Raw genomic sequence first — 57671 nt, 5'->3', positions numbered from 1 at the left:
ATTTCTAAAACATCACCTTCCGATAATTCACCTTTAAGAATTTCTTCTGCAATTGGATCTTCTAAATATTTTTGGATAGCCCTTTTTAATGGACGAGCACCAAAATTACTATCAAAACCTTTGTCAGCAATATATTCCTTAGCGTTTTCAGTTAAGGCAATTTCGTAACCAAGACTATGAACACGACCAAATAAAGCTTTCAGTTCGATATCGATAATTCTGAATATTTCTTCTTTACCTAAGCTATTAAATACCACTACATCATCAACACGGTTTAAGAATTCTGGAGCAAAAGCACGTTTCAAAGCACTTTCAATTACACCACGACTATGCGAATCTGCTTGAGTAGTTTTTGCTGCAGTAGAGAAACCAACACCTTGACCGAAATCTTTCAATTGGCGTGCACCAATGTTTGAAGTCATTATGATAATCGTATTTCTAAAATCTACTTTACGTCCTAAACTATCTGTTAATTGTCCCTCATCTAAAACCTGCAATAAGATATTGAATACGTCTGGATGGGCTTTTTCAATCTCATCCAACAAAATTACTGCATAAGGTTTTCTTCTAACTTTCTCCGTTAATTGTCCACCTTCTTCGTAACCTACATATCCTGGAGGCGCTCCTACTAAACGTGAAACTGCGAATTTCTCCATGTATTCACTCATGTCGATTTGAATAAGTGAATCATCGCTGTCAAACATGAAACGAGCCAGTTCTTTTGCCAATTCTGTTTTACCAACACCGGTTGGGCCTAAGAAAATAAATGAACCAATTGGCTTTTTAGGGTCTTTCAATCCAGCTCTTGTACGTTGAATTGCTTTGGTTAATTTCTTAATGGCATCATCCTGACCAATAATTTTCTCGGCAACCTTATCGAACATATTCAACAGTTTTGCACTGTCTGTTTGGCCAACACGTTGAACCGGAATACCAGTCATCATCGAAACCACTTCAGCAACATTATCTTCTGATACTTCGTAACGTTTAGTTTTGGTTTCTGCTTCCCACTCTGCTTTAGCTTTATCTAATTCTTCAATTAAATTTTTCTCCGTATCACGAAGTTTTGCAGCTTCCTCATATTTCTGACTGCGAACAACCTTATTTTTCTCTAACTTGATATCTTCGATTTTTGCTTCGATATCTATAATGTTTTGAGGAACGTGAATATTCGTTAAGTGAACTCTCGAACCAGCTTCATCCAAAGCATCAATTGCTTTATCTGGCAAGAAACGATCGGAAATGTAACGAGAAGTTAAAGTAACACAAGCTAAAATCGCTTCATCAGTATAAGTTACACCGTGGTGCTCTTCATACTTATCTTTAATTCTGGTTAAAATCTCTACAGTTTCATCTGGCGTAGCAGGTTCAACCATCACTTTTTGAAAACGACGATCTAAAGCACCATCTTTCTCAATGTACTGGCGGTATTCATCTAAAGTTGTTGCACCAATACATTGAATTTCTCCCCTTGCTAATGCAGGTTTGAACATGTTCGACGCGTCTAATGAACCCGAAGCGCCACCTGCGCCAACGATGGTATGAATCTCATCAATAAATAAAATTACATCAGTAGATTTTTCAAGCTCGTTCATCACAGCTTTCATACGCTCTTCAAACTGACCACGGTATTTTGTACCTGCCACTAACGATGCTAAATCCAAAGTAACTACACGTTTACCAAAAAGCACACGCGAAACCTTACGTTGAACAATACGCAAGGCCAAACCTTCTGCAATTGCCGATTTACCCACACCTGGTTCTCCAATTAAAATTGGATTATTCTTTTTTCTACGAGATAAAATTTGCGACACACGCTCAATTTCTTTCTCACGGCCAACGATTGGATCTAAACGACCTTCTTCTGCAGCCTTAGTTAAATCACGACCGAAGTTATCTAAAACCGGAGTTTTAGATTTAATATCCGAAACCTTTTTAGGTGTGCTAAAGCTTTCTTCCTCACGATAATCATCATCGCCACCTGTTGATGCGCTGTTTGAAATATCGTCTCTGAAACCATTTTTATTCACTTCTACCTCCTGTTTAAAAACATCATAAGTAACGCCATATTGCAACAATATTTGTGAGGCAATGTTATCATCGTCTCTCAAAACCGATAGCAATAAATGCTCTGTTCCAATTAAATCGCTTTTAAATATTTTAGCTTCTAAGTAAGTAATCTTTAAAACTTTTTCTGCCTGTTTAGTTAATGGAATATTACCCAAGTTAACTGTAACGCTCGAAGTACCGCGAACAGCATCTTCTATTGAGCGGCGCAATTTACCAGTATCAACTCCTAACGATCGTAAAATTTTTATAGCCATGCCATCGCCTTCGCGAATGAGGCCCAATAATAAATGCTCGGTTCCAATGTAATCATGCCCTAAACGGAGAGCTTCCTCCCTACTAAAAGAGATTACATCTTTAACCTGTGGTGAAAATTTTGCTTCCATAATACCTTTCTTAACAGCTACGTCCCTAAACTATAAAATATATTGTAAAAAGAGTACTTGCCGTTTTGTTTATTTTATCAACAATTGCGCCATATAGGTGGATAAAGAGGCTTTTAATAAAGCAATGATCCAAAAATTTAGGTTAACAACATTGTTGTGTTAAGTGATAAATGCCTTATATCTATCTACGTAATAACTATTTTAAAGGTTTTAAAAGGACTTTTAAATAGGGTGAGCTTTATGCCTTATATTTTGTCGCTTGATTGTAAGGATTTTTTCGCTGTGCGAAACTGACAATTTGTTGCTTTTTGTTTAGGCAATTTACATTTTTTGACAGAAAAACAAAAAGAACGTGACATCATTTAACATATTTAATAGATATTAATCAATAAATCAGTTTTAACGCTTGATAAACTATCCACATAACTATACGATTGGAACTGATGGATAGTTGTTTTTGTTTTAGAAAAGTAAGCTCATTGCTTAATTAGGATTATATAAAGTGAGGAACCTTTTAGATGTCAATATCATGTTTCCATCCCATGAAACATAATCCATCAGCGAAATAGCTTCACCTTTAACCGCTTTAACCCTAATGCAAAATTGAATAACAAATGGTAAGGCAAAAACAAGTACCCATGCAATTTGAAGAATTAAGCTTAAGATCAGAGTAAACGTTATAATCGCAATTTCCACCAAAATGGAAATAGAATAGTTGTAAATCACCGTTACCTCATCTTTTTCAACTAGAAATGTAAATTCCCCAAAATCAACTTTAGCAAGTCGACCACCATTTAATTCCAGTACACCAGTATAACCATCAAAAGTAATTCGTACTGCATCCTTGTCCAAAATGTTATATGATCCTTTCTCTAATTGCGCAATTATTCTCTTTTCAACATTTTTGACGGAAATTAAAGTCTTTCTGGCGAGGCGATATTTCAACTTCATAAAATAAATCAACTAAACATAAAACAATTGCCTACAAAATTCATCAAAACTTCATAATAGCCTCTTACTTTTGTTTCGAGAGCGTTAATTTAGATGGGGCAGGGTCGTAATGATCTTGCCCCTCTTCTTTTATAATAATAACCTAATTACTTTCCTCTGTGTAGAAACTTTGAAGAAACTCCAAAGGTGCGTCAGATGAAAAGGGTTTACATTCCATTAAATCGTTGCTTAAATTGAAATGGCCAGATAAAGATTTATAAAGCTCGTTGTCTAATTGCTCAAACCCCATGCTCCAATTAGAAAAAAATCGATTATCATATCTTCCAGCCTGTAAAAGCAAAACCGATTTATGCCTATTATCATGCTCAATACGTTTGTAAAGTGATCGAATTAATTTTTCATCACCCTCTAACAACTGCATAAACTTTCCGTTACTTTTAGTTAGCTTTTGTCCTTTTACATATAAAAGTACTCCAGTAATATTATTTTGAGAGTTGTAATCGAAGCTTTGTTTTAATAACATTTTTAGGTTATTCTCACTAAATGGCTCATTTTCTTCACTACTGTAAATTAAATAGAAAATGCCATTAGCTGATTTTTCTTTTATGACCATGGGATTAATGATAATAGGATTGATTTCCTAGCTAAGCTATACGTTCCACATCCAATATCAAAGTTTATTAAAATTATTCCAAAAAAATCTAAGGGCAAGTATTTCTCGTATTTAAGCTAAATCCTAAAAATTAATCTTTAGCATGGCCTCTCTATACCAAAGGACATTTCTTGTATTTATCTTGCTCATCGCTTTTGCAGGCAGGGTGGTGATTTATGCCATGCCCATCGAAAAACTGTCTAATCAGGTAATCAAGGAAAATGGTGCGGAGAAGTCTGAAAAACCTGAATCTTCGGAAAAAGAAAATCCATTAGAAGAAAAGGTTAAACTTGCTGATTTATTTATTCCAAGCCTATCAAATTTCGAATTCTTAAAATCATCCAACTCCAAAAGAAGCTCTTTCACTGGAATTTTTGACCTTACCCATTGCCATCTTCAAATACCTGAGCAACCGCCCAAATAGGTTCCGCTTGGGATCCTTAAAAAATATTTCTTAATTAAATCTTATTAAAAATCATGATAAAAACTAAACACTTTATCATAATGGCTCTTATTGCCGTTATGACCCCAATTCTATTTTCTGCTTGTAAAAAAGACAGAGGTAACGAACCTATGGAAACTTTAATTCCTGGCCCAGATGTTAACTTTTATGCCCTAACTGGTGATAGCAAGCTACTGCTTATTAATGCTAAAAATCCATCTAGTATTACTTCGCAGGTATCCATTTCGGGTTTACAAACTGGCGAAAGCATTTTGGGAATTGATTTCCGCCCTGCAACTGGTCAACTTTATGGCGTGGGTAGCAGTAGTCGTTTATATGTAATCGACCCAAAAACTGGTGCAGCAAGATCTATTTCGGCAGCACCATTTACTCCAGCAATAAGCGGAACTGCTGTAGGATTTGATTTTAATCCAACTGTAGATCGGATCCGTTTAGTAACCAACACAGGGCAAAACTTACGCTTAAACCCAGAAACTGGCGCAGTAATGATCACTGATGGTGTAATCAATGGCGTTACAAATGCAAAAATTGGCTCAGTTGCATACACTCAAAATAAAGCTGGCGCTGCAACAACTATTCTTTTTGATATTGATGCAGCCACCGACAAACTTTACAAACAAGATCCACCAAATGATGGAAAATTGGTTGAAGTGGGTAGCTTAGGCTTTGATGTTGATGAAGCTGGTGGTTTCGATATAAATCCTGATGGAACCGCGGCCATTGCAGCATTAACAAGCGCTGGAACTTCTGCACTTTATACGATAGATTTAACTTCTGGAAAAGCTTCTAAAATAGGCACCTTGGGTTCGTCAATAACAGGCCTTGCAATTCCGACAGAACCCGTAGCTTTTGCGGTATCTAATAATAATGAATTAATTATTTTTAATCCAGCTGTTACAAATCCAACATTAGTTGCAAAAGCAATTACTGGTATTCAAACTGGAGAAAGTATTTTGGGTATCGATATGCGTCCAATTAACGGACAGCTTTTTGCCATTGGAAGTACCAGTAGAATTTATAGTATTAACGCATCTTCTGGCGCTGCAACCATGGTGGGTAGTGGTCCATTAACAACCTTACTAACGGTTACACAAGTTGGTATAGATTTTAACCCTACTGTAGATAGAATCAGAATTGTTGGCAATACTGGTCAGAATTTTAGGATAAACCCTGCTGATGGAGCATTAACTGTTGATTCGCCAATTTCTTTGGCATCTGCAGCAATTTCTGGATCAGCATATACCAATAACTTCCAAGGTTCTTCGGCAACAGTTTTATACGATATTGATGCAACAAACGATCGTTTATACAAACAAGATCCACCAAATGCAGGTACACTTGTTGATGTTGGTGCATTGGGCGTAAATATAGAAGCGACCAATGGTTTCGATATTGGTGGAACAAGTGGAGTTGCTTATGGCATTTTCACTGTGGGCGGAGTACAAAAATTATATAGTATTAACTTAACCACGGGTGCTGCAACTGCAGGCGCTACAATAACTACAGCAGTTCGCGGCTTCACGCTCGGACTGGGTTTTTAAGCTTAAAAGCACCATAATCATTAAGGCCATAACTTAAATTGTTATGGCCTTTTTTGTGGTACTAGGTTACTGGCAATTTGAAAGCGTTGTTATAATATGTCTCCATTTACAATAGCACTTTGTCGAAATAGATAATTGTAAGCTTCAATTTTTATTTGATATATTTCGCCTTAATTCTAATATCAGCGTCCTTAAATGGCCCTTGGCCAAATGCATAAAGAACAATTTGCGTTTGCTTAGAAGATGCCAACATTTTTTTTGCCTCTCTAAAATCTTGGTTGATGCTAGCGAGCTTATCAAAAAACATTGGCTGCATTTGCTCAACATCAATAGCTAACAGATCCTTATTTTCTTGTATCTCAAAGGCTATTACTAAATTCTTATTTCCATCCACATCTTCAGGCGTTTCTATATAAAAGGAATGGATGGTTTCTACCAGTTGAGGTAAACCATAAATAGCCTCTTGAATATCAACAGGACTGATAGTGGAACCATAAAAGGAAACTGTCATATCTGCTCTTCCGTAATGAAAAAGTAGAGGCAAATCGGTTTGAGGACTTATGAGTTCTTCTGCTTCAATGCCAAAATCTTTTAAAATAGACTGTAATTGATGCATTTGTAAAACGTGCCCTTTATCATGCAAGTTATACCTAATTTTTGGCGCTATGTAGCCTGTTTTGCAAACCGTAAAAATAAGTTCGCCATTTTCATTTACCTCAATTAAAAAGTCTGATGGATTATATTGAAAAACCATTGGCAAAGCACCTTTGTACTTTAAAATTTTATCTCTTAACGATTCATTTGAGCGTAGCAACCGCCTTAAATTAATGGTGAAATCATTTTCAGTAGCCATATTAAGTTCAATATCCGATGCTCCTAAGGAACTGTAAACCTTTTTAATTCCTTTGGATAATAAATAATCCCGCATTTCTTCTGCCATAGGTTCACCTCCAAATATGAAAGAGATATCAAAGTCCTTCCAATTAATTTTCACATCATCAACCAAGGATTTTAAAAATGGAGGATAGCCCATAATGATGTATTTATGTTCATTTCCAAAATACTTCAAGGTGTTCTCTATCTTAATTTTATCTGGCCCAATAGATTTTATTTTGGCAAATTTTACACAACTTATGGTAATGTTAGTTCCTGTTGCCCAGGCACCAAGCGCAAAGGCATTTAGGAGAAAAACAGGATCACTGCCGAACAAATTTTGCAAGCCGAATTTTATCATTCGAGCATTTGTATCTCGCTCTTTTTTTCCTCTTGCCCAATTGTTAGCTGTACCACTACTCCCTGATGATTCATCTATAATTACACCTGAATTAGAAATGCTCCCATTAACACATCTCTGATCTAGTTTATATTTCTTAACGTAATTTTCTTTATCAGTTACGGGTATTTCATCAAGATTTGGGGTCATGCCTTTAAAAGTAGGACCATTAAAATTATTAACTTTCAAAAAATCGCGATAAGCAGGAACTGTTCTCTTGGCTTTTACAAATTCGGTATAGGACTTGGCAACAGCATTAAAGTTCCTAACACGATTAAAACCCTTAATATATAATAGTTTATGGAGGAGATTCGACAAAGTAAATAACGCAATGCAACGCTCGACAAGCCAAGTGTAAAGCAATAGAAAAAGATGTTTCATCGTTTTTATCTAATAATTATTTCGTTGGTATTTAAACGAAAACTTCTAGCTGGCTCCTTACTATATCCTGCTCTAAATATCATCCAAATCTTTTTTTGCTCCTTTGTTTGATTCAATTTTTTAGTAATCTGTTCGTATGCTGAGGCATTCGTAATTAATGAACCAAATGGCTGGATGTAAGCTTTTTCCTTAGTAATTAATAACCAGTTTCTGGCTAACATTTGTCCTGCTCGTAGCCAATCATTGGTATTATCGAAATGGCCACTTAACCAGCAAACTGTGGCTGTTCCCTTAAATGATGCCCTGTAATAATCGGTTAGCATAGTTTTCTTAATCCCCTCGCTCCATCTTTCAGGATGACGAAAAACTGATTTCATAAGCAGTCCTGGAAAGCCCATGCACCTTGCCCAAAGGCCATCTCTCCTTGTAGCTGCCTCTTGCTTAGTATATCGAAATAAATGATCAAGCTCTTTTCTATTCGATGTGGATGAAAGGTCTTCAAATAATGTTTGCTGATTAAGCTTGACTGTAAAATCAATCATTTCCTTATCATTTGAATAAAAGAAATCGTGATCAAATTTTTGAGATTGACTTTTAAGTTTAGACAGAACAGCTTCTTTAAGCGGCAAACCATCGTATTGTGATCTAGAGGTTCTCCTTTCTAAAATTAATGCACTGTTTAACTCCTCTTTCTCAGATGATTCTACAAGTTTTAATCTTGCAAAACGGGTATAAGATGTAGCTTGCGTAGTGATTGGCTTATATACTTCGACCAGTTCTACTTTAACACGATGAACTGCAGCTGCGATGGAAAGGTGTTCGATAAAAATACCCATCGCTACCGTTACGAAAACACAACGAGGATCGCCTATTGGCAACAACCTAGCCGGATCATAGTATAAATAGGCTTCTGTTTCTGAAATGATTTTTATTCTATGCGGCTGCAAATTATGAATGTTAGGGCACCATCTGGCATAATCGATCAGTGATTCCCAAGTTGGCCATTTAGGATCTTTTATTTTAAATAATTTATTAAATGGATTAAAAACAAGTAACGTTGTTAGTTTAAAGCCCATTTTTAAAAAATCTCTTCTGTTCTTCGTAAGCATCTGCATTAAGCGTTATCAGGATGATCTGAAATCTCCAACAATTCGGAATCAGTGGATTAATCTTTTTCCTTTTATGTAATGCCAAGATATTTAATTCAAAAGCCTGAAATAATCATTTAAATTCCTATCAATTGAAAAATATAATCCTAGAGATTAAAAAATGTTAATAATTCAATATTTATATCTTTTTAAATTACTTTACATCATAAATGATCACATCAGATTGAATAAAATCCTATCACTCACTTAAAAAAATAATATTTAAAATGAATGATCGCTATACTAATTTGTTTTTAAATGGAACTTCTTTAAATCCATAATTGATTAAAAATTATATTCTTTAATTTCCATTTTTTAAAAAACCATTCACTTTTCATCGCATTTTAAGCATCTTTGCAGAAACAAAATTTTTATAATGGCAGACGAGAAAATCATTTTTTCAATGGCAGGTGTAAATAAAATTTACCCTCCACAAAAACAGGTTTTAAAAAATATTTACCTTTCATTCTTTTACGGAGCAAAAATCGGGGTGATCGGTTTAAATGGTTCTGGTAAATCTTCCCTACTTAAAATCATTGCTGGTTTAGACAAAGCCTACCAAGGTGAGGTTGTTTTTTCACCAGGTTTTTCTGTTGGATATTTAGCGCAAGAGCCCATTCTCGATCCTGAAAAAACAGTTCGTGAAGTGGTTGAGGAAGGTGTTGCCGAAGTAACCGCTATTTTAAAGGAATACGAAGAAGTTAACGAAGCTTTTGGCTTAGAGGAAAACTACTCAGATGCAGATGCCATGGATAAATTGATGGCTAAGCAAGGTATTCTTCAAGATAAAATTGACGCTTTAGGTGCTTGGGAATTGGATTCAAAACTCGAAAGAGCGATGGATGCTCTACGTTGCCCTGATCCTGAAACTAAAATCGGTGTACTTTCTGGTGGTGAACGCCGCCGCGTGGCTATGTGCCGTTTACTGCTGCAACATCCCGATGTACTATTATTGGATGAGCCTACCAATCACTTGGATGCGGAAAGTATCGACTGGCTAGAACAATTCTTGAAAAATTACGAAGGTACTGTGATTGCAGTAACCCACGATAGGTATTTCTTGGATAATGTTGCTGGATGGATTTTAGAATTAGATCGTGGTGAGGGCATTCCTTGGAAAGGAAATTATAGCAGTTGGTTAGAGCAAAAAGCGAAACGTTTATCTCAAGAGGAAAAAACAGAAAGCAAACGTCAGAAAACTTTAGAGCGTGAGTTGGAATGGGTGCGTATGGCACCGAAAGCCCGCCATGCCAAATCAAAGGCCCGTTTGGCAAATTACGATAAATTGGCATCAGAAGATGGTAGAGAAAGAGAAGATAAGTTAGAACTTTTCATTCCTGCAGGTCCTCGTTTAGGTAATGTGGTTATAGAAGCTACAAATGTGACCAAGTCTTATGGTGACAAGGTCTTGTTTGATAACTTAAATTTTTCACTTCCACCAGCGGGCATTGTTGGAATTATCGGCCCGAATGGTGCTGGTAAAACAACTCTGTTCCGTTTAATTACTGGACAAGAAGAAGCTGATGCTGGAACTTTCCGTGTTGGGGAAACTGTAGAATTGGGTTATGTAGATCAAATGCACAATGATTTAGACTCTGATAAAACCGTTTACGAAAACATTACCGATGGATTAGACAATATTCAATTAGGTACAAAAGCGGTAAACGGTCGTGCTTATGTTTCTAAATTCAACTTTAATGGAGGCGATCAACAGAAAAAAGTTGGTATATTATCTGGCGGAGAACGTAATCGAGTTCACTTGGCTATAACCTTGAAAAAAGGAGCTAATGTGCTATTACTTGATGAGCCAACCAACGATATTGACGTAAATACTTTACGTGCACTGGAAGAGGCCTTAGAAAACTTTGGAGGTTGTGCTGTGGTAATTAGTCACGATAGATGGTTCTTAGATAGAATTTGTACACACATTTTGGCTTTCGAGGGAAATTCAGAAGTGTATTTCTTTGAAGGTAATTATTCTGATTATGAGGAAAATCGCAAGAAACGTTTGGGTGATGTTATGCCAAAACGAATTAGATACAAAAAACTAGATTAAAATAATAAAGTCCCGATGAAAATCGGGACTTTATTATTTACGTGCATTTCTCAGCAATAATTAACTTTTATAAGCTGGCTCGATATCTATGGCCGGTGTTTGACTCTCCTTTGCTTTTCTCTTTCCCCTAAAGAAAAAGTATAAATTCAAGAACAACATTATGCCTAGATAAATAGAGAATCCACCTATTTTAGAACCTAATGCCTCAATTAGATTTTGATAACTATCCGTATAAATTGAGATCTTCATAATCAAAAGCGCAAAACCTATATTCAACAAATAAAATCCCGTTTCGAAAAGTTTATTCGTGGCATTTGCAATTTCTTCTCTTCCCTTAAAAATATCGAGCATGTAAATCTTGCTATTTTTAAACAACGTTTTTGAGACATATAGCGTTAAAAAAAGTGCAACAGGTAAATACACAGCATAACCGATTAAAATTTTTGTAGTTTCCATGATTAAAGGTTTTAGATTTTATTTTATTAATTTATGAATGGTACTCGTTAATAGGTAAATATTCAAGAAGTGAAGTACTGATAAAATACAAACGATCGTCGCAACTTTTAACGCCATCACTTCAATAAGTTGTAATGGAGAATTGATCCTGTCCCACCCTACCAATGTCATTGCACAATAGCCAATGTTCACCAAATAATAAGAGACTAAGAGGGACTTGTTAATCTGTTGGCACAAGTCTAAATGACCAGGAATAAGTTCGGCAACGAATATATTGCCGTTCCGATAACAAATCTTTCCAACAACCACGATAATGAATACAATGATGGCGATGAAAATTCCATATCCGAGTAAATTATAATTCATGGTGAAATAATTAAATTATTAAACTTTCAGAAATCAATGAAAGAATTAACCAAATTTTTTTAAGCCTATTTTTTAAAATATACAGTACTTGTCAAAAGCTTTAGGTCTTTCTTTCTCTTGTTTCACGATGTAAAAATAAATAATTATTATTAAACTTTCAAATATTACTGAAAGTTTATTTTACATAAGATATGCTTTCTCTGTAGAGGGGTTTGAGAATGATTAATGGGCGTTTCTTAAAGATTTTTTAATAGCCATTTCGGTAACCACTTCCATTATTTTGTAGCCTGCGAGGTTGGGATGAACACCATCTACCGTTAAATCTTTCCGTTGGCCTTTGGCATCATCAACCAAGGGTGTCCAATAATCGAGAATGGTGAAGTTTCTTTGCTTGGCATAAGCTTCGATCTCGTTGTTTAAAGCGATGATCTTTTCAGCAGGATCAACGATTTCTACCCAAGGATATTTATTAATCGGGAGATATTTACAAAGGATAACCTTAATGTGGTGTAGTCTGGCCAATTCAGCCATTGATTTTATATTATCCATGATTTTCTCGATAGTAACATGGCCTGTGTTTCCAGATATATCGTTACTTCCCGCAAGGATAATGACCACTTTCGGCTTAAGGTTAATCACATCTTGTCTGAAACGAATAAGCAGCTGTGGCGAAATCTGTCCACTTATTCCCCTATCGATATAGGGTCTATCTTTAAAGAAATCTGGATCTTTTTGTTTCCAAAATTCAAATATCGAACTACCTAAGAAAACAATCCTTTTTTCTCCTCTTTTAGGCAAACCTAACAACTCGTTTTCTTTTTTATACTTAGTTAAAGCTGCCCAATCATCAGCAAAGTTTTCTTTCTTAGCTGGATCAGGTTGCTGAGCAAAAAGGCTGCCCGCTGAAATAAAAATGAATAATAGAATTAGCTTAAATTTCATTTAGGAATGGCTTAAATTTTTCAAGAATTATTTTTTCTCATCCCTCGGACCTCTTTTATAAATAACTAAACCATTCAAGAAATTGCGAAGAATCTGATCTCCACAAGGTTTAAAATTTTCATGGTCTTCATTTCTAAAAATATCGCCCAATTCTGCTTTTGTAACCTTAAATCCAACTAAATCGCAAATGGTGATAAAATCTTCTGTTCTTAGTGACAAGGCAACTCTCAGCTTTTTTAAGATATCGTTATTACTCATATTTTATTATTGATTTGATTTATTGATGCGTAAAAGTAAGGTTTTCAGCCTACCTTTAACTCCGTATTTTCCAAACGACAAACGCCAAACTAACTCGCTATTTCTAACTTTAATTTTTTTCCTTTAATTTTTTCACCGCTTAAAATTTTGAGTAGCTTATCTACCTTATTGCGTTTAACAGCGATGTAACTTGTGGTATCTTTAACTTCAATTAAGCCTAAATCATCTTTAAGTAAGCCACCTTTTTGCAAAAATAGACCAACAATATCAATCTTATTAATTTTATCTTTTTTACCATGCGCCAGGTATAAAGTTACCCAATCACTTGCTTCGGGCAGCTTATATTTATCCGATAAAATTTCTTCCTCAATATTTTCTGGCAAGTATTTATAATTTTCTTCAGGAGTTAAAATGGCATACGCGGTTCCTTTTGCATTCATTCTGGCTGTTCTGCCATTGCGGTGAATGTAGGCATCTTCTGTGTATGGAAGTTGATAATGAACGATGTATTCAACCTCTGGAATATCCAATCCGCGAGCAGCTAAATCGGTAGTAACCAAAATTTTATGGCTTCCATTTCTAAATTTCAAGAGCGCTTTCTCCCGATCGAACTGTTCCATACCGCCATGAAAAACATCGTGACCTAAACCATGTTCGAATAAAAGATCACTAATTCGATCTACAGTTTCGCGATGATTACAAAAAACCAAGGTATTCTTACTGCCAATTTTACTTAGCAACTTAAATAAAACCTCCAATTTATCGGCTGCAGGAGCCATCACTTTTTTAAGCTTTAGATCGGGCTTAATTTCAATGTTTCTAGAAAAATCTACCTCAGCGGGTTTATTCAGTTTTACAAAGGCTGGAATTTCTTCCATTTTGGTCGCCGATGTAAGAATTCTTTGCTTTAATGAAAGTAAAGAGCCAATGACATAACTCATATCCGCCTCAAAACCGAATTCCAAAGCTTTATCAAACTCATCTAAAACAAGTGTTTCAATAAAAGATTCATCAAAATTATGACGCTCTAAATGATAAGCTATTCTTCCTGGGGTTCCGATTAAAACCGATGGTGGATGCGCAAGGTTGTTTTTCTCGATTCTTACCGCATGGCCACCATAGCAACAATTTGCCTTAAATGGTGTGCCCATTTGTTTAAAAACTTGTTCAATCTGTAAGGCTAATTCTCTTGATGGAACTAAAATTAAAGTCTGAACACCTTTAACATCGGGTTTTAAATTGGAAATTACGGGTAGTAAAAAGGCCAATGTTTTTCCTGATCCAGTTGGAGCAATCAACAAAACATCGCGATCTGCTTTTGCAGCTTTAACTGAAGATTCCTGCATCTCATTTAATGCAGTAATCTTCAATCGTTTTAAGGCATTTTCTATCATTCTGCCACAAAGGTAATCATTTCTATTATGGCTAAAAACTACGAGTTTTTACTGTTTGAAAAAACGTCGCTTTAAATTTCTAAAAATTTTAAAATTTAATCGGCTATCTAGGGCAATTAGCATACTTCCTCTTTTGGATAGTGATGAAGATACAATTTCATGAACGGCATCTACTGAAGATGAAATTCTATCAGCCATATCATCTGCAAATTTATTAGCCCTACTGTTTTGTAATAACTGAAATTCTTGAATTAATTCTGTGCTCATCATCATATTTATTTTAGTTAATTATACAATAGTAACGACAGGTAAAATTATTTGTTTCAAAAAATTTAGAGGCAAGATCAACTAAAAGAACTAACTTGTTGATAACTAAATATTTGTTAGCAAATAAACAATCTAAACTTAACACACATTTAATTTATTGCTCCTATTTTTATAAAAACCTGATTACCATTTGTTAACCTCAAAAAACACAATGTATGACATGGAAAAAATTTAGTGGTGAAGTTATCCAATCTTCCATCCTAGAAGAAGTTGAAAAAGCTATTATTAGGGAAACTGAAAACGGCTTTAAATTAAAAGTCTGTATCGGAACCGATTCTCAAGTTAAAGGTACGCTTACAGATTTTGCAACCGTAATTGTATTAGTAAGAGAGCATCATGGGGGCTTTATGTACATCCACCAAGAGAAAAGCTCACAACAAGTAAGTATTAAGGAGCGCATGTTAATGGAAGTACAAAAATCTATTGAAACGGCCTATTCCATTTGCGATTTGCTCGACATTTACGATGTTGCGCTGGAAGTTCATGCAGATATTAACACCAATCCATCATTCAAATCGAACAAGGCTTTGAACGATGCAATGGGTTACATCCTAAGCATGGGTTTTATTTTCAAGGCTAAACCCGAAGCATTTGCAAGCTCTACCTGCGCCGATAAAATGGTGCACTAGATTTGAAAAGAAATTATTTAGGAGTATCTTTAACATATAATCCCTATTTATGAAAAAGATATTCCTTTCCCTTATTATCTCGCTATTCTGTATTACCGCTTTCGCACAAAACGAAGATGAAGGCACCAACACTAAAATTGGCGACAATGCGCCTGCTTTCAGTTTTGAGATTGAAAAAGGAAAAACCGTTAATATTTCCGATTATAAAGGAAAGCTGATACTGATCAATCTATTTGCAACTTGGTGCCCTCCTTGCAATACAGAACTTCCATTGGCTCAAAAAGAGATTTGGGATAAACATAAGGCTGATAAAAATTTCGCGTTCTTTGTATTTGGAAGGGAAGAAGGTTGGGATAAATTAACACCATACAAATCAAAAAAAGAATTTACTTTTCCTATACTTCCAGATTTGGATAGAAATATTTTTAGCAAGTTTGCAAAACAATCCATTCCTAGAAATATTCTGATTGATGAAAATGGCAAAATCATTTATCAATCCATCGGCTATGAGGATAAAGAGTTCAAGGCACTTGTAAAATTGATAGACACTAAATTAAAATCGATTTCTGCAACAAAATAGCAGTATTGCTGTTAACTCAATAAAGCAATATTTTGAAAACCTATAGAATAGAATTTAACCAAGAAATCCCTGTTGATTTAGATACCGCATGGGATTTTTTTTCCTCTCCATTAAACCTAACTGAAATTACACCAAAAGACATGACTTTTGATGTAACCTCACCTGGAATGGATAAGATAAAAATGTATCCAGGATTAATTATCACCTATAAAGTTTCTCCCCTTTTGGGAATAAAGCTAGATTGGATGACCGAAATTACCCATGTTAAAGACAAGGAATACTTCATTGATGAGCAACGCTTTGGTCCATTTGCATTTTGGCATCACCAACACCATTTTAAAAAGATAGATGGCGGGGTTCTTATGCATGATATCCTGCATTATGCTGTCGGCTTCGGACCTATTGGTAAAATGGCAAATTCCATTACCTTAAAGAAAAAAATTAATGAGATTTTTAATTTTAGATATAAAAAGGTACAAGAACTTTTTGGAAAGATGTAACTTCATTCCAACAATAAATCTCAAATATCGTTACCACTTTTTTGTAGATATTGTCTCAGGAGCTTTTGCAGTTTTCTTGTTTACTTTCTCCGTCGCCACATATTTTTTAAGTTCCTCACCAAATTTAATAGCCTTAAGATAGGCACTCGATTGAATGTCTTTCCATTCACCAATGCTAAGCTTACTTACGGTTTTTTCTAACGGTGTACCAATATTTGTTGATGCCACGAAATTGCCATAACGATCGCGTTTATAAGGGATAAATTCGAAATCAGTTAACCAAAATCTGTATTTCCCATCTCTGGCTTCGAATACAAAATTGTAGCTCACTTCCCCACTGGGGTGTCCGGCTACTAAAATTGTTTTATCAATTACGAGTTTACCTTTTGCAGTGATGGAAGTATCTGTTAAAGTTTCTTGTTTCAGATTCTTTTTTTGAACATCATTTATAAAACTAACTGCCCTTTCCAACAGGATCTTTTTACTTAGAACTTGTGAATCAACCACTTTATAATAAATAAATTTCCCGTTGTCGTCTTTTGGAAACTGCTTTTGTTGAGCAGATAATTTTATTGAAAAAACAGCTAGGAATAAGATTAATGTATACTTCATCTGAATGGATTATTGTACTAAGCTAAAAATAAAGTTAATAAAAAGCCGTCCCAATTTCACATTGGGGCGGCCTTATTAAAAATTGGATATTCCCTTAAAAAGCGTAAACTGCTGCTAAAGAGAATTGACCTGCATTTGGTGCTGCCATTAAATTTTCTTTTACAAATGGTTTATCACCATTGTGATCCATTCTTATCTCAGGAATAAAAGTTAAACCACCAGATTTAATGTTAGCTGTAAATGTTACTGCAGTATATTTAGTTGCACCAGCACCACCAATATTTTTAGTTTTAAAATACTCACCTCTTAAACCTAAAGTTACCGCATCAGCAACTGCATATTGAGGATATAAAGCTACACCAGAATAACCGCCACCATCATTATCTACATCGTAATTTGCAGCATTTAAGCCCAATTTAAATTTCTCTGTAATTTGGTAAGAGGTAGTTAAATCTTCAATAGTACCATAACCGCCGCCACCAGCGCCAGATAATACATTTAGGTAAGCTGTCCAACCTTCAACCGGCGCTACCATTAACTGGCCACCAACAGCAGAAACACCTCTTGTAGCAGAATAAACATTCCAATCGTTGAATAAACCAGCCATTAAGCTCACTTTATCACTGAATTTATAAGTAGCCTTAATACCCGCATTTTGGAAAGGGCCGTTAGTGAATAAGTAAGAAGTTGAATAGTTAAAGTTTCCTACTGGTGAAATTACTTCATAACCGATAAAGGTTCCCATATAACCAGCTGTCATTGAAAACTGATCTGTAAATTCATAGTTTACATAAAGGTTTTGAATGTGAAAAGATGAACCTCCACTTGCAGCATCGGGAATAGATTGAGTTTGGCCTCTTGGACCAAAAGAAAGTTCTCCAACAAATGATGCCTTACCAGTTTTCTTTTTCAAAACCAAATCTATCATTCCCAAAGAAATGGAATTATGATCTGAAGCGAAAGATGTAGTAATGTTGGGTTGTTTTGCAAAATCGTACTTAAAATAGGTATCAACCGATCCTGAAATTTCAAGTGGAGAGGTTGTCGTTTCCTGTGCGAGGGCACACGTAGTGCTTGCCATTGCGAAAATGGCGGTTAAAAATTTCTTCATGTTTGAGCTTATTGGGGTTTAGATATTTGATTAAAATCTTTAAGATATTGTTTCCGTAAGTGGACTGTTTTTCTCTACATATATTGCTTTGTCTTCTACCAACAATGTACCTTGAGAGTATTTTTCGTTGTGTTGTGATTCATCAAGACCCATTTCTTCCTCTTCTTCTGATACGCGAATTGGTTGAATTAAATTAATGAACTTGAAGATGATAAATGATACCACAAAACTGAATACCACTACAATTGCAGCACCTTTTAATTGAGTAAAGAAAAACTCTGCGTTGCCATAGAATAAACCATCAGCACCTAAGCTATTTACAGTTTTAGTAGCAAAAACACCTGTTAAGATCATACCTACAATACCTCCAACACCATGGCAAGGAAATACATCTAAAGTATCATCTAAACTAGTTTTTTGTTTCCATGAAACTACAAGGTTAGAAACTACTGCGGCAATAGCACCAATAAATATACTCGATGGAATACTCACGAAACCAGCGCCAGGCGTAATGGCAACTAAACCAACTACGGCACCAATACAGAAACCTAATACAGATGGTTTTTTACCCCTTGCAACGTCAAAGAACATCCAAGATAAACCAGCAGCACCAGCGGCAGTATTGGTGGTAATAAATGCAGAAACAGCTAATGCGTTTGCACCTAATGCAGAACCTGCGTTAAAACCGAACCAACCGAACCATAATAAACCAGTACCAATTAATACGTAAGGAATATTTGCAGGTGGAACTTCTTTATGCTCCAAGTGAGATTTTCTACGTTTCAATACCAATGCACCAGCTAAGGCAGCCATACCAGCAGAGATGTGTACAACTGTACCACCAGCAAAATCTAGTACACCCATTTTCAATAAGAAACCACCAGCAGACCATGTCCAATGTGCTAAAGGAGAGTAAACAAATAATGCAAATAATACGATAAACAAAATGTAAGAAGTAAATTTAATACGTTCTGCTACAGCTCCAACAACTAATCCTGGAGTAATAATGGCGAACATTAATTGGAACACAGCAAACAATGATAAAGGAATAGTTCCCCATGCTGGCCCTGAATTTACACCTTGAAAAAACAAATAAGTTCTTGGATCTCCAATAAACCCACCTATCGAATCCCCAAATGCCAAACTGAAACCTACTACTGTCCAAAGTACAGTAATTACGCCCGCAGCTACAACACTTTTAATCATGGTAGATAATACGTTTTTGCGATGAACCATCCCGCCATAGAAAAATGCCAAACCTGGAGTCATTAAAAACACCAAGGCAGCAGAGATTAATACGAAAGCAATATCAGGTGCACTGTATTTACCTTCATCAAAATTTGGTAGAAGTGGAATAAATAGAGCGCAAATTGCGAGAATCATTAAAACTGCAAAGGGCGCAAACTGTTTAAAGGAGAATTTACTCATAGTTTTTAGTTTAATTTGTTTGTATGGTTAAATAGTTGATTTATCTGAGAATAATTTTTATAAAAATACGACATATTGTAGTTTTTACACCATTGAATAGAAATATTCTAACAAAAACAACCAATTTTTGTAAAACAACTCAAAAAAAACCTTTAAAAATAAAAATAACAAAAAAATATAGGGAATTACAGAGGGGTTTTTAATAAACTCAAAATCACAGTTTTTATATCAATTATATCATTTTACCTATAATTTATAAAAAATTGACTAAAAAAAAATGTCACAAAAGAAAAACCAACGAAGTTTTCGTTGGTTTTATAATTTTTATTCTAAAAAATAGAAATTTTACAACAAATACAGCGAACCCTGAACAACGCCTCTTTTTTCGATTTCTTTATCAATATATGTTTGAATTGCCGATTTATTTAACCCCCAATTTGGCGCAATCAGCAAATCCCAGTCTGAAATACCGAAAAGTCTTTGAATTACAATATCCGGACGTAAGAGTGGGATCAATTCGCAAAGTAGATCAGTATATTCTGCTAAGCTAAATAACTTAAACGGCTCCTTTTTATATTTCGAGCCCATTATAGAACCCTCAACGATATGTAGATGATGAAATTTAACAAACTTAATTTGAGGGAAGCGGTTGATTTCGTGAATGTAACCCAACATCATTTCTTTGGTCTCCCAAGGAAAACCAAAAATGGTGTGCACACATAAATCCAATTTGCTGTTTTTTAAAAGTTCAACGGCTGCCACAAACTCTCCGTGGCTACAGCCTCTATTAATCTGATTGAGGGTTTCATCATAGATAGACTCCATGCCCATTTCCAAATCCACATCAAACCGATCTGCATAACTTTCTAATAAAGCAACTTTCTCGGCATCAATACAATCAGGACGAGTACCCACTGAAAACCCTACTATATCTTCCGTATTTACGGATAAAGCTTCATCATACATCATTTTTAAATAATGAACTGGAGCGTAAGTATTGGTATTTGGTTGAAAATAAACAATGAACTTATCTGCACGATAACTGGTTCTAGCTCGTTTAATTCCCTCTTCTAACTGTTCTTTTATGGTAGGTAATTTACGGGAAGGCTCTGGTGTAAACGAATCTACGTTGCAATAAGTACAACCGCCGAAGCCCTTGCTTCCATCACGGTTTGGGCAAGTAAAACCGCCATCTACAATTACCTTAAATACACGTTGTCCGTTATATTTTTCACGTAAATGTATGCCGTAACTTCTATACCCCTTTATTCCTAAATCTACCAGTGTTCCCATTTGCCACAAAAATACACATTATAGTATTAATATGTTAGCCTTGAAAAGTCAAGATTGCAAGGTGATAATATTTTCTTTAGAAAGCAAAGACAGCATTTCATGTTTAGGTTGGTTCCCGCTAATGCTGCAAGTCCCGAAGAAACCTGTGCAAACTAACAAGCATACCAAATAGAAACAAAATCCAGAAGCTTAAATCGGGAGCTTTCCGCGTATATCGGGTTTAGGCACTCTCTTTCTTGCAATTATTTGAGTTGGCTAAACCCGAACGATACGAAAATACTTTTTGTTGCACAAAAAACCTCGCAGGTTTAACCTGCGAGGTTTGATATTGCACAATCCTTAACAAAAAGATTGTAGTGAGTGCGGGACTATCATAACCGAAGAGCATCGAACCTTGCTTTTCAAATTATTTTAAAACAAATATGCTCTTGACAGAGATTCCAGGCTGCCTATTTAACTTATGCGGCTTTTCTATTGATAAATAAATAAACCGGAACACCTAATAAAACGATTATAAGGCCTGGCCAAGTATATTGTTGTTTATACATTAGCAGTAAAATACAGAATGCAGAACCGATTAATAGATAAATGATTGGAGTAATAGGATACAACCATATTTTATAGGGTCTTTCTAAATCAGGTTTTTTTAACCTTAAATAAATAACACCGAATACGGTAATCATATAAAACAATACGATAACAAAGGAGATCATATCGAGAAGATTCCCATATTGACCGCTCAAACATAAAACGCAGGCCCAAATTCCTTGCATCCAAAGTGATTTTTCTGGAACTCCATTTTTATTGTTTTCAAGGGCCGCCTTAAAGAACATTCCGTCTTTTGCCATGGTTTGGAAAACTCTCGAACCCGCAAGTACCAAGCCATTGATGCAACCAAATGTTGATATCATGACTAATACCGCCATTACAATTGTGCCTATTCCACTACCAAAAATTTGTTCGGAGGCTCCAACAGCTACCCGATCATTGACGGCAAATGCTATCCCATCTCTATTTAAGGTATTCAAGTAGATAAAATTGACCAATAAATAAAGAATCATTACTGCCGAAGTACCCAAAACCATAGAGCGCACTATATTTTTTTTAGGATTTTCTATTTCTCCCGAAACAAAAGTTACGTTTTCCCAAGCCACGCTCGAAAATACCGAACCAACCATTGCGGCTGCAACTCCACCCATAATTGTCATTCCAGAAATAGATTCCCATCCAGATTTAAGGAAGTTTCCACTTGCATCTGTTTTTAGATTATTAAAAGCGTCCCAACCAAACTTCATGTTCTCGCTCCAAAAATTGCTTTTTACTAAAATAAAACCTAAAATAATTAAGCCAATTAAAGCGACAATTTTCGATCCTGTAAAAAGATTTTGCAATATCTTACCACCTTCAACACCCTTTGTATTAACATAGGTAAGAAGTAGAATAACACCAATAGCCAAAATTTGGATCCAGGTAATTTTATAACCTCCACTTTGAAAAATTGGAGCAGCATCATTTAAAGCTGGTATTAAATAGGCTGTAAACTTACCGAAGGCAACTGCAACAGCTGCAATAGTTCCAGTTTGGATTACCGTAAATAGTCCCCAACCGTATAGAAATCCCATCATTTTACCAAAAATCTCTTTTAAGTAAGTGTATTGACCACCCGCTTTAGGAAACATAGAAGAAAGTTCTCCATAAGAAATTGCTGCGGCAACAGTCATTACTCCAGTGATTAACCAAACAACAATTAGCCAATAGCCAGAACCTAAATTCCTCATAATATCGGCGCTCACAATAAAAATACCGCTTCCAATCATGGAACCCATTACCAGCATAACGGCATCAAAAAGGCCTAATTTTCTTTTAGTAGGATTTTCTTCCTGTAGTTTTTCCATTTTTAAATTTTGTTTGGTTTAAGTTTAGTTGGTGGCTAATTTATTTATAAAAAAACAGAAACGTAGATATTGAACTGTATTATTTTAATGCATAAAAATATTAATTTGGGTTGTTAAATATTTAAGCGTAAGAAAATAAAATTATTATATTGCTTAACTAATAACCAAATTTCAAAAATCGATGTGCTATTACGGATGAGCGTAATTTTATGAACTCGATATCAATGAACCAATAACCAAATATTAACTATGGAATTTTTACAAAACAATTTACTTTACTTTATTCCGGCGCTAGGCCTTGTTGGAATAATCGTTATGATGTTTAAAAGTGCCTGGGTAAACAAACAAGATGCCGGTGACAAGAACATGCAAGAGCTTGCGGGCTACATCGCCGATGGTGCAATGGCCTTTTTGAAAGCAGAATGGAGAGTGCTGAGTATTTTTGCAGTTTTCACCGCAGCTTTATTAGCCTACTCCGGAACCATCACCGAAATTAACGGTGTACCGATGCATTCGAGCTGGATTATCTCCATTGCCTTTATTATTGGAGCAGTATTTTCTGCTAGTGCGGGCTACATCGGAATGAAATCTGCCACAAAAGCTAATGTTAGAACTACTCAAGCGGCCAGAACAAGTTTAAAGCAAGCCTTAAAAGTATCCTTTACCGGCGGAACCGTAATGGGCTTGGGTGTTGCTGGTTTAGCTATTTTAGGTTTGGGTGGATTATTCATTGTTTTCTTGCAAGTATTTAATGTTACACATGTTGATAGTACCGAAATGAGAACGGCTATCGAGGTTTTAACAGGCTTTTCACTTGGTGCAGAATCAATTGCGTTATTTGCTCGTGTTGGTGGAGGTATTTACACCAAAGCTGCAGATGTTGGTGCCGATCTTGTAGGTAAAGTGGAGGCTGGTATTCCTGAAGATGATGTTCGTAATCCTGCAACCATTGCAGATAACGTTGGTGACAACGTTGGTGATGTTGCAGGAATGGGAGCCGATTTATTTGGTTCTTATGTTGCCACAATATTAGCAACCATGGTTTTAGGACAAGAAATTACCGTTGTAGATAAATTCGGCGGCATGTCACCAATCCTACTTCCAATGGTAATCTGTGGCTTGGGAATTATATTTTCAATCATCGGAACTTGGTTCGTAACCATCAAGGATGAAAAATCTAACGTTCAAAATGCTTTAAATTTAGGTAACTGGTCTTCAATTGTGATCACCGCGGTTGCTTCGTTTTTTATCGTAAAATGGATGCTTCCCGAAACTTTAAACCTGCGTGGTTATGAGTTTTCGAGTATCAATGTATTCTACGCCATTTTAGTTGGATTAGTAGTTGGAACCATTATGAGTATCGTAACCGAATACTTTACCGCCATGGGTAAAGGTCCCGTAAATTCAATTATCCAACAATCTTCAACTGGTCATGCCACTAATATTATAGCTGGTTTATCTGTAGGTATGAAATCTACAGTGATTCCTATTTTGGTTTTAGCTGGTGGAATTATGGCTTCTTACCATTTTGCAGGACTTTACGGCGTTGCAATCGCAGCAGCCGGCATGATGGCCACAACGGCCATGCAATTGGCAATCGATGCTTTCGGACCGATTGCGGATAATGCTGGTGGAATCGCAGAAATGAGTCAATTGCCACCAGAGGTGCGTGAACGTACCGACAATTTAGATGCCGTAGGAAATACTACCGCAGCTACCGGAAAGGGATTTGCTATTGCATCTGCAGCATTAACATCTTTAGCATTATTTGCTGCATTTGTTGGCATTGCTGGAATTACAGCTATCGACATTTATAAAGCACCAGTTTTAGCCGGCCTATTTGTTGGCGGCATGATTCCCTTCATCTTCTCCGCCCTTTGTATCCAAGCAGTTGGTAAAGCGGCTATGGATATGGTTCAGGAAGTTCGCCGTCAGTTTAGGGAAATCCCTGGCATTATGACTTACGAAGCTAAACCGGAATATGAAAAGTGTGTAGCAATTTCGACCAAGGCATCCATTAGAGAAATGATGATGCCCGGAGCAATTGCTTTAATTACACCTATTATTATTGGCTTTACTTTCGGTCCTGAGGTTTTAGGAGGATTGCTTGCAGGTGTTACGGTTACGGGCGTGCTTATGGGCATATTTCAAAGTAACGCTGGTGGCGCTTGGGATAATGCTAAAAAATCTTTCGAGCAAGGCGTAATGATTAACGGCGAAATGTTCTACAAAAAATCAGAGCCACACAAGGCTTCTGTAACTGGAGATACTGTTGGTGACCCTTTCAAAGATACATCTGGTCCATCAATGAACATTTTGATCAAATTAATGTCTATCGTTTCACTAGTTATTGCACCTTATATTGCAGTTAAGGCCGTAGCTTCCGAACATAAGCAAGAAGTTCGCAAAGAAATAAGAATTGAGCAAAAAACTGATAGTTTAGGCAACACAATTATCGATACTTTGAAGAATACCACAGATACTTTAACGAATTAGTTGTAAAATCATAGATATAATAACGGCGAAAGGGATTTTTTAACGAAAATCCCTTTTACTTTTCCGTAATTTTTATTTAGGTTTGGAACTGAATTAATCTAAACAAAAACTATAATATGGGTTTATTTACTAAAAAGCCAATGCATCTATTGCTTGAAGAAGCAGGTGATTCAGGCAAAGGCCTAAAGCGTACACTTAGTGCAGGTGCATTAGTGGCCTTGGGTGTCGGGGCGATTATTGGTGCTGGACTATTTGTTCGTACTGCTGCTGCTGCTGCTCAAAATGCTGGGCCATCAGTTACAATCGGATTTATAATTGCTGCGATTGGCTGTGCATTAGCCGGATTATGCTATGCAGAATTATCATCATCTATTCCAATTTCTGGAAGTGCTTACACCTACACCTATGCAACCATGGGCGAATTAATGGCTTGGGTAATTGGTTGGGATTTAGTACTTGAATATGCTGTTGGAGCTGCAACTGTAGGTATTGCATGGAGCGAATACTTAAACAAACTACTAGTCGAGGTTATACATGTCTCCCCCATACCTTATGAGTGGTGCCACTCTCCTTTCCAATCGCATCCAGATGGAACAGTTAATGGAATTATGAATCTTCCTGCACTCTTTATTGTAGTTTTATTAAGCTTACTATTAATTAAAGGGACTTCAGAATCTGCTTTTGTAAACGGAATTATCGTGATCACAAAAGTGGCTATCGTAATATTAATCATCGTTTTAGGTTGGAGTTTTATTAACGAATCTAATCATCATCCATACATTCCTGCTGCAACTACTTATGTAGATCATGCAGGTGTTAGTCATAATTACGGTGGTTTTTGGGGTGTAATTGGAGCAGCAGGAACCGTATTTTTCGCCTTTATCGGTTTTGATGCAGTGAGTACGGCTGCACAGGAAACTAAAAACCCTAAAACAGCAATGCCAATTGGTATTTTAGGTTCGTTAGCGGTTTGCACAGTTTTATACATCTTATTTGCACATGTTTTAACAGGAATTGCACCAGTTGAGTTCTTTAGAACTAAAGGTGGTGAAGCATCTGTAGTAGCTGCAATTAGTGAATATATGACAGGTTATGGATGGTTAGCTAAATTGGTTACAGTTGCAATTTTAGCAGGTTTCTCATCAGTAATTTTAGTAATGTTATTGGGTCAAAGCCGTGTATTTTACTCAATGAGTAAAGATGGTTTATTGCCTAAAATGTTCAGCGATTTACACCCTAAATTTAAAACACCATACAAAGCAAACTTAGTTATCTTGGTAATTGTTGGTTTGTTTGCTGCTTTCATTCCAGGAGATGTTGTTGGCGATATGACAAGTATCGGAACATTATTTGCATTTATGTTGGTTTGCGTTGCAGTAATCATTTTAAGAAAAACCGATCCAGATTTGCCTCGCCAATTTAGAACACCATGGGTTCCTTTAATCCCAATTCTTGGAGTTGCGGCTTGTGGTTTAATGATTCTTGGTTTAGGCTGGACAAACTGGTTAAGACTATTTGGTTGGTTAGCCCTTGGTTTTATTATTTACTTTGGATACAGTAAAAAACATTCTCACTTAAAGGATTCTAAATAAATTTAATTTATTTCTTAAGCCCCGACCTAAAATCGGGGCTTTTTTTTTGCACAATAAATTAACTTTAATTTAACTTTGCAAAAAACCTAAAAATGAATCCTCCATCATCTTCGTTGAAAAGCAAATGCTTATCAGCACTTATTGCACTATTGATCTTTTCAGCTAATGCCTTTGCGCAAAGAACAATCAATGATGTGATGGATTCGACAACGGTAAATCATTTACTCATCATTTCGAAAAAATACGGTTCATTATCTTTCAGTGGATATTTGCAACCACAGTTTCAGGTTGCACAATCGAATGGTACCCAGGCAGAATATCAAGGAGGAAATTTTGGAGAGTACACAAACAATCGTTTTCGATTAAGAAGAGGTCGTTTGAGAGCAGATTATATGCTATTGACCGATGATGGACTTCCATCGACCTATTTCGTACTTCAGTTTGATGGAACAGAACAAGGGGTAGCCGTAAGGGATTTTTGGGGCCGCTATTATGAGAATAAATGGAAGATCACGCATATAACATTGGGTCTATCCGGTCGTCCCTTTGGTAATGAACTTCAATTATCCTCATCTGTTAGAGAAGCACCCGAACGCGGAAGAATGTCTCAAATACTCATGAAAACGGAACGAGATCTTGGCGCTACTTTTAGCTTTAATCCACGTTGGAAAGATGCTAAGCTTAAAAATATCCAGCTAGATTTAGGCGCTTACAACGGACAAGGATTAGCCGGAGCTGGTGAATTTGATAACAGTAAGGATTTTATCGCAAGGCTGAGCCATAAAACCTACACCTTTAAAAATGCAAAATTTTCTATTGCCGGTGGAATTAGCACACTGCAAGGTGGCTTGAACCATCGTTTGCCGGTAAGTTATAAAATGGACCAGGTAAACAATCAATGGACTATGGTTAAAGATTCGTCGGCTTCCACCATCAACAAAGTAGCACCAAGAAGATATTATGGAGCAGATATCCAACTAGCAACAACCACTAAAAGCTGGAAATCTGAATTTCGGGCTGAGATAATTTCCGGATTGCAAACTGGAACATCAACAACATCTACCACGCCTGGTTCTTACCCGGTAGATAACAAATCAGAGGCTCTACCCTTTTACACTAGAAATTTCAGCGGTGCTTACGTTACTTTCGTGCAAACCTTAAATAGCACCGATAATCAGCTGATCTTTAAATATGATTACTACGATCCTAATACAAAGGTTGGTGGTGCAGAAATAGCGACCACAAAAGGCTTAACTCCTGCCGATGTGAGGTTTGATACCTTTGGATTAGGGTTCTTACACCACTTCAATCCCCATTTTAAAGCTGTTCTTTATTACGATATGATCAAAAACGAATCGACTCAGATTTCGGGCTATGAAAATGATAGAAAAGATAACGTGTTAACACTTAGAACCCAATTCTATTTTTAATAAATAAAATGATTACGAGGTTTTAATACAATTGCTTTACCTTTGCATGAAATCTCTCCCTATGAAATTCGATTTTTTAAAGTTCGACCTCACCGAAATCCTTTCTACAACAATGGTTCTTTTCGCAATTATCGATATTTTAGGTGCAATTCCTGTTGTTATCGAGCTTCGCAGAAAGGCCGGCCATATTGAATCGGAAAAGGCTTCAATGGTTGCCGCAGGATTAATGGTGTTATTCCTTTTCTTAGGAGAATCTTTATTAAAGGTGATCGGATTAGATGTTGAATCTTTTGCTATTGCGGGTTCATTCGTAATTTTTTTTATTGCGATGGAAATGGTTCTGGGGCTAACTATTTTTAAAGAGGAAGCACCAGAAACGGTTTCAATTGTTCCATTAGCTTTTCCACTCATTGCTGGCGCCGGAACGATGACCACCCTGCTTTCGTTAAAAACTGAATACCATACACAAAATATCCTTGTCGGAATTTTGTTGAATATTCTATTCGTTTACTTCGTTTTAAAGAACACAAACAGACTAGAAAAGCTTTTTGGTAAATCGGGGCTGAATATTCTTCGTAAGGCTTTTGGCGTAATTTTATTGGCCATAGCAATAAAGCTATTTAGGAATAATACTGGGTTATAATTGAGGAAATAATAGTTACTTATAGACTTTAAATTAGTTTCTCACTTTCAAAATAAGAGTTATATTTATATTAGCAATTGATTAACGCTAGCCAGATAAATCTATTTTGAAAAACATATTCTACCTCTTTTCATTTATTTTATTAAACATCTTCTGTAGGGATACAAACAAAGGCCAGCAATTCCATACAGCTGAATACCCTAAAACTGACTCACTAAATCTCTCAAATTTACGGCTGAAAAACCTACCCCTTGATTCATTCGCGAATAAGAAAATTACCTATCTAAACTTATTAGGGAACGCTGAAATTGATTTATTTAAAGAAGAAAAACTTTTAAAATCTATCACAGCGCTAACCGACTTAAGAATAACAGTTCATTCTATAGCTCAAATCCCCTTGTCACTTAGAGATAAGGTTAAAGGAATTGAAATTATTTCTTATGATAATAATAAATTTTGCGAGTTGATGAGTTTAAAAGGATTAAAATATCTTTCTGTAAATGCAAATTTTGGCGGAGAACACAATCAATCAATTGGCCAAATTCCGCGGGAGATTTATGATTTAACACAACTAGAGGAATTAAGACTTCCTTACTTAGGTATAACTTCAATTGGCAATGAGATTGGCCAATTAACAAACCTAAAAACATTAAATCTGGATTACAACAAAATTGCTAACCTACCTCAAGAATTTAGCAAGTTAAATAGCCTAGAGGATTTTAGCATTAGGGAAAATATGTTTATTAATTTCCCAAAGGTTTTATATGATTTAGCATATCTTAAAAAATTCAATTTTTTGTTTAATTCAATTTCACTTCCTGAAGATATCGACAGATTAAGAGCTATAGAAGATATTAGCTTTACAAAATATGCCGACACAAAAATACCTCTGCAATTTTGTGAATTAAGTAAATTGAAAAAATTAACTGTTTGGGTAATTAGGGGCAGCAATGTAAATTTTGAGGATGATTTCCTCCCACAAGTGTTTGATAAACTAACATCCTTAGAAAAGTTAAGTCTTCCATTTTGCAACATTAAAAAAATCCCACAAGTTATATTCAAATTAACCAACTTAAAGGATTTGGATATACATGAAAATTTCATTACCGAGCTACCTAGTCAAATTTCAAACTTAGAAAAGTTGGAAATGCTAAACCTAAACAATAATCCTTTAACCAACTTACCAAATGAGATAGCCCGATTAAAAAATTTAAAGAGCTTGGATATCCTGGAGACAAAGATTAATAAAATACCTCCTGCTATATATGGTTTAAAAGAAATTGAATGGTTTAATATTGATCAAACGCTTATCACTTATGACTCCCTTGTAAATTTCAAATACTTGAAATCCTTAAACCTATCCGGTAAAAATTTGATAAAAATTCCTAAGTCTGTTTTTCAATTTAAAAATCTTGTAAGCTTAAATCTGAGCAATAATAATAATAAGGAAGTGCCTGATCAAGTTGCTAACTTTAAGGAGTTGGAAAAGTTAAATTTGAAAAACAATCCAATTATAAAAATTTCAAATAAAGTTGCACAACTCGACAAATTAAATGTGATCAATCTTGATAATAATGATGGTTTTAAAGCGATATGCAATGCCCTTAGCGTATATAAAAAAGACATATATATGGCGCCAGACGGGAATTTTCCATTCTATATTTACGGAATTAACGTTTATCTCAGTAAAAACATTACTGAAATTCCAGCTGAGATCGGAAAATTAAGCACACTAAGAGAATTAAATTTAATGGGCTCTACAATAAAATTATTGCCAAATCAAATGATGAACTGCAGCAACCTAAAAATCATAAATCTAGTATCAACGAGATTAGAATCTATCAATCCTCAAATTCAAAAATTGAAAAAACTGAAGTCGTTAAACCTCGCTAATAACAAAATTAAATTCATACCAAATGAAATAGGAGAACTAAAAGATTTAGAATTTTTAAATCTTGGCAGTAACTTAATTTCAGAGATTCCACCAAGTGTATCGGAGCTCAACAACTTAATAAACTTAAGCATTTCCAATAATCAGATAACAAGATTGCCTTCTCAACTGTCCAAATTAAAAAAACTAAAGAGCTTAGATGTCAGCAAAAATTTAATAAAGGAAATACCTCTTGAATTACTAAACAGTAATACACTAACAGAATTTGAATTTTACCCTAACCTACTTCCAGATAAGGAAATTTACAACAAAGTTAAGGCTAAGTATCGTAAGATTGTATTTTAGCAAAAACACAAAGCATTTTAACTTCAAAAAATATTTAGGATTTGTACCATGTTTTTAAACAAATATTCTTATCAATGCCTAAAGAGGTAAGCTTCCGGAAAAAGTTAAATTCTCTTCCCTACTTTAATCTTTCTACCTTAAACTGTAACAATAAGTCCGTATATTCATCTAAACATAAAGCTAATATCATGAACAGCTTTGAGGAATATACTTTAATTATTGGAGCCATCGCCGTTTTAATCGAGGGTGTGAAATACTTGAAAAAGAATTTCAAATCTTGGTTCGAGCATACATAATAAGCATAGCTGAAAAATCAACTATTTTTCTACTCCAATTAACCTAGCTACGAACATTGTATCTGCATTATTCTCATAGCCCTTTATCAGCTCCATCGATTCCAATTCTAGAGGAAAATTATCAAGCATATATTCGACTATTTCTTCGTTTTCGGCTGCAAAAGCAGAGCAAGTGATATAAATAAGTGGCTTGCCGGGTTTTAAATATTTAATCACATTCTTAATTATCCCTTTTTGGATAGTGGCGAACTGACTAATCTTGCGTTCCTCAAAGAAAGTTAACATTTCAGGTGTCCTGCCCCAAGTTCCAGAACCAGTACAAGGTGCATCTAAGATAATTCCGTCAAATAGGTAATGGTGTAAAATCTGATCATTATTCTTGAGCAAATCAAGCTCTTTCTTTTGATATTTTCTGATTCCAGCTAATCGAAAACGTTCATCCAAATTTTGAAGAATCGACTCCCTTAAATCGGTTACCAACAATTCTATTACTGGCTCCAAACTATGTAAAAGCAATGTTTTGCCACCCGATGCGGCACAGCAATCCCACCATTTATCCAATTTATTGGGCTTGAAATAATTGCCTGTGTGCTGAGAGGAGAGATCTTGAACCTGATAAGAACCCTCTTTCAAAATCGTTTCTAGCTTCGTACCATTTGGCAATGACAGCGCCGTTTCAGAAACCTTTTTTACCTTGATATTCTCAGCCTCAAGTTGAGTAAAGATGGAATCTACATCTTTTTGCGAAACCCTGATAAAAAGATCGGGTTGCCTAAAAAACGAGATAAAAAATTGCTCCTTGTTTAGCTGATCAGAAAGGCTTTCATTAAATGGATAAACATCATCTAGATTAAAATGAGGATATTTAGCCTTAATAATTGATAATTTCTCTGCTAAACCAGCTCCGATAACTTCTTTAAACTCTGGGAAATTCTTCTCTACAATCAGACTTAAGGTATCGTGACAAAGAAAATCAGCGATACTTAATCTTTCTTCTCGCTCTAATCCAGAAAGCGCCTTTCCTAACCTAAAAAAGCTATAAACATGTCTAGTAGCCCATCTCCTATCTGATGAACCCATTTGTTTATTCTGCTTGAAGTATGCAGGCAAAAAACGATGTAATGGTAGAACGCCATCGTAACTATTCAAAATCTGTTCAAAGGCCCTAACTTGATGGTCTGCTCGCATAGAGAAAAAAGTGGTTGATTATTATTCGATAATATTTAATGCGAAGTTTTTATACTTCAACAGCATAACACTGGTGTTAATATAACCTAATTTTTCATCATGAATAAAAGAAAAATTATTATGAAGCCCTTTGTACTTATCTTTTGTGATGTAATTTTTATAATCCTCCCCATAGGTAGCTAATAGTTTACCGAAATAAAAACCAATATCAAACCCTTTAAAGGCATATTCACCTGGCTCAAAGCCATATTTATAGCGGTACTTTTTAATAAATGTAACCACAGCGGCATTTTTGTAATCTATCTTATAAGAAGAACTGATGATTGTATTTAAAGCCTGAAGCTTATCAGCAGGATAATTTTGCTTAACCCAGTTTGGATGACCAAATAAATTAATATTATAGCCACCAGTTGGCAAATTCTTCAATTTTAAAAGCTTTTCAATGGTTGGTAAAACGAATGCCCGATCTGAAGAGGTTAATACAACAGCATATTGTTTTCCCTTAATCATTTTTGTTTCGAAAGCATAAGAGGATACATACTCCTGTACAATAAATTTCGTATTTGCCTTTAAGTATGCTTTTATTGGAAGTGCAAATTGCTCATCCTCAGTTTTCTTAGGATTAATTAAAACAACGATTGTATTGGTAGGATTATAATTTTTTGTAATGTAAGATGCGATCTTTTGTCCATGGAGTTCGATATTATTAACAACTGAGATGAGGTTAGGGTTATTAAATTCTGATGGCCCAGAGGCTGCCAATGGCGATACAACCATTGCGTTATTTTCCTTTGAATAATTGGTTATAAACTTTTGTCCCTCGGGAAAAACGGGACCAACAATTAAATTGCTTTGTTTAAAACGCTCATTTTTATAAAGCAATGAGATATGAGCGTTATCATCCTGCGTATCAAAAACATTAAGCTTAAAATTCAATCCAGACGATGCAGCCGAATCCAACCCAAGCTTAAAGCCTTGATAAAAATCGATTGGCATTGCATACTTTTCGATATCAGATTTGGTTGCCGTTTTTAAGTTTAGCTCATCCAGCTTAAAAGGAACAAGTAAAGAAATACTTGCTTGGGTAAACTTTTTAACTGGTTTTTTCTCTATAGGCTTGTCCTGTTCTACAGGTTTACTGGGTTCAGGCTTTGGTGTTCTTATTTTAGGTGAGCAAGCACCTAAAACCAATGTAGACAAAACCAATACCCAATAACTCCTTTTAAAATTCATACCTATTGTATTTAACAAAATATGCTAGCAAAGTTTATTCCACCTTGCTAGCATAATCTATATTTTATGTAGTTTGGACTGAAAACTCCAAACTGAAAACTCCCACCTGAATTATTCCCACTCAATAGTAGCAGGTGGTTTAGAACTGATATCATAAACAACTCTATTGATACCCTTTACCTTATTGATGATCTCATTAGAGATTTTCGCTAAAACATCGTATGGTAAATGACACCAATCTGCTGTCATACCATCTACTGATTCTACAGCACGTAAGCAGATTACGTTTTCGTAAGTACGTTCATCGCCCATTACACCAACAGATTGCACTGGCAAAAAGATTGCTCCTGCCTGCCAAACCTTATCATATAAACCAGCAGCTTTTAACTCGTGAATATAAATGGCATCTGCATGTTGAAGAATTTCTACTTTTTCTGGAGTTACATCACCTAGAATACGGATGGCCAAACCTGGACCTGGGAAAGGGTGGCGACCTAAAATCACATCATCAATTCCTAAGGCCTTACCCACTCTACGAACCTCATCCTTAAATAAGGTTTTTAAAGGCTCAACTACTTTCAATTTCATGAAATCTGGCAAACCGCCAACATTATGGTGAGATTTAATTGTTGCTGATGGTCCGTTTACTGAGATCGACTCGATTACATCAGGATAAATTGTACCTTGACCCAACCAATTTACACCAGTCAACTCATGCGCAGCATCATCAAAAACCTCTATAAATACACGGCCAATAGCCTTACGTTTTAATTCAGGGTCTTTTAATCCAGCAAGCTGACTTAAAAAACGATCCTTTGCATCAATTCCTTTAATGTTTAAGCCCATGTGTTTGTATTGCTCAAGCACCTGTTCGTATTCATCCTTTCGCAAAAGGCCATTATCAACAAAAATACAGTGTAAGTTTGTGCCAATTGCCTTGTGTAAAAGAACGGCAGCAACGCTACTATCAACACCACCAGATAAACCTAAAACAACTTTATCGTTACCCAAGGTTTCTTGTAATTCGGCAATTGTAGTTTCAATAAATGCTGCAGAAGTCCAATCTTGGCTACAACCACAAATATCTACAAGGAAGTTTTCCAATAAAACCTTACCATCAATACTGTGCGTTACCTCAGGATGAAACTGAATGGCATACGTATTAGAATCTTTGATGTGATAAGCTGCAACCCTTACACTATCGGTACTGGCAATTAATTCAAAATTTTCTGGAATGCTGGTAATGGTATCACCATGGCTCATCCACACTTGCGAATCGATATTAATTCCCTTAAATAATTTATTTTCTTGATTTACAAAACTCAAGTTGGCACGACCATACTCACGCGTAGAAGAGGGTTGAACATCGCCACCTGATTGTTGAGCGATATATTGAGCGCCATAACAAACGGCCAATAATGGGTATTTCGTGTGGTAATTAGCTAAGTCAATTTGAGGAGCATCATCTTGACGAACAGAGTATGGGCTACCTGAAAAGATAACACCTTTTACATCTTCAGTAATTTCGGGAAGATTATTGAATGGATATATTTCACAGTAAATATTTAGTTCGCGAACTCTACGGGCTATGAGTTGTGTAAACTGCGAACCAAAATCGACGATTATGATTTTTTCTTGCATCCGCAAAGATAGATAAAGAAAGGGAATTGTTAAATTGTTTTATTGCCTAATTGCTAGCAAAATTACGATATAACCTGAGTTCGATTAATATTTAAATTGAAAGTACTTTTAGGACGAATTGGCTCGCCATTTCGTCATGCTGAATTTACTTCAGCATCTTTCATGCTAAGCCGCCCTGCAAACTTCTTTTAGTTATTAAGATTTCAAACTGAACTACTAAACCAATTCAAGCAGTTAACCAATCATACCTCCGATTCCATCAACTTCACTTCCACCCCAAACTTTCTTAAGAAATCCACGCCTTCATCACTAGGCAAACCTTTATAAGCTGCGTAAGATTTCGAATAATAAACCAACTTAATTCCTGAAGATAAAATCAATCTTGCACAAGCAATGCAAGGAGATAAAGTGGTGTAAAGCGTACATCCCTCTATTTTTGATCCATTTTTGGAAGCATATAAAATTGCATTTTCCTCCGCATGTAAGGCCAGCGAACAACTGCCTTTGCTATCTCTGGCACAGCCGTGTTCTGGCCATTCTTCATCACAATTATGAGTTCCAGCCGGCGGACCATTATAACCGATGGAGATAATTCTAGTATCTTTTGTTAAAACTGCACCAACATGTGCACGTACGCAATGCGAACGGGCGGCTAAATCAGTAGCCAGATTCATGAATATGGTATCAAAGCTGGGTTTAATGTCTTTCATCGTTAAAATAAGAAAGCCACAAAGAAATTAATCTTTGTGGCTGTAAAAATACTTTATAAAAATTAATGTCCGCCAGAAAGTTTTTTATCGAAACTTATTCCTTGAGATCTCAATATCCCACTAACTCTCCAAGCATAAAATGCCAAATAAGCAAAACAAATAATGCCAACTACATAACTATATTGAATACCAGTGAACTCAGAAACTGCCCCTTGAGCCCAGCTAATAATACCGCCACCCATAATCATCATGATTAAGAAGCTACTACCTTGACTGGTATGCTTACCTAAACCACTCACCGCTAAAGTGAAAATACAAGGCCACAAAGTGCTACAGAATAAACCAACACTTGTAATGGCATAAACACTTACCATTCCCTTAGTAAACATTCCAATCAATAATGCGATAATTCCTATTGTTGAAAATATTAATAGCATACGAGCAGGATTACCTTTACTAGCCATATCTGCTCCTATTAATACCAAAATGATTAAACCATAAACATAAAATGGTGCTAAATCATGCTTGGCTATGGCATTAACAGCTAAGAAAATGCCAAATGCTAAATATGGCGCAATAAATCTTAATACCTTTTGGGTACTGATATTATCAGTAAAAGCCTCAACAGCACCAGTCCACCTGCCAATCATCATACTTGCCCAATAAAGCGAAATATAGGGTGCGATATCCTTAATAGCAAAACCTAAATCTTTCTCCATATACGCAGGTAAATTACTTGCCGTAGAAACTTCTACACCCACGTAAACGAAAATGGCAATCATACCCAAAACCAATTGAGGATATTTCAATGCAGACCCCTTAATCGATTTAGTATCGTCAGATGTAGCTTCTACTAAAGTTGGTCGATCGGGAAGTGAAGACATTTTTAGGAAAATAGCAACAGCTATAAATGCAACACCTAAAATTAAATAAGGAATCTTAACACTTTCAATGCTAATGTTAGTTGTAGCATTTGCAGCCGAACCAAAAATAGCAAAACTTACAATAAGTGGACCAATGGTAGTTCCAAAATTATTAATACCTCCAGCCAACGTTAAGCGTTGCGAACCTGTTGTAATAGGCCCCAATGCAATTGCCAATGGGTTAGCTACAGTTTGCTGTAGTGAGAAACCTAAAGCAACAATAAATAAGCCTGAAAGCATTAAAGGAAATGAATGAAGATTTGCTGCTGGGTAGAACAAGAGTGTTCCAAGTGCAGAAATAACTAATCCAAGTGCAAGAGAGTTTTTATACCCTAATTTATTAACAATATCCTGTTTCATTAAAACAGAAATACCGTTATATATTAATGCACCAACGGTGTAAGCAATATAGAATGCTAATGAAACCAACTGACTTTCGGCTTGAGATAAATCAAAAGCTTTCTTAAAAACAGGGATCAAAATATCATTACTAGCGGCAACAAAGCCCCAAAAAAAGAATACGGTAACTAAGGGAATAAATTGCCCCCACTTGGTTTGTGTCTGTTCTGAACTCATTTTTAAAATTAGTTTTAGTGGGGCTAAACATAAATAAAAAAAAATTAAAAAAGGGTAACTTTTATGCAACTAATGCAACAAAAATAAATGCCATATGTTTAGCTATAAAATTGCATATTCGCATATTATAAACAATACAATACATGTTTGAAGCCATATTATTAGGTATTGGGGCAGGGATTATTTCGTCGTTTTTAACAGGTCCAGTATTTTTTGCAATGATTAAAACCAGTATAGAAAGAGGCTTTATGGCCGGGTTTTCTTTAGCTATTGGTGTAATAATTAGTGATATTATCCTTATTGCCCTAGTACTTTTTGGTAGCCAGTTTTTCGATTATAAAGCCAGTTTTGATAAATATGTAGGTACCATTGGTGGTATCTTTCTACTTGCGGTTGGTATCTATTATTTAGTTTCGAAAATCACCGTAAATTATGATAGTAAAACCCTGCAAAAGGTGAGTAAAAGGGGCTTTGTAATAAAGGGATTTTTTATGTGCATCCTCACTCCCTCTACCTTAATGTTTTGGATTATTGTAAGTGGCATCATATCAGTAAAACTAAATAATATGTTGAATGAAAAACTAGTTTGCTTTTTCATCGCAATGGCAACACAGTTGAGTATCGATGCTACCAAAAGCTTTTACTCCAGCAAATTACGTTACAAAATAAAGGAAGATGCCCTGAAAGCACTTAACAAGATCGCTGGTGTAATCATCATAATATTTGCATTCTGGTTAATTTATAAGACTTACATTCAGTTTTATGCTTAGTGTTTTTAAAAATTAGTAAAGCTAGGGCATTGCTAATATTAATGTTAGTCCTGCCAATGCTGCAAGTCCTCGGCAAATAAAGATTGCCTCGGGGCTTTACGCGAATGTCAGGTTTATTGAAATAGGTTTCCTACCTTGAATTCCATTCATCAGTTCAAAAAAGACTAGCAACAAAATTTTTCGTGTAGACTCAAATCATTGCTTGAATTCATCAATCTTTAAGATCACCAGTCAAGCTGAGGATGATGGCCGTTCAAATAATTTGTTCTCGTATTTTGCTTAATGCGATCGTCATGCTGAACTTGATTCAGCATCTTTCAAGCCTAACGTTTAGGTATATTGTTTCTTTTATCAAGATCCCCATTCAAGCTAAGGATGACGTCCGCTTGAAGTTGGTGGGAATAATGACCGCTCGTGTAATTTGGCCTTATGTTTTGCTTTAAGGCGATCGTTCACGTAAATTGCTTTAGGCGATCGTCATGCTGAACTTGATTCAGCATCTTTAATATTTGATTTCAATGCATTTACCTTTTGCATCAAGATCCCCATTCAAACTGAGGATGACGAGAGTTTATGGCTGGCGTTTATAACATGGTATTAGAATGAACGCCCGTCTTTCCCACGCAGGTAGTAATCTTAATGCACTTTGCTAAATATTTGATAAAATTTGTCCCGTTCCTCAAAATATTGAAGCAAAAAAATAGCCCACATAAAATGTGAGCTATCTATTATTTTTTTAAAATGACCAAGGTTAATAAGCCCTTTGATTATTTCCTTCTTTCCAGTTTACAAAAGCCTTGTTTACCACTTTGTTACCTCCAGGCGTTGGATAGTTTCCAGAGAAATACCAATCTCCCTTATTTTTCGGACAAGCCTCATGCAAGTTTTCTAAACTCTGATAAATCACCTCAACCTCTGCAACTGTGCCTTTTGGCGTAATAATCTGTGCAATTTTTGCTGAAATTTCTTCAGGAGTAAAAGGTTTATAAATCTCCTTAACGTGATTTATAATTTCTTCTTTTGGTAGAAGTAAAGACGCTTTACATTTTGTATAAACATCTTCGATAATCTGCCACATTCCGCGTTCGGTTAGCAATTGAATAGCGGCATCGAAAGCCACAAACTGCCCCATCCTACTCATATCGATACCATAACAATCAGGGTAACGAATTTGCGGTGCTGAAGAAACAATGATAATTTTCTTGGGATGTAACCGATCTACAATTTTGATAATACTTTGTTTTAACGTAGTACCACGGACAATAGAGTCATCCAAGGCCACCAAAGTATCTTGATGGTTGTTGATAATACCGTAGGTTGTATCGTAAACGTGAGCAACCATTTCACTTCGATCAGCATCTTGGGTAATGAAAGTCCTCAGTTTTACATCCTTAACGGCAAGCTTTTCTACCCTTGGCGCCATTGACAACAATTCATCTAATTGCTCATCAGATAATTGCTCTTTGCGGTGCAATAACGTATCTTTTTGATGCTGACGAACGTATCGCTGAACCCCATCAACCATCCCAAAGAAAGCCACCTCTGCGGTATTCGGAATAAATGAGAATACCGTATTTTTAAGATCGTAATTAACGGCCTGAAGAATTTTATCACTTAATAAACGACCTAACTGTTTACGTTCGCGATAAATTTCTACATCACTTCCTTTAGAGAAATAGATGCGCTCGAATGAGCAAGACAATCTTTCGGTAGGTTCGCGGAATTGCTCCATACTTACCTCACCGTTTTTCTTAATAATTAATGCATGACCAGGGTCGATCTCCTTAACATCTTTAAACTGAATGTTAAATGCAGTTTGTAAGGCAGGTCTTTCTGAAGCTGCAACTACAATTTCATCATCATAATAATAATAAGCCGGACGAATTCCAGCTGGATCACGCATGATGAAAGAATCACCATTGCCAACCATACCGCAAATTGAATATCCACCATCCCAGGTTTTAGCGGAGCGACGAAGAATATTTGCAATATTTAAATTATCAGCAATTTTTTGAGTGATGGCCACATTATCATGTCCCTCTTTTTTGTACTCATCGAAAAGCTCTTGATTCTCATCATCTAAAAAGTGACCGATTTTTTCAAGAACTGTCACGGTATCCGCTTTTTCTTTTGGGTGCTGACCTAACTCGTACAATTGCTCTAATAATTCATCAACGTTAGTCATGTTGAAGTTACCTGCAATAACCAAGTTACGCGTCATCCAATTGTTCTGCCTTAAAAAAGGATGGCAATTTTCGATACTGTTTTTACCGTGTGTACCATAACGCAAATGGCCCATTAACACCTCGCCTATAAAGCTTACGTTGTTTTTGAGCCACTCTGTGTCCTGCATTAATTCAGGTGTGTTTTCTTGAATATCTACAAACTTGTTCTGTACGTATTCGAAGATATCTGCTACCGCGTTCGAAGCCATGCTCCGGTATCGGCTGATGTACCTACTGCCTGGTTTCATATCCAACTTAATGGTTGCAATACCTGCGCCATCCTGGCCTCGGTTATGCTGCTTTTCCATTAAAAGGTATAATTTGTTAAGGCCGTAAAGTGCTGTACCGTACTTTTGCTGGTAGTAAGAAAGTGGTTTTAACAGGCGAATAAAAGCGATTCCGCATTCGTGTTTTATCTGATCACTCATTGTGTGGGTTTGAAGCCGCAAAGTTATCCTTTTAAACCATCACTACCTAAACAAATGTATTTTCTTTTGTCACGATGAGGTTAATTTGAAACAAAAGACAGTATGTAAACGTAGTGCTACAAATGTTAAATTATTTGGAATTAGTCTAAATAGTTTTGTTAATGAGTGTTAATTTAACATCTTTGCGGAATAATTAAGAATTAATCTAAATTGAAGAAACCTTACATTTTATTATTTCTCGTTTTCATTTGCTTCGTCGGGATGGCGCAGGCACAAAACGTGGTCACTGGAAAAGTGATCGACCCACAAAACAAACCATTGGAGCTGGTCAATATTAAAATTATTGAGACCAATCAATATGCCATTACTAATAAAGAAGGTGTTTTCCTAGTAAATGGTTCAAAGGTGAACAACATTTTAACACTAGAATTTTCATATATCGGCTTCCAAAAATTAAGAGTTCCCGTAACTGTTAAAGCTGGGGAAACTAATGTAGGCAACGTTAAGCTGAATGTGCTCGACTTAAGTTTGGAAAATATCGAGATCAATGCCAAAAGGAATTACACAGGGCAAACCAATTCATCGTTAATTATTACTAGGGATTTAATTGAGCAAACTCCTGCATTAAGTGTAAACGATTTATTAAATCAAATTCCCAATCGAAAGATTCAACCACCATCTCTGCAAAACGTACAAAATATTAATTTAAGAGCAGCCTATAAACCGAGTACGAATGGAAAAGGAAGTTTCGAATTAAATAATGCATTCGGTATTGCAATAATTATGGATGGAAATACTTTGAGCAACAATGCAAATATGCAAAGTTTCAATCCTGGTAGAGCTGGTGGTGTAGGTGCTTCTTTCGTTACTAGTGGATCATTCGGCATTCGAGGAACAGGCGACGATAAAAATAACTACACGGGAGATTATACTTTCGGAGGAACAGATTTAAGACAAATCCCTGCTGATAATATTGAAAGTATTGAAGTCATTGCCGGTGTAGCACCTGCCAAGTACGGAGATTTAACTGATGGCGCTATTGTTATTGAGCGCCAAGCAGGTAAATCTCCTGCGTATGTTCGCATGCAACTGCGTGATAATGCCACATCATATGGCTTTTCCAAAGGTTTTGAAATAAGCCCAAAATATGGATCAGTTAATGTTGGGGTTAATTATGTGAATTCATTTCAAGATAATCGCGATAAACTAAAAGCATATAGGCGTATTAACGGAAATGCGATGTGGACAAATTCATTGGGTAAAACTAAACAGCTAAAAAATACTTTTAGTTTAGATTACGGCAGAAACCTAGATGGTATTAAATTCGATCCAGATGATGAAAAAAGCACAAGGACTAAGTTTGACAGCTGGAATTTTAGTGTAGCAAATAGAACTAATTATCGTTTTAGCAGCGGTTTCTTAAAAAACATAGGTTTAAATTTAAGATATGCTGAAGGCCATCAAGTTAGCTATCAAGAAGAATTGGTAAATGATGCTTATGTATTATATTCTACGGCAACGACTACAGGAATACACGAGGGCTATTATGATTCTGGTGTCTATACTGCCAAGTCACTCATAGATGGTCGTCCTATTACAGCATCAGCTAATCTTGATTTTACTGGAGGTTTCTCGACTGGCAACTTGGTACATAATTTATCTTTTGGAACAAGCTTTAGCTATAGTGCAAACAAGGGTTTAGGACAAACTATTGATCCTAATGAGCCGAGGGGAACCACAAGAGTTGCAAGTACATCATTGGGAACGAAAAGCTCAGAACGCTATTATGATTTTCGCCTGGCACTTGGCCAAAAAGATCTTGGATTTTATGCAGAAGATCTTTTTACAACTACAGTATTGGGTAAACCATTAAATGTTCGTGCAGGTATAAGAACTGATATTCAGAATGGATACGCATCACTATCTCCAAGAACGAACATTAACTATGAGGTAAATAAAAATTTGAGGTTTGGTGTTGCTTATGGTTTATCATATAAATCGCCAGGTTTAGCGCAACGTTATCCAGGACCAACATTCTTTGAAATCCCTTTGTTGAATGCCTATAATGGCAAAGTTAATGAAAGTACTTATTTAGTTTACGTAGAAAGATACGAACCAACCAACACAGGTTTGAGGCCATCAAAAAGTGAAAGCATCGAACTCTCAGCGCAGATTAAGATTAGCAAGTTTAATCTCTCATTAACTGCCTTTAACAAAAAATCAAGAGACGGTATATCTACAGTTCAAAATCTACAAAGTATATTTCTGCCAACTTATACAGCAGCACTTAATGCTGGTGCCAAACCAACTATCACCCAAACAGGTGTAAAAGCTTACGCAATAAACTATTTTAGTTTCAAAAATGATCTATCTTCAGATAACCAAGGTTTCGAGGCGATTTTGAATACGCCAGAAATTAAAGAAATTAAAACATCATTCAATTTAAGTGGTGGATTTTTTAAAACAGCGAGTAAATCAATTTCGAATACACTAAGCAGTAAAATCCCAACAACTCTTCCAAACGATCCAAATTATGCTTTTATTGGGGTGTATGAGCCAAACAATACCAAAGCTTACTTCAGTAATGGTAGGGTTACGAGTTTAACCCATATTCCAAAATTGAGTTTAGTTGTTTCATTTATTGCAGAGTTCCAACTTGTAGATAAAATTGTTAATACAGAAAGCTCAAACATTCCTATTGGCTATTTTACTAGAGATAATCAATATATAGTAATTACAAATTTCGACCGCAATAATACTTCTTACGGCCATCTGTATCTCTCTCCTGAAGAACAAGCGGAATCTAATCTTCCACGTATTGTTGCGAATTACCACATGAGTATAGCTAAGGAAATTAAAAAACGTTTCAAATTTGCCTTTAACGTTTATAATGTATTTAATCACAGCCCCTATTATACTACACAAATCGGCACTTACAAGTATCCAAATACCAGCCCAACATTTGGTGCTGAATTATCCATCAAACTATAGGTTATGAAAAAATTAATATTCGTATTAGCTGTAATTGCATTGTTATTTAATGCCTGCAAAAAATATCAGGGAGATGTACCAGAAATTCATCCAGTGCAGTTTAAAGTTATCACTTCTTATGCATCGGCTGATTTAGCAAAAGTTTTACCAATTGCCAAAGTGAAACTTACATTTAAGAACAATAAGAATAATAAGGAAAATTATTACTTCACTAAAACTGATGGTACATTTTCATTAGATTCCATTTCTCCCGGAAGCTATGATATTTCTGCATCAATCGAAATTTCAGCGACTGAGTACAGTACGCTAACAGGAGAAATTGTAGATAAAAATGTTATTTTTAATGCTTCAGAAAAAGCCAGAACGATCACCATTAAAAACGATCAGAGCATCAATCTAAAACTTATTTCTGGCCCAACGGGTCCATGGGCCATTAAGCAAATCTATTTTGCCGGGTCCAATACAACAACTGGTGCATCTTTTAGAGATCAATTTATTGAGATATACAACAATTCTGACTCCGTATTATATGCAGATAGTCTATACATAGGAGAAGCATTAGGCATCCAGAATTTTACAGCTACCAATATTTACAGACAAACCAATAGTCAATACGATTGGAGCAAGGCGCAAGGCATGCCTACAAATATTGATGCAAACAACGATTATGTTTATGCCAGGGCGCTGTTGATGATTCCAGGAACAGGAAAGCAATACCCGGTTAAGCCCGGAACGAGTATTATATTAGCACAAACCGCCGTTAACCACAAAGCACCTTTTACTGGTTCTGATGGAAAAACTATTTCTGCAAGAGACCCCTCTCTAACAATTGATTTAAGTGGTGCAGACTTCGAAGCCTATTACGCACCATTTCTTGCTAAACCTTTAGCTTCCGATGTGGACAATCCTTTGGTATCAAATGTAGAAGTTTTATCATACAATGGAACAGATTTGATTTTAGAAACAAGCGGTAGAATGGGGTATGTAATATTTAAGAATACAGGTTCAACTCCTATTAAAGATCTACCAAAATATCCTTATCCAACAATTGCCGCACCCAGTGCAAATGCCGATAAATTTTATCAAATTCCGCGTTCTCTTATAATAGATGCCGTGGAGACTCAAACAAATGTGGCAACATCTAGAGTACCTAAAAAGCTTGTTGCAAACTTGGATGCCCTATATACTTATGTACCAAATGGGATATATTCATCACAATCGGTGATTAGAAAAACAGAAAGTACAGTAAATGGAAGGATAATTTTAAAAGACACAAATAACTCAGCAGAGGATTTTGACTACCTAACACTTGCCAATCCTAGGGGATTTAAATAATTATCTCATTTCAAAATACCGAACAAAATAAAAATGAAGAATATCGTTCTATATATGTTTTTAGTTTTTTTTACAACATTTACTGCATCAGCACAAGTTGACGATGCTGTGGATGTAGCAACAAAAAACAAACAATTTTCTGCAGATTCAACAAAATTCAGTGCATATGAATTTGCAAAATCAAGTCCCTTTTTTATCAAAAAATTAATGCCATTAAAATTTAACAGCTTAAAAATTGGCCAAGTTTTCGAAAAAGGACACTTGATGAAAGCTCAGGATGCAACACAACTTAATAATACAGCATTAAGTACCGAGGGCGTTTCGCAATTAAAATCTATAACATTGTGGGGTTTGTTTTCTTACAATAGATCTGTCGAAGATAGCACATCATTTTCGCACCAAACTAGAAACAATTTAGCAAACCCATATTATTTTGGTTCAGTTAAAAATTTAAATTATCAAAGAACAGTTTATAACTTGAGTGCGCTTGCTAGCAAAAACTTACTTGGCAATAACTTACCAATTGGCTTAGGTGCTGATTACAGAATAGGTAATCATTATTCTACAAATGACCCTCGTGGAGAAATAAGTGATTATCAATTAAATCTTGTTGGCTCAATTGGATATAATATTACTAAAGAGCTAGCAATTGGAGCAGCTTACAGATATGGATATGGTTTAGAAAAAGTAAATGTTGCATATAAAAACAGTAGTCTTTCTCAAGGCAGAGTAATTCCTGAGTATACCAATTATTTAATAAATGGCTATGGTGAAGGTGAAGAATATAATGAGCGAAGAACATTTCAAAACAACCAAAAAAGAGATGGCTTTGATGGTTACATAACGTTCGATAATGATAATGTAGGGAGCTTTAATTTTACTTTTCAAACTTCTAAAGAAAAACAAAAATTTAATTACAGATATGATGGTGGCATTATAAATTATAACAGTTTCAACTTAGTAAATCAGAACTATCGCCTTTTTTGGCTAAAAAGAATTGCTGCCAATTCGTTATCTGTAGATTTAAAATATACAACCAATGATGGAGATAACTACTTAGATGCTTATTTAGCTAACAGTTACTTATATAGAAATAATACAATCGCTGCTAGAGGTCGCTACACAATATCAAAAAAACAATTTACACACTACTTTGGCTTTGGATTAAGTAAATATGAAGAACGTAAACAAGATGGTATCGCAGGCAATGACATTCGTTTTAATCAATTAAACTATTCGCTTAGTTATGGTTTAAGTCATCAGAATAAAAACAATCATATTTGGGGTATTAACGCAACAGCCCTATATAATCAATACCTAGATTCTGACTTTAATGTTCTTTTAGTAAATGAAGGAGTATTTACTCGAAATGTAATATACTATGACTATGCCTACAATACCACATCTAAATTCGGAGGTAATTTAACGGCCGATTATAGTATACCAATGTTTAAACAAATACAGGCAGGAATTAAGATTGGCGTTGGCTATTGGAGAAGAGATAATTTAAAAGACTTTGGTAGAGTGTTAACATCTGCTCCTGGAAAAGATCGTTTTTCTTCCAATATCAGCCTAAATCTGTATTTTTAGCCCATGAATAAAGTTTTTCTTACGCTTGCCTTAATCCTCACTGCGCTAATTATATTTTCTTTTCAATCTGCCGATTTTAATGATGAAGATGATTTGAGTATAGATAGTTTGCGCAAGGTTTATTCAAAAACAACCGACCAGTGGCCCAAACCAAACGTAGATAAGGGCGCTGTTTTTCAAGAGCTTGGAGAGCTTCCACCCTCTCCTGTAGACCTTAAAAATGATTCGGTTAAAAAGGTTGTGGAGTTGGGCAAAATCCTCTTCTTCGATCCACGCTTATCTGGGTCGAACCAAATTTCGTGTTCAAGTTGCCACGCTCCAGATCTACATTGGACAGATGGCCGCCAGGTTTCCGTTGGTCATGATCATTTAACGAATATTCGAAATGCACCATCTTTAGAAAACGTTTGGTTTTACAAACGCTTGTTTTGGGATGGCAGAGCGGCAAGTTTGGAAGAACAGGCAGAAAGCCCTGTAGCGGCACATAATGAAATGCATCAAGACATGAAAGCCCTGGCTAAAAAGCTGAGTAAAATAAAAGGTTATCAACCTTATTTTTCTGATGCATTTGGATCAAAAACCATCAGCAACAAAAGAATCTTTGAAAGTTTGGCAACCTTTCAACGCAGCATTGTAAGCAGACGTACACCTTTTGACCGTTTCTTGGCAAGAGATAAAAAAGCCTTAACAGATCAGCAAATACTGGGTTTACATTTATTCCGTACTAAGGCTCGTTGCATCAACTGCCACAATGGCCCACTATTTACAGATAATGAATTCCATAATGATGGCTTAACATACTTTAAGCGTAAATACGAAGACCTTGGCTTATATAACGTTACCAAGAAACCAGAGGATGTTGGGAAATTTAAAACGCCAAGTTTAAGAAATGTAATGAAAACAGCACCTTGGTTTCATAATGGATTGTTTCCAGATATGGATGGTGTAATGAATATGTACAATATTGGCATGCCTGTTCAACGCGTTAGGGCAGAACAAGAGAATGATCCATTACTTCCTAAAAATGATAAATTATTAAAAGGTTTAAAATTGAGCATAGCAGAAAAAGATGCTGTTGTTGCTTTCTTAGATGCATTATCTTCTCCTACGATTCTGACTCGAGTAGAAAAACTTCCAAAGTAAGGTTTGCATTGCTGAGCAGGAAGAATTTAAGCCCTAACTAAGAACCGTAGTCATCCTACCATTGATGTTTTCCGTCATTGCGAGAATATTCTCCGATTTCATTCCCTATGTTTCGGGATGGCAATCTCCACCTTGCGCTTTCTAATATACTAGTAGCAATGAGTTTGCCACGAAACTATGAAGAATAGTTTCTCGCAATGACGACCACGCTAGACCTCACTAAGTGCATGCCTATCTGTAAATGAAGCGTAGTCTAAGGCATGATGATTGCATTTAATGGCCTATATTATGCTTGCATAACTTCTACATCTTGTTACTTTTCAGCTCAGCTCCAAAAAAGATAGAAGCGTGTTCATCAAAAGCTGAGGGATCTCCACTAGTGTAGAAAGATTTCTCTCCTTGTTTACCCAATTTTTCCTCGATCTCGGGATGTCTTCCCAAATAATCGACTAAACTACTGGCCACAATTTCTCCTTGCGCTAAAATGTTAATGTGCGCTGGAAATACTTGCTTAAGTTTTGGCATTAACAATGGGTAATGGGTGCAGGCCAATAAGACACAATCAATCTCCCCAGATTGATCCATTAATTGTTTACAATATTCATTAATAAAAAAATCTGCTCCCAATTGCAGATGTTCATTGTTTTCGATTAGTGGAACCCACATTGGGCAACTTTGCTGATAAACCTTAATGTCTGGAAAAAACTTATTAATCTCTAAAAGATAAGATTGTGAGTTTACCGTTCCACGAGTACCCATTACGCCAACCTTTTTAGTTTTTGTGTAGCCATCAATAACTTCAGCTGTTGGCCTAATTACGCCCAAAACCCTCCTATCAGGATATTTTGCAGGCAAATCTATTTGTTGGATGGTTCTTAAGGCTTTTGCTGAGGCTGTATTGCAGGCCAGAATAACTAAGTGGCATCCCTTGGCAAAAAGCCATTCCACACATTCCAAGGTATATTTATAAATGGTTTCGAAAGAATGATCTCCATAAGGTGAACGGGCATTATCGCCTAGATAGATATAATTGTAGTTTGGCAATTGATCTGCAATAGAGCGAAAAACAGTCAAGCCGCCGTAACCAGAATCGAAAATACCAATGGGTGATGTCTGTTGCATTAAAATAGTTTATCTTTTTATAAGGTTAAAATTGCCCTACCGAATAATGATTTGTAAAGCAAGGTTCGGTACATTTTGGTAACGCAAGCCCTGCCATTCGCTTTACTCATGCCGAAGAAAAATCGGCACTCATGCTCGCTACTGTCAGGTTTATTGCAATCAGGTTAACCTAAATATTTAACACCAAACAAATCGCTATCACAAGGTATATCTTACTCCTAATATAAAATCTTTAAAACAAAAAAGCGGAACTAAGTTAAACTTAATTCCGCTATATTTTTTTTAACTAGCAAGGAAACTCACGCCTCCAAACTAAAAATTCCAAACTTATTTCTTAGGCGCTGGTGCTTTTGCTGCAGTTGCAGTAATTCCTAACTTAGTTTTAACTGCTCCGGTGATATCATCGCCACCTTCCCAGAAAACTAGGTTATTACCACCTTGTCCGTTTGCGATATCGAAAACGTAAGCTAAACCTTTTTCCTTAGCTACAGCAGAAATTGCAGTTGCAACCTTAGCTTGAATAGGTTGGAATAATTCACCTTGTTTTGTACCAACGTCTTGAGATGCTTTTGTACGAGCATCAGTAATGCGTTTTTCTAAATCTTGTAATTCTTGACCAGCAACTTGTAATTCTTTACCAACTGCTTCTTTATTAGCTTCACTTAATGTTTTCTCCTTAGCTTGGGCTGCTGCCAATTTAGTTTGATATTCTTTTATCATCCCATCAATACTAGCTTGTAAGGTTTTACCTAAAGTTTCTAATGTGGTTTGGGCCGCTTTAGCTTCAGGAAGATTTGCAAAAACCTCTTCCGAATTAATGTGACCTAATTTCTGTTGCGCACTTGCCATATTCGCTGTAAACAATAAACCTGCTGCTACAAAGAATACGTTAATTAACTTTCTCATCGTTCTATTTTACTTTTTTATTTTTTTTATTTGTTTTTCCTAAAATCAAGGGGCGAATATACTAATTATTCGCAGTTCCTGGTTTATATCCCAGTTTCACAATGATATCATTACTAACATCATAACTGCTACTGGCATAGATCATCATGGTTGCTTCGCTACTCTTATCAAAAATGAAATCTAAATATTTTGCTTTTGCTATTTGTTTAATCGCCTCTGCCACCTTATCCTGAATAGGTTTAATTAATTTAACCCTACTTTGAAAAAGATCTCCATCTGGACCAAACTTTAAGCGTTGAAATTCTTTTGCTTGTTTTTCTTTTTCGATAATCTCATTCTCACGGCGTTTACGCATATCATCGGTTAATAAAACCTGATCTGCCTGATACGCTTTGTACATCCTGTCGATTTCTGAGAAATTTTGATCTACTTGTTGTTGCCATTGTTTAGAAGCCACTTCCAACTGGCTTAATGCCGATTTATATTCTGGTAAATGTTTCAAAATATACTCAGTATCTACATAGGCAAATTTTTGGGCAAAAGCTCCAAATGAAGTGCAAAGTAGAAATGCGATAAAAAGAATTTTTTTCATCAGTTATTTATTGTTTTTTAAATGTGATGAAGCTATCATGATTTTATGCTATCCTCATTTGATTAGCAAATCTTGATGGTTTCATTGGTTGTGTGTGTGTGTTAATGATATAGTTAATAACCCTAAGCTTTCTTTAAACTAATTACGCAATGATTTATTGCATAATTAGTTAATTTTTTATTCTTTATCAATTAAAATCCACCTAATTGTTGTGCGATACTAAAGTGGAACTGACCTTTGTTCGAATCTGGCAAACCTGGGATGGCATCAAATCCATAACCGTAATCGATTCCTAACAAACCGAAGATTGGTAAAAAGATCCTTGCACCAACACCAACTGATCTTCTAATGTTAAATGGATTAAAGTCGCTAAACTTATTCCAAGTGTTACCACCCTCAGCAAACGCTAAAACAAATGCTGTAGCTTGCTGACTTGCAATAACCGGATAACGAGCCTCTAACACATATTTTGTGTAAATCGGGCTACCAGATTGTTGCGCTACAGTAGGATCAGATCCTACTGGAATAACCGTATTGTTTGCATAACCACGCATCGCGATTAACTCTGATCCTTGTAAGAAATCGAAACCTTGCATACCATCACCGCCCAATTTGAAACGCTCGAATGCCGATTGACCAACTGCTTTATTATATTGACCTAAGAAACCAAATTGTGCTTGTGCCTTAATGACTAAGTTCCCAGCAACACGTTGGTACCACTGCGAATCAAATTTCCATTTGTGGTATTCTGTGAAACGGTATTTATCCTTATCTGATGCCGTTGCATAATTCACTTTGTTAAACAACGAATATGGCGGCGTCGCTTGGATTGTAAAACGTAGATATGAACCCGATTTAGGGAAGATTGGTGAATCTCTCGAATCGCGGCTAATTTCTTGTGATAAGTTTAAGTTATAAGATGTACCAGTACTAAATAAATAACCAGCGTAGTTATTTAAGATATACTGTTGTAAGTTAACAGCGTGACTTAATTGGAAATAGTTATCTGGCCAGTTTAATCTTCTACCCAAGCTCACGGTCACCCCATTTAAACGAATCTTTTGAAAACCCGCATCGCCATTACTTAAACCGTTAGATTGTAATGAAGTGAAAGCACTTACACCAAAACTTACTGGTTTCTCGCCACCAAACCAAGGTTGAGAGAATGAGAAACTATAAGATTGATAATATTTACCGTTCGTTTGTCCACGTAAGCTTAATTTCTGACCATCTCCTTTTGGAAGTGGTTTGTAAGCTTTTAAATTAAACAGGTTACGTAAAGAGAAGTTATTAAAGGTTAAACCTAATGTACCGATGATACGGCCACCACCAAAACCACCAGAAAGTTCAATCTGATCAGAAGGTTTCTCTTCCACAGCGTACTCAATATCTACTGTTCCATCAGCTGGATTCGGACGAGGAGTTGGTACTGTCTTAGATTCATCAAAGTTACCCAATTGGCCAATCTCACGAATGGTACGAATTAAATCACTCTTGTTAAATTTTTGTCCCGGTTTAGTACGAATCTCACGCAACACCACCTTATCATTTGTAATGGTATTTCCTTTTAGGGTAATTCTGTTATTTGTAAACTGAGGACCTTCGCCAATGCGTAACTCCACATCAACGGTATCGCCACGAATGGTTTTAACAGGGTCAATGTTAAAAGTTAAATATCCATTATCGGTATATAAACTATTGATGTCTCCACCGTTTTCGCCACCACCGTTAAGTTTCTTGTTTAGTTTTTCCTCACTATAAATCTGTCCTCTTTCGATGGTTAAAACCTTGTTTAGGATACTATCTGGATAGATTGCATTTCCTGCCCAAGTAACACTACCTACATAATATTTTTTACCTTCGTAAAGATCGATTCTGATGTTAACCTTTTTCTTATTGTATTGGTAAATCGTATCCTTTAAAATAGAGGCATCTAAATAACCTTTATCTTGCATCTTGGCAATCATTTTTACCTTGTTCTCTTCGTATTTATCTTTTACGAATTTTCCAGAACCATAAAAACGCCACCAAGTAAATTGTTTTGGACTCTTCAGGTATTTTCTAAGCTTCGCTGATTTAAATTCTGTGTTACCCGTAAAATCAATGTGTTGTACTTTAACCCTAGCACCCTTGTCGATGTAAGTTTCTAATACTACGCTATTTTCGGCGTTTTCATCCTTACGTGTTTTATAATCAATCTTGGTAAAGAAATATCCCTTTTCCAACATATATTTTTTAATGATGGCAGAGGTGGTATTGTATAAGTTATCATTTACAATTTTACCAGTCTTATCATTTAGCTTTTCCTGAATGGCAGTTCTTTGAGATTTGCTGATGCCTTTTAAATCAATGGAGGTTAAACGAGGACGTTCAACTACTTCAATTTCAAAATAAACCGAATCCTGAACAAATTTTTCGATATTAATTTTAACGTCATCAAACAATCCTTGCGCCCAAAGCGTTTTAATTGCATCAGAAGTTGCTTCACCAGGAAGAACCACTTTATCACCTTTGGTTAATTTGGATAGTGTAATTAAAACGTCCTTATCTAGATATTGGGTTCCTGTAACGGTAGTACCACCAATGATGTATTCTTTAGGACTAAAATAATCGAGATCTAAGCCTCCAACCTTTAAAGATGGGGTTGCCGGTGCCTGGCCTTGTGGACGAACTTGAGCAAAGGCCGGAGCTGCTAAAACTAGTAGGATTAAAACTTGAAATATTCTTTTCATTAAAATAATTTGTTCAGTAATGGCCACGAAGGTAACAATGTTTTTTTAAGCAAAATTGCTTGTATGTTGTTTCCCTTACTATGGTTTCATTTATCGTATAAAAGTGGCGCTAAGTTAGTTTAAACGCTTGTTAAAAAGTGTTAAAAGAAAAATTAGTTTAATTGCTCGCTAATTTTACCAAAACGGCGTTCGCGTTTTTGATAGTCAACAATTGCCTCGAAAAGATCTTCACGTCTGAAATCTGGCCACAAAACATCAGTAAAATAAAACTCGGTATAAGCCATTTGCCAAAGCAAATAATTGCTGATACGGTGTTCTCCACTTGTTCTGATCATTAATTCCGGATCGGGAATATTTACGGTTGTTAACTTAGATGAAAATAGGCTTTCATCAATATCATCGATTGATATGGTATTATCTTTAACTGCAGATGCGATTTTTTTTGCTGCCTCTATAATTTCCCATTTCGCACTATAACTTAAGGCAAGCGTTAAAGTACACTTCTCATTGTGGGCGGTTTTTTCCATCGCCTCTTTTAAATCGTTAATACATTCCTGCGGTAACGATTCTATATTGCCAATGGCATTAAGCTTAATATTATTTTTATTTAGCGTTTCGGTTTCGTTATTGATGGTAGAAATTAGGATCTGCATCAAAGCATCTACCTCCTCTTTTGGCCTATTCCAGTTCTCTGTAGAAAAAGCATAGAGCGTTAAATACTCAATACCCACTTCTACACAGCCTTCTACAATATCTTTTACAGAAAGTACACCTTGCTCATGCCCGAAAACACGCACTTTACCTTGGCCCTTTGCCCATCTTCCATTCCCATCCATAATTACGGCAATGTGCCTCGGTAGGCGGCTATAGTCTATTTGTTCTTTAAATCCCATTAATTATATCAAAATCAGCTTAAAAGGAATAGCATTTTGAGGATACAAAGGTAAAAGATATGCCAACACTAACAAATAGATAAGTGTCCCTTTTTCTAAAATCTCCTCTTTGTGTACCAAGATAACCGGTTTGGTTAAGGGATGGATCGGATAAATTAAGCTGATTTTGCCCATTTCCTACCACAACTTGGTTTAGCGGATATCGACCACTTACATCATCAATATAATCTGTCATTGGTGTTCTATAGCCAACTTCGCTAAAAATGCTCCAAGTATCTTTGTAATTATACCTTAAGCCAACGCCATAAGGAATGGTAAGTGCCACATTATTATATCCGTTTTCTTGTCCTTCGGTTGCTAACCTATCTAAGCGATAAGTTTTATCATCAAATTTAACAGTAGGTTTAAATACTACAAAACCGGCACCCGTAAAAAGATATGGTGTAAGCTGCCTTGTTCCTCCACCTAAATTGAAATTAAAAAAGTTGAAATCTATTAAAGCACTTAATTCGTTTAGTGATGTTTTAAAACTTAAATTTCTTTCCCTAAACTGCGCATTGCTCGAGTTAGAATCTTTAGCCTGAATTTGGCCATAAGTGTAATTTACACGAACACCTAGGTATTGATTGAAGTTACGTTTTGCATAAGCGCCACCAGAAAAGCCACTAATTTCCAAAGGGTTATTTTGATTCAAATCTCCCAAATAACCTGCCCCACCAGCCATTAATCCAAGTTCCCAATTGCCCTCTTGAGCACGAGAAACCTGTCCACTGAAAATAAAAAAGGGGATGATGATTAAGAGTTTATTTAGCGTCATACTTAGTAGTTACGGGTATCGATGCCCCATAATAATTTATTCCTTAACGTGTTTAAGTATGTTTCATTGTTAAGACGAATAAGATTTATACAAAAGTCGGCTTTTTTTATGGATATTTTTACTGATCGTTCTACGGTGACGGTTCTACTATCGCAAGAAACCAAGAATTTAGATTCACGAGCTTCTACCTCAAAGGAAAGTTTATTATCATCGGGTAATACAACAGGCCTTACATTTAAGTTATGTGGCGCAATCGGGGTAACTACAAAGTTTTCAGAATCGGGATAAATAATTGGTCCACCGCAGCTTAAAGAGTATGCTGTAGAACCTGTTGGGGTTGCAATAATTAATCCATCGGCCCAATAAGAATTGATAAATTCATCATTCATGGAGGCATGAATAATCATCATTGCCGAGTTATCACGACGATGAATGGTGATATCGTTCAGCGCAAAATTCTCCTCCCCAAAAAGTCCATTATCAGATTCTAAAGTTAAAAGCGAGCGAGTATCTAATGTATAATCACCATGGATTAAGGCTGTTAATGCTGCAGTAATTTCATTTTTATTAATGCTTGCCAAAAATCCCAATCGCCCGAAGTTGATCCCGATTACTGGAATATTCGAATTGCGAATTAGCGACAAAGTATCCAACAAGGTTCCATCTCCGCCCAAACTTAAAAGTACATCTGCATGATCTCTTAATTCGGTATGGTTATGAAAAATGACGGTATTGGAAGGCAATTTTATTTTGCCGTGAAGAGAAGTTTTAAACTTGGAATATAATACTAGTTGAATTTGATGTTTAGCTAAATGATCGAAAACCTCCTGAACATAAGGCAAAACCGTATCATTAAAATCTCTTCCGTAAATTGCAATCCTCATAATAGGTTTATACATTTAAATAGTTCATAAACGAATCGTATCGTTCTTGTGAACCATCATCAATTTGAGTGTTGTTATAAACTTCTTTTACCAGGTAATCGTACCTTTCAAAAGAGGCTACCAACGAAGTGATTTCTGTTTTATTTACTTTCAACGTAATTTCCATGCGTGTAGAATCGTTGAAAGAATTGACATAAGAAGAAAGGATTTGAGCATTATCTGCCTCTACAATTTGCGAAATATGTGCTAATGAATTATCGCGGTTGCTAATCTCCAGAACGATAATTCCACCTGGCTCATTTACGGCATATTGTTCCGCAACCGCATCGACCAATTCATTGATAGAGATTAAACCAATGTAATTTTTTTGCTGATCTAAAACCGGAACTGCAGTAAGTTTAAGCTGACTCATTAAACGAATCACATCATAAGTATGTGCGTTGCTCAAGGTAAAAACATTCAGCAAATGAACGGCAGCATCACCTAATAAGGTATCATGATCGGGAATGTTTAATAAATCATCTTCAGAAACCAAGCCCAAGAAAGTACTTTCGGTAACCACAGGTATATGCTTAAGCTTAAAATCGTTTAAGCGATCTAAAGCTTTCTGCACCGTGTCATCGATTTTCAATGATGGAATGTCGTTCGATATGATTTCTTCAGCAAACATTATTTAAGTAAAATTCTATCTAAAAATTTCTCCAAGTATTCATTAAATACTTCTGGGTGTTCCATCATAGGTGCATGGCCACATTTTTCAACCCAATTCAATTCCGAATTAGGTAATAATTGATGAAACTCCTCAGCCACTTCTGGTGGCGTAACTTTATCATTTCTGCCCCAAATTAAAGAAACTGGAATGGTTATTTTCGATAATTCTTTTGACATGTTGTGTCGAATAGCAGATTTAGCCATGGTTAAAATCCTAATTACTCTCGATCTATCGTTAACGGTTTTAAACACATCATCAACCAATTCTTTTGTTGCAGTAGCAGGATCGTAGAACGTGAACTCTACTTTCTCCTTTATGTAATCGTAACTTTCTCTACGAGGAAACGAACCTCCAAAAGCATTTTCGTACAATCCAGAACTTCCGGTAAGCACTAAAGCTTTTACAAATTCCTGATGTGCAACGGTAAATACCAAACCTACATGTCCACCCAAAGAATTTCCAACTAAAACAACCTGATTTAATGCCTTAAACTTTAAAAAACGATGAAGATATCTTGATAAGGCTTTAACACCTAAAGTTAAAATAGGCAAATCGTAAATAGGTAAAATTGGAATTATAACATGGTAACGATCTTTAAATTGCTCTATAACCTTTTCCCAATTGCTCAATTCGCCCATTAGGCCATGTAGCAATACCAGCTTTTCGCCTTGTCCAGCTTCTATATATTTAAATCCGTCTTCTTCTATTATCTGGTATGTCATATTATTCTAGATGGTATGGTGCACTAAGTTAGTAGAGTAAAATTAATTTTTTGCATTTCTATGCCATTTTTCTGAAATAAAACCGAAAACAGTAAAAAACCTTTGTTAAAGTATCAAGATGTAAGATCAAGTGCCA

At 35.8% G+C, this 57671-nt stretch carries 46 protein-coding genes (1 of these 46 cut by a window edge); 16 read left to right on the top strand and 30 right to left on the bottom strand.

The window, feature by feature from the left end:
* The 3 genes from EZ449_RS15205 to EZ449_RS15195 all read right to left on the bottom strand — a co-directional run.
* Positions 1–2453, bottom strand: the 5' portion of a protein-coding gene (locus EZ449_RS15205; protein WP_131560334.1) for an ATP-dependent Clp protease ATP-binding subunit. It extends 100 nt beyond the left edge of the window; 2453 of the gene's 2553 nt are visible here — the first part of the coding sequence; the start codon lies at positions 2451–2453; the stop codon falls past the left edge of the window.
* Positions 2454–2936: 483 nt separating this feature from the next.
* Positions 2937–3404, bottom strand: coding sequence for a hypothetical protein (locus EZ449_RS15200; protein ID WP_131560332.1), 468 nt, complete (start codon positions 3402–3404; stop codon positions 2937–2939).
* Positions 3405–3546: 142 nt separating this feature from the next.
* On the bottom strand, positions 3547–4017 hold the full coding sequence (locus tag EZ449_RS15195) for a BLUF domain-containing protein (protein WP_131560329.1): 471 nt from the start codon (positions 4015–4017) through the stop codon (positions 3547–3549).
* 142 nt (positions 4018–4159) lie between these two features.
* On the opposite strand from EZ449_RS15195, the gene EZ449_RS15190 reads away from it, so the two are divergent.
* A complete protein-coding gene (locus tag EZ449_RS15190) occupies positions 4160–4480 on the top strand; it encodes a hypothetical protein (protein WP_131560327.1) in 321 nt (106 codons plus the stop codon).
* Between the two features lie 53 nt (positions 4481–4533).
* The gene (locus EZ449_RS15185) at positions 4534–6060 is read left to right on the top strand and encodes a DUF4394 domain-containing protein (RefSeq protein ID WP_131560325.1); all 1527 of its coding nucleotides are present in this window, start codon (positions 4534–4536) and stop codon (positions 6058–6060) included.
* A 151-nt stretch (positions 6061–6211) separates the two neighbouring features.
* Here the strand turns inward: EZ449_RS15185 and EZ449_RS15180 are convergent, their stop codons facing one another.
* Positions 6212–7714 carry a phenylacetate--CoA ligase family protein gene (locus tag EZ449_RS15180; RefSeq protein WP_131560323.1) on the bottom strand — a complete coding sequence of 501 codons (1503 nt, stop codon included), beginning with the start codon at positions 7712–7714 and terminating at the stop codon, positions 6212–6214.
* A 5-nt stretch (positions 7715–7719) separates the two neighbouring features.
* On the bottom strand, positions 7720–8790 hold the full coding sequence (locus EZ449_RS15175) for a hypothetical protein (RefSeq protein WP_165499774.1): 1071 nt from the start codon (positions 8788–8790) through the stop codon (positions 7720–7722).
* A gap of 448 nt (positions 8791–9238) precedes the next feature.
* On the opposite strand from EZ449_RS15175, the gene ettA reads away from it, so the two are divergent.
* Positions 9239–10918: an energy-dependent translational throttle protein EttA gene (ettA, locus tag EZ449_RS15170; RefSeq protein ID WP_131560319.1), complete on the top strand. Its 1680-nt coding sequence runs from the start codon at positions 9239–9241 to the stop codon at positions 10916–10918.
* A gap of 60 nt (positions 10919–10978) precedes the next feature.
* Here ettA and EZ449_RS15165 read toward each other — a convergent pair whose 3' ends face one another.
* From EZ449_RS15165 to EZ449_RS15140, 5 genes are all read right to left on the bottom strand, one after another.
* On the bottom strand, positions 10979–11374 hold the full coding sequence (locus tag EZ449_RS15165; RefSeq protein WP_131560317.1) for a hypothetical protein: 396 nt from the start codon (positions 11372–11374) through the stop codon (positions 10979–10981).
* 588 nt (positions 11375–11962) lie between these two features.
* Positions 11963–12682, bottom strand: coding sequence for a GDSL-type esterase/lipase family protein (locus tag EZ449_RS15155; protein WP_131560313.1), 720 nt, complete (start codon positions 12680–12682; stop codon positions 11963–11965).
* A 27-nt stretch (positions 12683–12709) separates the two neighbouring features.
* A complete protein-coding gene (locus tag EZ449_RS15150; protein ID WP_131560311.1) occupies positions 12710–12940 on the bottom strand; it encodes a DUF1456 family protein in 231 nt (76 codons plus the stop codon).
* An 89-nt stretch (positions 12941–13029) separates the two neighbouring features.
* Positions 13030–14334 carry a DEAD/DEAH box helicase gene (locus EZ449_RS15145; RefSeq protein ID WP_131560309.1) on the bottom strand — a complete coding sequence of 435 codons (1305 nt, stop codon included), beginning with the start codon at positions 14332–14334 and terminating at the stop codon, positions 13030–13032.
* Positions 14335–14382: 48 nt separating this feature from the next.
* Positions 14383–14607, bottom strand: a complete 225-nt coding sequence (locus tag EZ449_RS15140; RefSeq protein WP_131560307.1) for a hypothetical protein — start codon at positions 14605–14607, stop codon at positions 14383–14385.
* Between the two features lie 209 nt (positions 14608–14816).
* On the opposite strand from EZ449_RS15140, the gene EZ449_RS15135 reads away from it, so the two are divergent.
* Genes EZ449_RS15135 through EZ449_RS15125 form a run of 3 tightly spaced genes read left to right on the top strand, consistent with a single transcriptional unit; the run spans position 14817 to position 16370 of the window.
* Positions 14817–15290, top strand: a complete 474-nt coding sequence (locus tag EZ449_RS15135; RefSeq protein WP_131560305.1) for a ribonuclease H-like YkuK family protein — start codon at positions 14817–14819, stop codon at positions 15288–15290.
* A gap of 49 nt (positions 15291–15339) precedes the next feature.
* Positions 15340–15870, top strand: coding sequence for a TlpA family protein disulfide reductase (locus EZ449_RS15130; protein WP_131560303.1), 531 nt, complete (start codon positions 15340–15342; stop codon positions 15868–15870).
* 32 nt (positions 15871–15902) lie between these two features.
* Positions 15903–16370 (top strand): SRPBCC family protein, encoded by a 468-nt coding sequence (locus tag EZ449_RS15125; RefSeq protein ID WP_131560301.1) that lies wholly within the window; start codon positions 15903–15905, stop codon positions 16368–16370.
* A 30-nt stretch (positions 16371–16400) separates the two neighbouring features.
* Here EZ449_RS15125 and EZ449_RS15120 read toward each other — a convergent pair whose 3' ends face one another.
* From EZ449_RS15120 to EZ449_RS15100, 5 genes are all read right to left on the bottom strand, one after another.
* Positions 16401–16982, bottom strand: coding sequence for a DUF4468 domain-containing protein (locus tag EZ449_RS15120; RefSeq protein WP_131560299.1), 582 nt, complete (start codon positions 16980–16982; stop codon positions 16401–16403).
* Between the two features lie 94 nt (positions 16983–17076).
* Positions 17077–18093 carry a porin gene (locus EZ449_RS15115; RefSeq protein WP_131560297.1) on the bottom strand — a complete coding sequence of 339 codons (1017 nt, stop codon included), beginning with the start codon at positions 18091–18093 and terminating at the stop codon, positions 17077–17079.
* Between the two features lie 39 nt (positions 18094–18132).
* Entirely contained in the window at positions 18133–19521 is a 1389-nt protein-coding gene (locus tag EZ449_RS15110; protein WP_131560295.1) for an ammonium transporter, read from the bottom strand.
* A gap of 345 nt (positions 19522–19866) precedes the next feature.
* Positions 19867–20814: a TIGR01212 family radical SAM protein gene (locus EZ449_RS15105; protein WP_131560293.1), complete on the bottom strand. Its 948-nt coding sequence runs from the start codon at positions 20812–20814 to the stop codon at positions 19867–19869.
* 458 nt (positions 20815–21272) lie between these two features.
* Positions 21273–22709 carry an APC family permease gene (locus EZ449_RS15100; RefSeq protein ID WP_131560291.1) on the bottom strand — a complete coding sequence of 479 codons (1437 nt, stop codon included), beginning with the start codon at positions 22707–22709 and terminating at the stop codon, positions 21273–21275.
* Between the two features lie 249 nt (positions 22710–22958).
* Here EZ449_RS15100 and EZ449_RS15095 point away from each other — a divergent pair, with 249 nt between their 5' ends.
* From EZ449_RS15095 to EZ449_RS15075, 5 genes are all read left to right on the top strand, one after another.
* Complete coding sequence (locus tag EZ449_RS15095) at positions 22959–25205, top strand: sodium-translocating pyrophosphatase (RefSeq protein WP_131560289.1); 2247 nt, start codon at positions 22959–22961, stop codon at positions 25203–25205.
* Positions 25206–25321: 116 nt separating this feature from the next.
* On the top strand, positions 25322–26797 hold the full coding sequence (locus EZ449_RS15090) for an amino acid permease (protein ID WP_131560287.1): 1476 nt from the start codon (positions 25322–25324) through the stop codon (positions 26795–26797).
* 92 nt (positions 26798–26889) lie between these two features.
* Positions 26890–28227 carry a porin gene (locus EZ449_RS15085; RefSeq protein WP_131560285.1) on the top strand — a complete coding sequence of 446 codons (1338 nt, stop codon included), beginning with the start codon at positions 26890–26892 and terminating at the stop codon, positions 28225–28227.
* A 61-nt stretch (positions 28228–28288) separates the two neighbouring features.
* Positions 28289–28870 (top strand): MarC family protein, encoded by a 582-nt coding sequence (locus EZ449_RS15080; protein WP_131560283.1) that lies wholly within the window; start codon positions 28289–28291, stop codon positions 28868–28870.
* A 106-nt stretch (positions 28871–28976) separates the two neighbouring features.
* Positions 28977–31106: a leucine-rich repeat domain-containing protein gene (locus tag EZ449_RS15075; RefSeq protein ID WP_131560281.1), complete on the top strand. Its 2130-nt coding sequence runs from the start codon at positions 28977–28979 to the stop codon at positions 31104–31106.
* 317 nt (positions 31107–31423) lie between these two features.
* Here the strand turns inward: EZ449_RS15075 and EZ449_RS15070 are convergent, their stop codons facing one another.
* The 5 genes from EZ449_RS15070 to EZ449_RS15050 all read right to left on the bottom strand — a co-directional run bounded on the left by EZ449_RS15070 (position 31424) and on the right by EZ449_RS15050 (position 37673).
* The gene (locus tag EZ449_RS15070) at positions 31424–32590 is read right to left on the bottom strand and encodes an RsmB/NOP family class I SAM-dependent RNA methyltransferase (RefSeq protein WP_131560279.1); all 1167 of its coding nucleotides are present in this window, start codon (positions 32588–32590) and stop codon (positions 31424–31426) included.
* Positions 32591–32611: 21 nt separating this feature from the next.
* A complete protein-coding gene (locus tag EZ449_RS15065; protein WP_131560277.1) occupies positions 32612–33823 on the bottom strand; it encodes a type 1 periplasmic-binding domain-containing protein in 1212 nt (403 codons plus the stop codon).
* Between the two features lie 111 nt (positions 33824–33934).
* The gene (gene guaA / locus EZ449_RS15060) at positions 33935–35464 is read right to left on the bottom strand and encodes a glutamine-hydrolyzing GMP synthase (protein ID WP_131560275.1); all 1530 of its coding nucleotides are present in this window, start codon (positions 35462–35464) and stop codon (positions 33935–33937) included.
* Positions 35465–35706: 242 nt separating this feature from the next.
* Positions 35707–36174 carry a deoxycytidylate deaminase gene (locus EZ449_RS15055; protein ID WP_131560273.1) on the bottom strand — a complete coding sequence of 156 codons (468 nt, stop codon included), beginning with the start codon at positions 36172–36174 and terminating at the stop codon, positions 35707–35709.
* Positions 36175–36236: 62 nt separating this feature from the next.
* Positions 36237–37673 (bottom strand): MFS transporter, encoded by a 1437-nt coding sequence (locus tag EZ449_RS15050; RefSeq protein WP_131560271.1) that lies wholly within the window; start codon positions 37671–37673, stop codon positions 36237–36239.
* A gap of 143 nt (positions 37674–37816) precedes the next feature.
* Here EZ449_RS15050 and EZ449_RS15045 point away from each other — a divergent pair, with 143 nt between their 5' ends.
* Entirely contained in the window at positions 37817–38443 is a 627-nt protein-coding gene (locus EZ449_RS15045) for a LysE family translocator (protein ID WP_131560269.1), read from the top strand.
* A 751-nt stretch (positions 38444–39194) separates the two neighbouring features.
* On the opposite strand, the gene EZ449_RS15040 is transcribed toward EZ449_RS15045, so the two are convergent.
* A complete protein-coding gene (locus tag EZ449_RS15040; RefSeq protein WP_131560267.1) occupies positions 39195–41096 on the bottom strand; it encodes an amidophosphoribosyltransferase in 1902 nt (633 codons plus the stop codon).
* A 210-nt stretch (positions 41097–41306) separates the two neighbouring features.
* On the opposite strand from EZ449_RS15040, the gene EZ449_RS15035 reads away from it, so the two are divergent.
* Genes EZ449_RS15035 through EZ449_RS15020 form a run of 4 tightly spaced genes read left to right on the top strand, consistent with a single transcriptional unit; the run spans position 41307 to position 48155 of the window.
* Entirely contained in the window at positions 41307–44087 is a 2781-nt protein-coding gene (locus tag EZ449_RS15035; RefSeq protein ID WP_131560265.1) for a TonB-dependent receptor domain-containing protein, read from the top strand.
* Positions 44088–44090: 3 nt separating this feature from the next.
* Positions 44091–45422 (top strand): DUF4876 domain-containing protein, encoded by a 1332-nt coding sequence (locus tag EZ449_RS15030; protein ID WP_131560263.1) that lies wholly within the window; start codon positions 44091–44093, stop codon positions 45420–45422.
* A gap of 33 nt (positions 45423–45455) precedes the next feature.
* Entirely contained in the window at positions 45456–47012 is a 1557-nt protein-coding gene (locus EZ449_RS15025; protein WP_131560261.1) for a DUF6850 family outer membrane beta-barrel protein, read from the top strand.
* 3 nt (positions 47013–47015) lie between these two features.
* Positions 47016–48155 carry a cytochrome-c peroxidase gene (locus EZ449_RS15020; protein WP_131560259.1) on the top strand — a complete coding sequence of 380 codons (1140 nt, stop codon included), beginning with the start codon at positions 47016–47018 and terminating at the stop codon, positions 48153–48155.
* Between the two features lie 303 nt (positions 48156–48458).
* On the opposite strand, the gene murI is transcribed toward EZ449_RS15020, so the two are convergent.
* The 9 genes from murI to EZ449_RS14975 form a co-directional block, all read right to left on the bottom strand.
* Positions 48459–49277: a glutamate racemase gene (murI, locus tag EZ449_RS15015; protein ID WP_131560257.1), complete on the bottom strand. Its 819-nt coding sequence runs from the start codon at positions 49275–49277 to the stop codon at positions 48459–48461.
* Between the two features lie 327 nt (positions 49278–49604).
* A complete protein-coding gene (locus tag EZ449_RS15010) occupies positions 49605–50183 on the bottom strand; it encodes an OmpH family outer membrane protein (RefSeq protein ID WP_131560255.1) in 579 nt (192 codons plus the stop codon).
* 61 nt (positions 50184–50244) lie between these two features.
* Positions 50245–50775 (bottom strand): OmpH family outer membrane protein, encoded by a 531-nt coding sequence (locus EZ449_RS15005; RefSeq protein WP_131560253.1) that lies wholly within the window; start codon positions 50773–50775, stop codon positions 50245–50247.
* Between the two features lie 191 nt (positions 50776–50966).
* Positions 50967–53507 (bottom strand): outer membrane protein assembly factor BamA, encoded by a 2541-nt coding sequence (bamA, locus tag EZ449_RS15000; protein WP_131560251.1) that lies wholly within the window; start codon positions 53505–53507, stop codon positions 50967–50969.
* Positions 53508–53659: 152 nt separating this feature from the next.
* The gene (locus EZ449_RS14995) at positions 53660–54400 is read right to left on the bottom strand and encodes an isoprenyl transferase (RefSeq protein ID WP_131560249.1); all 741 of its coding nucleotides are present in this window, start codon (positions 54398–54400) and stop codon (positions 53660–53662) included.
* A gap of 19 nt (positions 54401–54419) precedes the next feature.
* Positions 54420–55217, bottom strand: coding sequence for a type IX secretion system protein PorG (porG, locus tag EZ449_RS14990; RefSeq protein WP_131560246.1), 798 nt, complete (start codon positions 55215–55217; stop codon positions 54420–54422).
* A gap of 2 nt (positions 55218–55219) precedes the next feature.
* Positions 55220–56101 (bottom strand): NAD kinase, encoded by an 882-nt coding sequence (locus tag EZ449_RS14985; protein ID WP_131560243.1) that lies wholly within the window; start codon positions 56099–56101, stop codon positions 55220–55222.
* A 7-nt stretch (positions 56102–56108) separates the two neighbouring features.
* A complete protein-coding gene (locus EZ449_RS14980; protein WP_131560241.1) occupies positions 56109–56771 on the bottom strand; it encodes a CBS domain-containing protein in 663 nt (220 codons plus the stop codon).
* Positions 56771–57535, bottom strand: coding sequence for an alpha/beta fold hydrolase (locus tag EZ449_RS14975; protein WP_131560239.1), 765 nt, complete (start codon positions 57533–57535; stop codon positions 56771–56773). Before EZ449_RS14975 ends, EZ449_RS14980 begins: the two co-directional genes overlap by 1 nt.
* Positions 57536–57671 lie beyond the last annotated feature (136 nt).

Source organism: Pedobacter frigidisoli (genome assembly GCF_004331675.1).
In the GTDB taxonomy this organism is placed as follows: domain Bacteria; phylum Bacteroidota; class Bacteroidia; order Sphingobacteriales; family Sphingobacteriaceae; genus Pedobacter; species Pedobacter frigidisoli.
The sequence above is the reverse complement of the archived record's forward strand: the minus strand, read 5'-3'. Positions and strand labels throughout refer to the sequence as shown.

Excerpts from the sequence above, each read along its gene's own strand:
- EZ449_RS15145 (WP_131560309.1), bottom strand. The coding sequence starts at position 14,334 with ATGATAGAAAATGCCTTAAAACGATTGAAGATTACTGCATTAAATGAG.
- EZ449_RS15165 (WP_131560317.1), bottom strand. The coding sequence starts at position 11,374 with ATGGAAACTACAAAAATTTTAATCGGTTATGCTGTGTATTTACCTGTT.
- EZ449_RS15085 (WP_131560285.1), top strand. The coding sequence starts at position 26,890 with ATGAATCCTCCATCATCTTCGTTGAAAAGCAAATGCTTATCAGCACTT.
- EZ449_RS15065 (WP_131560277.1), bottom strand. The coding sequence starts at position 33,823 with ATGAATTTTAAAAGGAGTTATTGGGTATTGGTTTTGTCTACATTGGTT.
- EZ449_RS15010 (WP_131560255.1), bottom strand. The coding sequence starts at position 50,183 with ATGAGAAAGTTAATTAACGTATTCTTTGTAGCAGCAGGTTTATTGTTT.
- EZ449_RS15030 (WP_131560263.1), top strand. The coding sequence starts at position 44,091 with ATGAAAAAATTAATATTCGTATTAGCTGTAATTGCATTGTTATTTAAT.
- EZ449_RS15110 (WP_131560295.1), bottom strand. The coding sequence starts at position 19,521 with ATGAGTAAATTCTCCTTTAAACAGTTTGCGCCCTTTGCAGTTTTAATG.
- guaA (WP_131560275.1), bottom strand. The coding sequence starts at position 35,464 with ATGCAAGAAAAAATCATAATCGTCGATTTTGGTTCGCAGTTTACACAA.
- EZ449_RS15045 (WP_131560269.1), top strand. The coding sequence starts at position 37,817 with ATGTTTGAAGCCATATTATTAGGTATTGGGGCAGGGATTATTTCGTCG.
- EZ449_RS15120 (WP_131560299.1), bottom strand. The coding sequence starts at position 16,982 with ATGAAGTATACATTAATCTTATTCCTAGCTGTTTTTTCAATAAAATTA.
- EZ449_RS15190 (WP_131560327.1), top strand. The coding sequence starts at position 4,160 with ATGGCCTCTCTATACCAAAGGACATTTCTTGTATTTATCTTGCTCATC.
- EZ449_RS15115 (WP_131560297.1), bottom strand. The coding sequence starts at position 18,093 with ATGAAGAAATTTTTAACCGCCATTTTCGCAATGGCAAGCACTACGTGT.
- bamA (WP_131560251.1), bottom strand. The coding sequence starts at position 53,507 with ATGAAAAGAATATTTCAAGTTTTAATCCTACTAGTTTTAGCAGCTCCG.
- EZ449_RS14985 (WP_131560243.1), bottom strand. The coding sequence starts at position 56,101 with ATGAGGATTGCAATTTACGGAAGAGATTTTAATGATACGGTTTTGCCT.
- EZ449_RS15050 (WP_131560271.1), bottom strand. The coding sequence starts at position 37,673 with ATGAGTTCAGAACAGACACAAACCAAGTGGGGGCAATTTATTCCCTTA.
- EZ449_RS15130 (WP_131560303.1), top strand. The coding sequence starts at position 15,340 with ATGAAAAAGATATTCCTTTCCCTTATTATCTCGCTATTCTGTATTACC.
- EZ449_RS15175 (WP_165499774.1), bottom strand. The coding sequence starts at position 8,790 with ATGGGCTTTAAACTAACAACGTTACTTGTTTTTAATCCATTTAATAAA.
- EZ449_RS15070 (WP_131560279.1), bottom strand. The coding sequence starts at position 32,590 with ATGCGAGCAGACCATCAAGTTAGGGCCTTTGAACAGATTTTGAATAGT.
- porG (WP_131560246.1), bottom strand. The coding sequence starts at position 55,217 with ATGACGCTAAATAAACTCTTAATCATCATCCCCTTTTTTATTTTCAGT.
- EZ449_RS15140 (WP_131560307.1), bottom strand. The coding sequence starts at position 14,607 with ATGATGATGAGCACAGAATTAATTCAAGAATTTCAGTTATTACAAAAC.
- EZ449_RS15185 (WP_131560325.1), top strand. The coding sequence starts at position 4,534 with ATGATAAAAACTAAACACTTTATCATAATGGCTCTTATTGCCGTTATG.
- EZ449_RS15020 (WP_131560259.1), top strand. The coding sequence starts at position 47,016 with ATGAATAAAGTTTTTCTTACGCTTGCCTTAATCCTCACTGCGCTAATT.
- EZ449_RS14975 (WP_131560239.1), bottom strand. The coding sequence starts at position 57,535 with ATGACATACCAGATAATAGAAGAAGACGGATTTAAATATATAGAAGCT.
- EZ449_RS15100 (WP_131560291.1), bottom strand. The coding sequence starts at position 22,709 with ATGGAAAAACTACAGGAAGAAAATCCTACTAAAAGAAAATTAGGCCTT.
- EZ449_RS15025 (WP_131560261.1), top strand. The coding sequence starts at position 45,456 with ATGAAGAATATCGTTCTATATATGTTTTTAGTTTTTTTTACAACATTT.
- EZ449_RS15090 (WP_131560287.1), top strand. The coding sequence starts at position 25,322 with ATGGGTTTATTTACTAAAAAGCCAATGCATCTATTGCTTGAAGAAGCA.
- EZ449_RS15150 (WP_131560311.1), bottom strand. The coding sequence starts at position 12,940 with ATGAGTAATAACGATATCTTAAAAAAGCTGAGAGTTGCCTTGTCACTA.
- EZ449_RS15135 (WP_131560305.1), top strand. The coding sequence starts at position 14,817 with ATGACATGGAAAAAATTTAGTGGTGAAGTTATCCAATCTTCCATCCTA.
- murI (WP_131560257.1), bottom strand. The coding sequence starts at position 49,277 with ATGCAACAGACATCACCCATTGGTATTTTCGATTCTGGTTACGGCGGC.
- EZ449_RS14980 (WP_131560241.1), bottom strand. The coding sequence starts at position 56,771 with ATGTTTGCTGAAGAAATCATATCGAACGACATTCCATCATTGAAAATC.
- EZ449_RS15200 (WP_131560332.1), bottom strand. The coding sequence starts at position 3,404 with ATGAAGTTGAAATATCGCCTCGCCAGAAAGACTTTAATTTCCGTCAAA.
- ettA (WP_131560319.1), top strand. The coding sequence starts at position 9,239 with ATGGCAGACGAGAAAATCATTTTTTCAATGGCAGGTGTAAATAAAATT.
- EZ449_RS15080 (WP_131560283.1), top strand. The coding sequence starts at position 28,289 with ATGAAATTCGATTTTTTAAAGTTCGACCTCACCGAAATCCTTTCTACA.
- EZ449_RS15155 (WP_131560313.1), bottom strand. The coding sequence starts at position 12,682 with ATGAAATTTAAGCTAATTCTATTATTCATTTTTATTTCAGCGGGCAGC.
- EZ449_RS15105 (WP_131560293.1), bottom strand. The coding sequence starts at position 20,814 with ATGGGAACACTGGTAGATTTAGGAATAAAGGGGTATAGAAGTTACGGC.
- EZ449_RS14995 (WP_131560249.1), bottom strand. The coding sequence starts at position 54,400 with ATGGGATTTAAAGAACAAATAGACTATAGCCGCCTACCGAGGCACATT.
- EZ449_RS15180 (WP_131560323.1), bottom strand. The coding sequence starts at position 7,714 with ATGAAACATCTTTTTCTATTGCTTTACACTTGGCTTGTCGAGCGTTGC.
- EZ449_RS15005 (WP_131560253.1), bottom strand. The coding sequence starts at position 50,775 with ATGAAAAAAATTCTTTTTATCGCATTTCTACTTTGCACTTCATTTGGA.
- EZ449_RS15055 (WP_131560273.1), bottom strand. The coding sequence starts at position 36,174 with ATGAAAGACATTAAACCCAGCTTTGATACCATATTCATGAATCTGGCT.
- EZ449_RS15040 (WP_131560267.1), bottom strand. The coding sequence starts at position 41,096 with ATGAGTGATCAGATAAAACACGAATGCGGAATCGCTTTTATTCGCCTG.
- EZ449_RS15095 (WP_131560289.1), top strand. The coding sequence starts at position 22,959 with ATGGAATTTTTACAAAACAATTTACTTTACTTTATTCCGGCGCTAGGC.
- EZ449_RS15195 (WP_131560329.1), bottom strand. The coding sequence starts at position 4,017 with ATGGTCATAAAAGAAAAATCAGCTAATGGCATTTTCTATTTAATTTAC.